Source organism: Pseudomonas sp. (genome assembly GCF_030150285.1).
Lineage (GTDB): Bacteria > Pseudomonadota > Gammaproteobacteria > Pseudomonadales > Pseudomonadaceae > Aquipseudomonas.
This window is the reverse complement of the sequence record NZ_JASLGE010000066.1, coordinates 1-47050: the sequence shown is the minus strand read 5'-3', so window position 1 is coordinate 47050 and position 47050 is coordinate 1. Positions and strand designations below refer to the sequence as shown.

Genomic DNA, 47050 nt, shown 5'->3' with positions numbered 1-47050 from the left:
CCGTCGATGCCGCCGTCCAGACCAATGAAGATACCGAAATCGGTGATCGACTTGATGGTGCCGGAGATTTTATCGCCCTTGTTGAACTGGCCAGAGAAATCTTCCCATGGGTTAGATTTGCACTGCTTGATGCCCAAGGAGATACGACGACGCTCTTCGTCGATGTCCAGAACCATAACTTCCACTTCGTCGCCGACTTGTACGACTTTCGAAGGGTGGATGTTTTTGTTGGTCCAGTCCATTTCCGAAACGTGCACCAGGCCTTCAACGCCCTCTTCCAGCTCAGCGAAGCAGCCGTAGTCGGTCAGGTTGGTTACACGAGCGGTAACGCGAGTGCTTTCTGGGTAACGGGCTTTGATAGCAACCCATGGATCTTCGCCCAGTTGCTTCAGGCCCAAGGAAACACGATTGCGCTCGCGATCGTACTTCAGAACCTTGACATCGATCTCGTCGCCAACATTGACGATTTCGGAAGGATGCTTGATACGCTTCCAAGCCATGTCGGTGATGTGCAGCAGGCCATCAACGCCGCCCAGATCAACGAATGCGCCGTAGTCAGTGAGGTTCTTGACGATACCTTTAACTTGCTGACCTTCTTGCAGGGATTCCAGCAGCGCTTCACGCTCAGCCGAGTTCTCTGCTTCAAGTACGCTGCGACGCGAAACAACAACGTTGTTGCGCTTCTGGTCAAGCTTGATGACCTTGAATTCCAGCTCTTTGCCTTCCAGGTGCGTAGTATCGCGCACTGGACGAACGTCAACCAGAGAACCTGGCAGGAACGCACGGATGCCGTTAACGTCGACAGTGAAGCCGCCTTTAACCTTACCGTTGATAACGCCCTTGACCACTTCTTCTGCTGCGAAGGCTGCTTCCAGAACGATCCAGCATTCAGCGCGCTTGGCTTTTTCACGGGACAGTTTGGTTTCGCCAAAGCCGTCTTCGACCGCGTCCAGCGCAACGTGAACTTCATCACCGATGTTGATGTTCAGTTCGCCAGCGTCGTTGTGGAACTGCTCCAGCGGGATGAGGCCTTCAGACTTCAAACCAGCGTGAACGGTCACCCAACCAGCTTGGTAATCGATATCAACGATGATAGCGGTGATGATCGAGCCAGCCTGAAGATTCAGGGTTTTTAGGCTTTCTTCAAAGAGTTCTGCAAAGCTTTCGCTCATTTTAATTCCTGTTGAATAAGGGCGAAGGAATACGCCCATCTGCCACATTCCAGACAATGTGGGTTACGTTCATATAAAAGAAGGCATACAGGACTATTTCTGGTCTCCTGCATGCGATCTTGGTCATCCCGTGATATCGCGAAGTGCGATTTCACTCATGATGCGTTCAAGCACCTGCTCGATCGACAACTCCGTAGAGTCAAGCTGTATGGCATCAGCCGCCGGTTTTAGCGGGGCTATTGCACGCTGCGTGTCACGCTCGTCGCGTGCACGTATCTCTTCCAGCAGACGCGGGAGACTAACATTATCGTCCTTGGCCTTCAACTGAAAGTAACGGCGGCGGGCCCGCTCCTCGGCGCTTGCGGTCAGGAAAACCTTCAGCGGCGCATCCGGAAAAACCACCGTTCCCATATCCCGGCCATCTGCAACAAGGCCGGGCGACTCCCGAAAAGCACGTTGACGCAGCAGCAAAGCCTCACGGACTGCGGGTAGCGCTGCGACTGCAGATGCGCCCGCTGCTACGGTCTCATTACGAATATCATGAGTGACATCACTGCCCTCAAGGATAATTTGCGCCGGCTTACCGTCCGTCGCTCCGACGAACTGAACATCCAGGTGTTCAGCCAATTGGCTCAGCAACGGTTCGTTATCCAGCGCTACACCATGATCCCTGGCGGCAAGGGCGAGCAAACGGTATAAGGCACCGGAGTCCAGCAAGTGCCAGCCCAATGCTTTAGCCAGAAGACCTGCAACTGTACCCTTACCAGAGCCACTGGGGCCGTCAATGGTAATAACGGGCGCGGGCAGGATCACGACTGCGCCTCTTCAGCCACACGCATGCCGACTTGTTTGCACAACGCCAGGAAATTGGGGAAGGACGTAGCCACGTTGGCGCAATCATGAATGCGAATGGGCGCGGTTGCACGCAACGCTGCCACGCTGAAGGCCATCGAAATACGGTGATCTCCGTGACCATGAACCTCACCGCCACCGATCTCGCCACCGTCAATGATGATGCCATCTGCCGTGGGCTCACATTTCACGCCCAGCGCCAGCAAGCCATCTGCCATGACCTGAATCCGGTCCGATTCCTTGACCCGCAACTCTTCAGCGCCACGCAGGACAGTGCGTCCCTGCGCAACTGCGGCGGCAACAAATAGTACCGGGAACTCGTCAATGGCCAATGGCACCAAAGCCTCCGGTATTTCGATGCCCTTGAGCTTGGCTGCGCGCACACGCAGATCCGCTACCGGCTCGCCACCGACCTCTCGCTCATTTTCAAGGGTAATATCGGCCCCCATCAAACGCAGGATGTCGATCACGCCTGTACGTGTCGGGTTGATCCCGACATGCTCCAGTACCAGATCTGAACCTTCTGCAATCGAAGCCGCCACCAGGAAGAAGGCTGACGAGGAAATGTCACCCGGCACTTCAATATGCGTCGCTGTCAACTTGTGGCCGGACTCAACAGAAGCTGTCGCCCCTTCAACTGTCACCGGGTATCCGAAACCACGCAACATGCGCTCTGTATGATCGCGGGTTGGAGCAGGCTCGGTGACCGACGTTTTGCCTTCAGCGTACAAACCGGCCAGCAGCAGGCACGATTTAACCTGCGCACTTGCCATCGGCAACTGGTAATTCATGCCTTTGAGCTTATGACCACCCCGAATGGTCATCGGTGGGCGACCCTCGGCAGCGGTTTCAATCACCGCCCCCATCTCACGCAGCGGATTCGCCACGCGGTTCATCGGCCGTTTGGTCAGCGAGGCGTCGCCAGTCAAGGTGGTATCAAACTTCTGCGCAGCCAGCAGGCCGGACAACAAGCGCATCGACGTACCGGAGTTACCCAGATAAATAGGCCCAGGCGGCGCTTTCAAGCCCTGCAGGCCCACACCATGAATCGTGACGCGGCCATGATGCGGCCCTTCAATCACTACCCCCATGTCTCGAAAGGCTTGCAGTGTTGCCAGTGCGTCTTCGCCTTCAAGGAAGCCCTCCACTTCGGTCGTACCTTCAGCCAACGAGCCGAGCATGATCGAACGGTGAGAAATGGACTTGTCACCCGGTACACGAATACGGCCAGTCGCTTGACCACCAGGATTTGCCAGGAAAATCAGATCTTTAGAAGTCATAGGGTCCACATATGCCCGGCGGGCCAGGATTTTACCGAAGTGCTCGCGAGCAACCCGGGCGCGCGTAAACACGCCCAACAATTGGTGCCCGTCCCCTGCATCGACCGCGTCGCGCAAGGCGTCGAGATCAGTGCGAAATGTATCCAGCGTGCGCAGCACCGCCTCGCGATTGGCAAGGAAGATGTCATGCCACATCACTGGGTCGCTGCCGGCGATTCTTGTGAAATCGCGAAAGCCACCCGCAGCGTAACGAAAGATATCCAGATTCTCATTGCGCTTGGCCAGAGAATCTACCAGGCCGAATGCCAACAGGTGAGGCAAGTGACTGGTTGCCGCCAACACCTCATCATGACGCTCGACCTGCATGTGTTCGACGTCCGCACCGAGGGCGCGCCACAGCGTGTCCACCAGCGCCAGCGCATCGGGATCCGTCTCGGCCAGCGGAGTCAAAATGACTTTATGCCTCTCAAAAAGGCTCGCATTGGAGGCTTCGACACCGCTTTGCTCCGAACCTGCAATGGGATGCCCAGGAACAAACCGTGCCGGCATACCACCAAAAGCCTGAGTGGCTGCACGCACGACGTTGCCTTTGGCACTGCCGACATCGGTTAAGACGGCACGCCCCAAGTCCATGCCGGCCAACAGACCAAGCATTTTCTCCATGGCCAGGATCGGTACCGCCAACTGAATCACATCGGCATCACGGCATGCCGACGCCAGGTCCGTCTCACAGCGATCAACTACGCCCAATTCAACAGCCAGGGCGCGCGATGCAGGATTCAGGTCAACACCTACCACCTCTGAACACAAACCGCTTTCGCGCATCCCCTTGGCAAATGAACCGCCAATAAGGCCCAATCCGACGACCACCAACCGACCTATGACAGGCCCGGCGGATTGCAACGACAGAACATCAGCCACGAGCAAGAACCTTGGCCAGCGCCTCAAGCAAACGGGTGTTTTCCGTTGGCAGACCAATCGTGATACGCAAATGGTTCGGCATGCCGTAGTTGGCCACCGGGCGTACAATCACGCCTTCACGCAGCAAGCCTTGATACACGGGCGCAGCGACCTGGCCAAGATCCAACGCAATAAAGTTGCCTTTGGAAGGAATCCAGCTCAGGCCTAATGCTTTAAAGCCATCCTGCAACTGCTGCATGCCCGCTTCATTCAAGCGGCGGCTTTGCTCTAGAAACGCCAGATCTTTAAGCGCAGCGCAGGCCGCAGCCAATGCCAAGCTATTGACATTGAATGGTTGGCGTACACGATTGAGCACGTCTGCAACCACCGCCGTCGACAACCCATAGCCCACACGCAAAGCCGCCAGGCCATAAGCCTTGGAGAATGTGCGCGAAACCAGCAAGTTAGGGTACGACGACAGGAACTCAAGGCCATCCGGCAGTTCGCCACCTTCTGCGTACTCTATATAGGCCTCATCCAGCACCACCAGCACACGCTCAGGCACATCCTGCAAGAACTCATTCAGTGCTTCGGCACCGAACCAGGTCCCCGTCGGATTGTTCGGGTTGGCAATAAAGACCACGCGGGTGTTGCTGTCGATGGCCTCCAGCATGGCGGTCAGATCGTGACCCCATTCCTTGGCCGGCACCACGCGCGCTTCAGCACCCACCGCCTGAGTCACAATCGGGTAGACCGCGAACGCATGCTCGCTGAAAACAGCATTCAAGCCCGGTGCCAGGTAAGCCCGCGCTACCAGCTCAAGAATATCGTTGGAGCCGTTACCCAGCGTGACTTGCTGAATTTGCACGTCGCACTGCTCGGCCAGCAGGGTTTTGAGTGCAAAACCGTTACCGTCAGGGTAACGCGTGAGTTCAGCCAGCGCCTCGTTGATCGCCTCCAGCACTTTTGGACTCGCGCCCAGTGGGTTTTCGTTACTGGCCAGCTTGACGATGGTCTCAGGGGCGAGACCCAGCTCGCGCGCCAGCTCATCCACCGGCTTGCCTGGAACGTATGGCGAAAGTTGTTGTACGCCCGGCTGCGCCAGGGCGAGAAAATCACCGCTCATGTATCACCGCCTTAAAGGACTGCTTTTGGGTAGGAGCCCAGCACTTTGAGCGCTACAGCTTCCTGACTGATCTGCTCCAGTACACTTTTGACCAATGGGTCGCGGTGATGGCCAGCAAAATCAATAAAGAATACATAGGTCCACTTACCGCTACGCGAAGGACGCGTCTCGATACGCGTGAGATCGATCCCGTTTTCATGAAACGGCACCAGCAGCTCATGCAGTGCACCCGGGCGGTTGCTCATCGACACGATAATCGAGGTCTTATCGTCGCCAGTTGGCGGCACTTCCTGGTTGCCAATCATCAAGAAGCGCGTGGAGTTATCCGGGCGATCCTCGATTTTTTCAGCCAGCCGGGTCAACCCGTAAAGGCCAGCAGCCATGTCTCCCGCAATAGCAGCCGAATTCCACTCACCTTTTACGCGCTTGGCCGCCTCCGCATTGCTGGACACCGCAATACGCTCCACATTCGGGTAGTGCGCATCCAGCCATTTGCGGCACTGGGCCAGCGACTGGGCGTGCGAGTAGATACGGCTGATGCTGTCGGTCTTGGTGTTCTCGCCAACCAGCAAATGGTGATGGATACGCAGTTCAACTTCACCGCAGATCACCATATCGTGCTCAAGGAAGCTGTCGAGCGTGTGATTAACCGCGCCCTCGGTGGAGTTTTCTACCGGCACCACGCCAAAATTGACCGCGCCAGCGGCCACTTCGCGAAACACTTCGTCAATGGCCGCCATGGGCTTGCTGATCACGGCATGACCAAAATGCTTCATGGCAGCGGCCTGGGTGAAAGTGCCTTCGGGGCCTAGATAAGCCACTTTGAGCGGTTGCTCCAAGGCCAGGCAAGAAGACATGATTTCACGAAACAGACGCGCCATTTCTTCGTTGCCCAGTGGCCCCTTGTTGCGCTCCATCACACGCTTGAGCACCTGAGCCTCGCGCTCGGGCCGGTAAAAAACTGGCACCTCGCCCTCAGCCAGCGACGCCATTTTGACCCGCGCCACTTCCTGGGCACAGCGAGCACGCTCACTGATCAGCTCGAGAACTTTTTCATCCAGGCTGTCGATGCGCAGGCGCAACGCCTTGAGTTCTTGCTCGGACATTAACCGTGTTCCTTCTCGAACTCTGCCATGTAGGCAACCAATGCGTTAACGGCGTGGATATCCACAGCGTTATAAATCGACGCGCGCATACCGCCCACCGAGCGATGCCCTTTGAGGTTCAGCAGGCCCCGAGCTTCGGCTCCCGCCAGGAAAGGCTTGTCGAGACGGTCGTCCGCCAGACGGAACGGCACGTTCATCCACGAGCGGTCGGTCTTGTTGATCGGGTTGCTGTAAAGGTCGCTGGCATCGATAAAGTCGTACAAGGTACGCTTCTTGACTTCATTGAGCTTACCGATCGCTTCAACGCCGCCCTGCTCTTTCAGCCATTCAAACACCAGACCGGACAAGTACCACGCCAAAGTTGGCGGCGTGTTGTACATGGAGCCATTGTCGGCCGCCACTTTGTAATCCAGCATTGTCGGGCAGATCGAGCGCGCTCGACCCAGCAGATCTTCACGAATGATATTGACCACGATACCGCTCGGGCCGATGTTTTTCTGCGCACCGGCATAGATCATACCGAAGCGGGAAACATCGACCGGACGCGACAGAATGTCTGAGGACATGTCGGCAACCAGCGGCACGTCGCCCGTTTCCGGGATCCAGTCAAATTCCAGGCCGCCAATGGTTTCGTTCGGCGCATAGTGAACATAGGCAGCGTTTTTCGTCAGGTTCCACTCGTTCTGGCCTGGAATCGCGAAGTAATCGTAGGGCTTGGCGCTCGCTGCCACATTGACCGAACCAAAGCGCGAAGCCTCTTCAATGGCTTTCTGCGACCAGATACCGGTATCGATGTAATCGGCCTTGCCATTTTCAGGCAGCAGATTCAGAGGGATTTGAGCAAATTGCTGGCTCGCGCCGCCTTGCAAAAACAAGACTTTGTAGTTGGAGGGAATAGACAGCAAGTCACGCAGATCCTGCTCAGCCTTGGTCGCAATAGACACGAACTCATCGCTGCGATGGCTCATCTCCATAACCGACAGGCCCTTGCCATGCCAGTCGAGCAACTCGGACTGGGCACGCAACAGGACAGCTTCAGGGAGCGCAGCAGGACCTGCGCAGAAGTTATAGGCTCGTTTGCTCACATCCACTCTCACTCTGATTTGGTGGGTCACGCAATAAATCACATTATCAGCCGACACACGCCTGATGCAGGGCAGCGAATCTCATTGCAAGCGAGAGCGATAAAACAGTCAGCACTATTACCGACTGTCAGTCATCGCGAGCAGGCTCGCTTCCCCGGGGCGTGATATGTCGGTATTTCATACAGAAGATACAACAAGGGGGCGAATTCTCATCCGCCCCCTTGTGTGCCCGCTTATTCCTGCGGTTCTTCGTCAGCGTCAGCTTCCAGGGGTTGCTCTGCGTCGATGTCATCGCCGATGACGTCGTCGCTCAGCTCTTCCCGACCTTCGGCCTCGCCATCAAGCTCATCGCCCTCGACTTCAGACGGCTCCTGAACACGTTCCAGCCCAACCAGCGTTTCATCACTGGCCAGCTTGATCAAGGTAACCCCCTGCGTGTTGCGCCCCAGGCTCGACACTTCGTCGACTCGAGTACGCACCAGGGTACCCTGATCGGAAATCAGCATGATTTCCTCGCCATCCTGGACCTGAACAGCACCGACCAGACGGCCGTTACGCTCGTTGCTGACCATGGCAATAACGCCCTGACCACCACGCTTGTATTCAGGGAACTCGCCAATCGCCGTGCGCTTGCCATAACCCCGCGCCGAAGCGGTAAGGATCTGACTGCCTTCTTCAGGGATCAGCATCGAAATCAGCTTCTGACCTTCTGGCAGGCGCATACCACGCACACCACGGGCAGTACGCCCCATGGCACGTACGTCTGACTCTTTGAAGCGAGTGACCTTGCCGCCATCGGAGAACAGCATGACTTCACGCTCGCCATCGGTGATCGCGGCGCTGATCAGAACGTCGCCTTCATCCAGTTCCAGTGCAATCAAACCGACGCTGCGCTGACGGCTGAAGGACTCCAGCGGCGTCTTCTTCACCGTGCCGTTGGCAGTGGCCATAAAGATGAAGTGACCTTCGGTGTACTCTTCTACCGGCAACATGGTGGTGATGTATTCACCCTCATCCAGCGGCAACAGGTTCACCAGCGGGCGTCCGCGAGCGGCGCGGGATGCTTCCGGAATTTCGTAGGTCTTGAGCCAGTACACCTTGCCTTTGCTGGAGAACAGCAACAACGTGGTATGGCTATTGGCAACCAGCAGGTGAGCAATGTAGTCCTCATCCTTCACACCCGTCGCCGACTTGCCTTTACCGCCACGACGCTGCGCCTGATACGCAGCCAATGGCTGAGTCTTGGCATAGCCACCGTGGGAAATGGTCACGACGCGCTCTTCTTCCGGGATCATGTCACCCAGTGTCAGGTCGAGGCGATGATCCAGAATTTCGGTGCGGCGCACGTCGCCATATTCCGCGCGAATGACTTCCAGCTCTTCACGGATCACTTCCATCAAGCGCACTGCGCTGTTGAGGATACGGATCAGCTCGCCAATCTGGTTGAGGATCTCTTGATACTCCGCCAGCAGCTTCTCGTGCTCCAAACCGGTCAGGCGGTGCAGGCGCAATTCGAGAATGGCCTGAGCCTGCTCTGGCGACAGGAAGTACTTGCCGTCACGCAGACCGTATTGCGGGTCCAGGTTCTCAGGGCGGCACGAGTCTGCACCGGCGCGCTCAACCATGGCCACGACCGCGGTGGACTCCCAAGGCGTGCTGATCAGCGCTTCCTTGGCTTCCGACGGCGTAGGCGAGGCCTTGATCAACGCGATAACCGGGTCAATGTTGGACAGGGCAACCGCCTGGCCTTCAAGGATGTGGCCGCGTTCGCGGGCTTTGCGCAACTCGAACACCGTGCGGCGCGTCACCACTTCGCGGCGGTGACGAACAAATGCTTCCAGCAGATCCTTGAGGTTCAGGATGCGGGGACGACCGTCGATCAGGGCAACGATGTTAATACCGAACACCGCTTGCAGCTGAGTTTGAGCGTACAGGTTGTTGAGAATCACCTCTGGCACTTCGCCACGACGCAATTCAATTACAACCCGCATGCCGTCCTTGTCGGACTCGTCACGCAGCTCGGTGATGCCTTCGAGCTTCTTCTCTTTTACCAGCTCAGCGATCTTTTCGATCAAGCGCGCCTTGTTCAGCTGGTAAGGGAGTTCGGTGATGACAATCTGTTGACGGCCACCAACCTTGTCGATGTCTTCGATCATCGAGCGGGCGCGCATGTAAATACGGCCACGACCGGTACGGTAAGCCTCAATGATGCCAGCACGACCGTTGATAATCGCTGCCGTCGGGAAGTCCGGCCCTGGAATGAACTGCATCAATTCATCGATGCTCAGCTCAGGGTTGTCGATCAGCGCCAGGCAGCCATCAATGACTTCGCCCAGGTTGTGCGGCGGAATGTTGGTGGCCATGCCCACAGCGATACCGCTTGAGCCGTTGACCAGCAAGTTCGGAATGCGCGTCGGCATGACCGCAGGGATCATTTCTGTGCCGTCGTAGTTCGGCACCCAATCCACGGTTTCTTTGTGCAAGTCGGCCAGAAGCTCATGGGCCAACTTGGTCATGCGCACTTCGGTGTATCGCATGGCGGCGGCGTTGTCGCCGTCAACCGAACCGAAGTTGCCCTGACCGTCTACCAGCAGGTAGCGCAGGGAGAATGGCTGTGCCATTCGAACGATAGTGTCGTACACCGCAGTATCACCATGGGGGTGATACTTACCGATAACGTCACCGACCACACGGGCAGATTTCTTGTACGGCTTGTTCCAGTCGTTGTTCAGTTCGCTCATTGCAAACAGCACACGCCGGTGCACGGGCTTCAAGCCATCGCGCGCATCAGGCAGTGCCCGCCCGACAATGACGCTCATTGCGTAGTCGAGGTAGGACTGTTTCAGCTCGTCTTCGATATTGACCGGGAGGATTTCTTTGGCCAGTTCGCCCATGAGAAGCCTGATTCCTTTTTCGGGTGAAACTCCGTCACGCCACTCGGGGCGAACGAAGCTCGTCGCTGCTGACCACGTGCCATGCAGTGACTTACGACAAATCAACGAGTTATGCCACGGATTTGCGCAGTAAGGGCACCCCCTAGGGGACACCCTGGAAACCGCCGGATGTTACCACAATTGGCGTGCTTCGCAGCTACAAGCTTCAAGTGACAGGCTGCAAGTTTGCAGCGCAGAACACGTTTAAGGAGCCCCGGTGCCCCGGCGTCATGGTTGGTGCCTATAACTGGCCGCTTACCGTGGCCCTAGTGCAATCGTTTGCGACACATTAGCTGGGCCATTTTGGCCGCATCCGGGCGTTCAACAATCCCTTTCTCCGTCACGATCACGTCAATGAGATCCGCCGGCGTCACGTCAAACACTGGATTGAACGCCTTCACATCGGCCCCGACACGCTTACCGCCCACGTCCAGCAGCTCGCTGCCTTCACGCTCTTCGATAGGAATGTCGTCTCCGCTGGCCAGCTCCATATCAATGGTTGAGCTGGGTGCAACCACCATAAAACGCACACCGTGGTGCATCGCGTTGACGGCCAGTTGATAGGTACCGATTTTATTCGCCACGTCGCCATTGGCGGTAATCCGGTCAGCGCCCACGATCACCCAGGTCACGCCCTTGGTTTTCATGATGTGAGCGGCCGCAGAATCCGCATTCAGTACAATCGGAATGCCTTCGTTGGCCAATTCCCACGCGGTCAGCCGCGAGCCCTGCAGCCAGGGGCGCGTCTCATCGGCATAGACCTGCTCAATCATGCCTTCCAAAAAAGCCCCGCGAATCACCCCCAAGGCCGTACCGAAGCCGCCCGTAGCCAGGGCCCCGGTATTGCAATGGGTCAATACCGCTTGTGCATTGCCTTGATAACGACGAATCAGGTCAACGCCCAATTGCGCCATGGTCAGATTGGCTTCGCGGTCACTTTCATGAATCGCCACCGCCTCGGCCTCGAGAAGCTGCAACGCGTCAGCACTGTGTTGAACGCGGTCAAGGCGATCACGCATACGGTTGAGTGCCCAGAACAGGTTCACGGCGGTCGGCCGCGAGTTGGCGAGCACGGTAAAATCTGCCTCCAGCGCGCCCCGCCAATCACTGCCCGCCGCCATTCGCAAGCGCGCCGCCAGCACCACACCATAAGCCGCAGCAATGCCAATCGCCGGTGCGCCACGCACAACCATGTCACGAATGGCTTGCGCCACGCCGTCGGCACTGGTGTAGGGCAGCCAATGTTCATCAAAGGGCAAACTGCGCTGATCCAGCAGATACAGGGCATCGCCCCGCCAATCGATGGCCTTAACCTTTTCTGCCGCCAACAATCGATCGCGCATGCTTTTCCCCATCATCCAGAAACAAAGCCGCCGATTATAGCGAGCCCACCTGTAAGACGCTCGGGTATACTTCGCCTCCTTTTTAACATGCACTGGAAGCCGTTTTCGATGCCGACCCACGCCCTGCCCCTCGACTTGCTGTTGCTGCCCACTTGGCTGGTACCTGTGGAGCCCGCCGGCGTTGTCCTCAAGGAACATGGTGTCGGGGTCCGCGACGGGCGTATCGTGTTTATCGGGCCGCGCCACGAAGCCTTGAAACTCACCGCCCGCGAAACGCGTGAGCTACCTGACATGCTGCTCAGCCCGGGCCTGATCAACGCCCACGGCCATGCGGCCATGACGCTGTTCCGCGGCATGGCCGATGACCTGCCCTTGATGACCTGGCTGGAAGAGCACATCTGGCCTGCCGAGGGTAAATGGGTTGACGAAGCGTTCGTGCGCGACGGCACTGACCTGGCGATCGCAGAACAGCTCAAGGGCGGTATCACCTGCTTCAGCGACATGTACTTCTTCCCCAAGGTCGCCTGCGACCGGGTGCATGAAAGCGGCATCCGCGCGCAAATCGCCATTCCGATTCTCGACTTCCCCATTCCCGGGGCCAACTCGGCCGATGAAGCTTTGCGCCAGGCCGTCGAACTGTTCAGCGACCTTAAACACCACCCGCGGATCAACATCGCATTCGGCCCTCACGCGCCTTACACCGTGGGTGACGAAAACCTCGAGAAAGTCCGACTGTTGGCCGACGAACTCGACGCCGCGGTACAGATGCACGTGCATGAAACCGCGTTCGAAGTTCACCAGGCCGTCGAGCAACGGGGCGAGCGCCCGGTCGCCCGCCTCGCCCGCCTCGGTTTGCTCGGCCCGCGCTTCCAGGCCGTTCACATGACCCAGATCAGCGATGATGACCTTGCAATGCTGGTAGAAAGCAACACCAGCGTCATTCACTGCCCCGAATCCAACTTGAAACTGGCCAGTGGCTTTTGCCCGGTAGAGCGGTTATGGCAGGCTGGCGTCAATGTCGCGGTTGGCACTGATGGTGCTGCCAGCAATAATGACCTTGATTTGCTGGGTGAAACACGGACTGCCGCCTTGCTGGCCAAGGCAGTTGCCGGTTCGGCCACGGCACTGGACGCCCACCGCGCGCTGCGCATGGCCACCCTGAACGGCGCTCGCGCCCTGGGCCTGGAAAGCGAAATCGGCTCAATCGAAGTCGGCAAGGCCGCCGACATGGTGGCTTTTGACTTAAGTGGCCTGGCTCAGCAACCGGTGTACGATCCCGTGTCACAGTTAATCTACGCCACGGGCCGCGATTGCGTGCAGCACCTGTGGGTCGGTGGCAAGCACCTGGTCGACGACCGGCGCTTGACCCGGCTGGACGAACAACAGCTAGGTGCCACCGCCAAGGCCTGGGGCCAGCGTATCAGCGGCCACACGCATTGATTCAGAGACTGCGGGCAATAGCCTGCAGTATGAGCGAGATTTTTCAGTTTTAGAGGATTTACCCATGAGCAACGTTGACCACGCCGAGATTGCCAAATTCGAAGCGCTCGCCCATCGCTGGTGGGATCGCGAAAGCGAGTTCAAGCCGCTGCACGATATCAACCCGCTGCGCGTCAACTGGATTGACGAACGGGTACAACTGGCAGGCAAAAAAGTGCTCGATGTGGGCTGCGGCGGCGGCATTCTTAGCGAATCGATGGCACAACGCGGCGCAACCGTAATGGGCATAGACATGGGCGAGGCTCCGCTGGCCGTGGCCCAGTTGCATCAACTGGAGTCCGGCGTGAATGTTGAGTATCGCCAAATCACAGCCGAAGACCTCGCCATTGAAATGCCCGAGCAATTCGACGTAGTGACCTGCCTTGAAATGCTCGAGCACGTACCCGACCCGGCTTCTGTAATCCGCGCTTGCTTTCGCATGGTCAAACCCGGTGGCCAGGTGTTCTTCTCGACCATCAACCGCAACCCCAAGTCCTACCTGTTTGCGATCATCGGGGCCGAATACATCATGAAGCTGATCCCGCGCGGGACCCACGACTTCAAGAAGTTCATTCGCCCGTCCGAACTGGGTGCCTGGAGCCGCCAGGCGGGCCTGAGCGTCAAGGACATCATTGGCCTGACGTACAACCCGCTGACCAAGCATTACAAGCTGGCGGCCGATGTTGACGTCAACTACATGATCCAGACCCTTCGCGAGGAGTAACACATGCGTTTAAGAGCAGTTCTTTTTGACATGGACGGCACCCTGCTCGACACCGCTCCAGACTTTATCGCCATCTGCCAGGCCATGCGTACCGAGCGCGGCCTGCCACCGGTTGCCGACAAACTGATCCGCGATGAAATTTCCGGTGGTGCCCGCGCCATGGTTGCCGCGACCTTCAGCATGGACCCAGAAGCACCAGGCTTTGAGGAGCTGCGCCTGGAATTTCTGGAGCGTTACCAACACGATTGCGCTGTGCACACCAAGCTATTCGACGGCATGGCCGAGCTGTTGAATGACATCGAAAAGGCACACTTGGTGTGGGGGGTGGTGACCAACAAACCCTTGCGCTTTGCCCAGCCGATCATGGAACGACTGGGGCTGGCCGAACGCTCAGCACTGCTGATCTGCCCGGACCACGTGACCCGAAGCAAGCCCGACCCCGAGCCAATGATTCTGGCGTGCAAGATGCTCGGCCTCGATCCGGCCAGCGTCTTGTTTGTGGGCGACGATTTGCGCGATATCGAGTCCGGGCGTGACGCAGGAACGAAAACCGCGGCAGTGCGTTTCGGCTATATCCACCCGAACGATAACCCCGATCACTGGGGAGCTGATGTGGTGGTCGACCACCCATCAGAACTGCGCAAGGTCCTGGATAACGCGATGTGCAGTTGCTGACCGGCACCTAGCGCGAATGCTTTCTGATTTCTGCTGAGGCTTTTTATGTTCGATTACTCCGCCCGTCCCGACCTGCTCAAGGGCCGGGTGATTCTTGTCACCGGTGCAGGTCGCGGCATCGGCGCTGCCGCTGCTAAAACGTATGCAGCACACGGTGCCACCGTCCTGCTGCTGGGTAAAACTGAAGCCAACCTGAGCCAGGTCTATGACGAGATAGAAGCCTGCGGGCACCCACAGCCGGCGGTGATCCCTTTCAACCTCGAAACCGCCCAGCCGCATCAATATGATGAGCTGGCGGCGATGATTGAAAACGAATTCGGCCACCTTGACGGCCTGCTGCATAACGCCTCGATCATTGGCCCGCGCACCCCTCTGGAGCAACTCAGTGGCGAGAACTTCATGCGGGTGATGCAGGTGAACGTCAACGCGATGTTTATGCTTACCAGCACCCTGCTCCCACTGCTAAAGCTGTCTGCGGATGCCTCGGTGATCTTCACCTCCAGCAGTGTCGGCCGCAAAGGCCGGGCCTACTGGGGGGCTTATGGCGTGTCCAAATTCGCTACCGAAGGCTTGATGCAAACCCTGGCCGACGAGGTTGACGGTATCGCTTCGGTGCGGGCCAACAGTGTCAACCCGGGCGCAACCCGCACCAGCATGCGCGCCTTGGCTTATCCGGGCGAAAACCCGGAGAACAACCCGCAGCCTCACGCCATCATGCCGGTTTACCTGTACCTGATGGGCCCGGACAGCGCCGGAATCAACGGCCAGGCGTTCAACGCACAATAACCGCGCCTGTCAACCCAAAGCCCCCGGCAACTTCCCTCCCGAAGGCCGGGGGCGCTTGCGCCGGGCCCACAGGCTGTCACCGTTAAAAACGTGCGGCCGCTCAACGGTGTACCCTTGCGCATAATCCACGCCGATTTCAATCAAGGCCTGCTCAATGCCGGGGGTTTCAACAAACTCAGCGATGGTGCGCTTACCCATCACGTGGCCGATATGGTTAATCACCTCGACCATCGCCCGGTTGATCGGGTCATCCAACATGTCCCTGACGAAGCTGCCGTCAATTTTTAAAAAATCGACAGGCAAATGCTTCAGGTAAGCAAACGAAGACATTCCTGCACAAAAATCATCCAGCGAGAAGTGACAGCCCAGCCCTTTTAGCTCATTGATAAAACGAATGGCGCTGCCCAGGTTGGAAATGGCGCTGGTTTCGGTAATTTCAAAACAGATACGCTCAGGGGCCACCCCATAGCACTCGAACTGCTCGTAAAGAAACGACAGGAATTCTTCGTCACCAATGGTCTTGCCTGACAAGTTGATGGCGCACATGGCCATAACCTGCCCCGGAACGGGCGGTGGACATTGCGAAATAAGCTTGAATACGTTCTCGACCACCCAGCGGTCAATCGATGTCATCAGGCCATAACGCTCCGCCGCCGGGATAAAACTGTCCGGGTAGATCAAACGACCGTTTTCGTCTTGCAGCCTTAGCAAAATCTCGATGTGCCTGTCGTCTGACTCCCCCACCAGCGGGGCGATCTCCTGGGAGTACAAGCAGAAGCGGTTTTCTTCGAGCGCCACATGCAAGCGCTGCACCCATGCCATTTCACCGAAACGCAAGGACAGTTCCGAATCATCCGCATGATAGACCTGCACCCGGTTGCGCCCTTTTTCCTTGGCCATGTAACACGCCAGGTCCGCCCCGCGCAAACAGGCTTCCACCGTGACAGGAGCCTGATGGATGTGCACCAAGCCGATACTGATCGTATTCAGGAACGGGCGCCCCTTCCAGGCAAAATGCAGGCTTTGGACGGTTTGACGTAGGCCGTCGGCAATTTTTTCTGCCATGTCGGGTGGGCAATTCTCCAGCAAGACGCCGAACTCATCCCCCCCGAGCCGCGCCAAGGTATCCCCCTCACGCAAACCGGACTGCAGCAACGCACAGATATGGCGCAGCAATTCATCTCCGGCTGCATGACCACACGTGTCATTCACCACTTTGAACTGATCCAGATCGAGCAACATCACCGCATGACGGCCCTGTTGGCGCATGAGGTTTTGCAACACAAGCTCCAAGCGGTATTCAAACTCGCGACGGTTGGCCAACCCGGTCAGCGCATCATGCGTCGCTTGCCAAGACAGATTGGCGATGAACTGGCGCTCCTGCGTCATGTCATGCAGCACCAATACAGCACCGCTGACTACGCCGGCACTCATAATCGGTGCCCCCACCAGCGTGACCGAGACTGTGCTGCCATCCATGCGCCGGATCATTCTGGGCAGTTCTTGGCTATTGCCAAACTCGCCACTGAGCACGTGGTCAATCAGCCTGAAACTATCATTTTGAGCGTGTTCATCCAGCAATCGGAACAAGGCGGCCAACGGAACACCTTGAGCCTCTTCGAACGTCCATTGCGTCATCTGCTCGGCGGCGGGATTCAAATACTCAATCAAACCATTCACGTCGGTGCTGATGACGGCATCACCAATGGAAGCCAACGTAATTTGTGCACGCTCCTTCTCAAACTCCAGCGCTTCGGCAAACACACGGCGCTGGGCCAGTACTTTCTGAGTGCGTATCAGCGCCAGACCAATAAGCCCCAGTGCAGTGGCAATGTTAATGACCGCCAGGAGCCTCCAAATAAAACGTGAGCCCTCCCCCAAGGCATCACTGAACGCTTTGGCCGCTGGCGTAACACCTTCGTTGATGGCGAAAATTTGCGCCTTCCATCCGTTGATATCCGCCTCACTGGCACTGTTGGCCGCAATAACTTCATGCATTTGCTCAGCCAGGTGGTCAAGTTGTGCCAGGTAGGTGTCGCCCACTGCCCATTTCTCAATGGCCGTGCTCAAGTAACTGAAGTCATTAAAATGACGGTAGAACCAGATAAGGCTCGACACGTCTTGCGGGCTGTTGCCGCCTTGCAGAATGCCTTCACGCGCCTCGATCAAATCGGGTGGCGTCTGGTCCAGAGCGATGCGAAGCCGGCTGGCACCTTCAGGCACACGAATGGCCTGCCGGTATTTCTCGAAAATCACCGGATCGCGGCTGTCGGCGTAGAGGCTGAGGAAATAAATGGCATCTTTCTGCCCTTTGCTCCACAAGCTCTCACCCGCGACATAAGCCCTCACCGCGGAGAGCGTATACAGGCTCACGCCTGCCAATATCGCCTGAAACAACACAACGGCAATAAACGGCCAGACAATGCCTAATAAACGGAGCGTTTCCAGGGATCGTTTGTGCTTCATGGATGCCCTTTGCTTGAGCCGCGAAAATGAAGCCAGAGATGTCGCCTCACCTCAGCACAGCCTAGGCTAATTTCCGACAACCAGAAGCACCACGAGCGCCTGCCTACGGCATAAAACCTACCGCCAGGGATCGCCAATCCGCTCAGGTTTGCTGTAAATGCCCGTACAGCCTGGCATAGAGCCCGCCTTCTGCGATCAACTGCTGGTGATCGCCCTGTTCAGCAATGCGCCCACCATCAAACACCAACACGCGGTCTGCCTGTTTTACCGCAGACAAGCGATGGGCAATGATTAAAGTCGTGCGACCACTCAAGAATTTTCCCAAAGCGTGATGCAGGTTGTATTCGGTGGCGGCATCCAGGGCACTGGTCGCCTCGTCCAGAATAACCACCCTGGGATCAGCCAACACCATTCTGGCAATCGCCAGCCGTTGGCGCTGCCCGCCCGACAAGCGCACACCGGAACGCCCAACGATGCTGTCCAGCCCTTGAGGCAGCATCTTGATCGTGCCCTCCAGTTGCGCAATTTCCAGGGCCTGCCAACAGGCCTCGTCTGTACGCTCACGGCCCAGCGTCAGGTTAGCCCTTACCGTGTCGTTGAACAGTGCCGGGTGTTGCAGCACCACCGAGACATGCTCGCGAATGGTCGGCAAGCCAATCTGCGGCTGGCTGACGCCCGCAAAGTAAATACTGCCTGACTGCGGCGTATAGAGCCCCAGCAACAGTTGCACCAGCGTACTTTTGCCGCCGCCACTGGTACCCACGATGGCAACTTTCTCACCCGCCGCAATGCTCAGGTTAAGGCGATCCAACACTTTTTCGTCGCCATAACTGAAGCTCAACTCCCGCACCTCGATATCAACCGTGCGGCGCCCCGCAAAGGGATTCACCTGCGCGGGATAATCCGGCTCGTCGTTGCGCGCCAACAATTGATTGATCCGGGTGATGGCTCCGCCTGCGGCGTAAAAGGCGTACTGCAAGTTCAGCAACTGCTCGACAGGCCCAATCATGAACCACAGGTAGCTGAACACGGCGAGCATCTGCCCGATCGACAGGTCAGAGAACAACACCGTCAACATCGCTGCTGCACGGAAAATATCAATACCGAACTGAAACAACAGGCCGCTGGCACGGCTGGAAGCGTCACTCTTCCATTGCGATGCCACCGCAAAATCGCGGACTTCCCGCGCGCGCTGCTCCAGGCGGCCCAGGAAAAACCCCTGGCGATTGCCGGCACGCACTTCCTGGATGGCATCCAGGGTTTCGGTCAGCGCCTGAGTAAAGCGCCCCGTGCTGTCGTTTTCGAGTTTCTTGAGGTGTTTGACCCGTTTGCCCAACAGAACCGTGGCGTAAATCACCATGGGGTTGAACAACAGAATGAGCAACGCCAACTGCCAATGCATCCACAACAGAATCGCTGAAGTCCCCACCAACGTCAGCATGGCGATGAGGAATCGGCTGAGCGTTTCACCCACAAACTTGTCGAGCGTATCGAGGTCGGTCACCAGGTGCGTGGTCACTGTGCCGCTGCCCAGGCTCTCGTATTCCGCCAGAGAGATTCGTTTCAGTCGCTCAAGCAAGCGCAGGCGGATGCGAAAAACGATGTCTTTGGACAACCGCGAGAACAGGCGAGCCTGCAAGACGTTAAACAGCAGCGCGCCACCGCGCAGCAAAAACGTCACAAACAGCATCAGGCCGATGTAACCCGGCGCGCTCTGCCAGGCAACGGGCAGCCAGTGATTCATCACGTTGAGCGCGGCCCCGCCATGGCCCAACAACACCTCATCCACCAGCAGCGGCAACAATAAAGGGATGGGGACACTGCACAGCGTGGTCAACAACGCCACGCCGTTGGCAGCCCATAAAGCCTTTTTATGACGAAAAGCCAGGCCGCGTATGTAGGCCCAGCTCAGGCGGTCCGTGGTGGAAGGTGTCGACAAGCCTTCGCTCGAATCACGCACGCGTGGCGCGTTCAAGCCAGCGGCTCAGTAAATCCGACAACGCTGGGAGGGGCTGATAACCGTTGGTCAACAAGGCCAACTGGCCATCGCGCTCGGCCAACAAGGTGGGGAACCCGGCGACCCCCAAACCCTGGACCCAGGCAAAGTCAGCTGCTGTGGCACCCTGTTGTTCGGCACTGTCAAAAGCCGCCGCGAACTCGCTACGCCCTACCCCGGCCGCTTCGGCCAACGCCACCAGTACACCGGCCTGAGTGACATCACGCCCTTCTACATAAAAAGCGTGCTGAATCAGTTTAAGCAACGCCCAGGCACCCTCCGGGGTCAAGCTGCGCGCCGCTACCACGGCCCGGCACGCGGGCTCGCAGTCATACACAAAACCGTGAGGCAAGGCCCCTTCATGGGTAAATGGCTGGCCCGTTGCTTCGGCCACCGCTTGCCAATGGTCCAGGATGTAGCGTCGAGTGCCAGGATCAAGCGCCGCCACGCTACCCGTGCGCAAACCGCCGACCACCAAATGGGTCTCAACCCCTGCCGCGCGCGCCTGATCTACCAGCGCCTGGGCGACAGGAGCAAAGCCCCAACACCACGAGCACATAGGGTCCATGACATAAATCAGACGCGTAGACATGATCAAGCCTCGGCAGGTTTACGGTAATTGTGGCCAATCGGGTGCGGCTGATTGCGGGCCTTGGCCAGGTCAATCTGCTTTTGCCGGTCGATAGCGCTGCGGCGAGTTTTCTCGCTCAGCGTGTCCCAGCAGTGCGGGCAACTGACGCCCGGCTGATAATGCTCGGACTCGCGGTCGGCTGTGCTGATCGGTGTACGACAGGCGTGGCACTGATCGTACTCACCCTCGCTCAGGTCGTGCCGCACTGTGACGCGGTTATCGAACACGAAGCAATCGCCTTGCCACTTGGTCTCTTCCTGCGGCACCTCTTCGAGGTACTTCAGAATTCCGCCCTTGAGGTGGTAAACCTCTTCGTAGCCTTCGCTCAGCATGTAGCTCGAGGCTTTTTCACAGCGAATGCCGCCCGTGCAGAACATGGCGATTTTCTTGTGCTTGGCCGGGTCGAAATGGGCTTTGATGTAGTCGGGAAATTCGCGAAAACTGGTGGTCTTCGGGTCGATAGCCCCTTCAAAGGTACCGATCGAGACTTCATAGTCGTTGCGTGTGTCGATCAACAATACTTCTGGATCACTGATCAGCGCGTTCCAGTTCTCGGGGTCGACGTAGGTCCCGACTTTCTTGTTCGGGTCTACGCCTTCAACGCCGAGTGTCACGATTTCTTTCTTCAGCTTGACCTTGGTCCGATAGAACGGCTGGTCGTCACAGTAAGATTCCTTGTGGTCGATATCGACCATGCGCGGGTCGCTCTTGAGCCAGGCAATCAGCCCGTCAATGCCTTCACGGCTCCCCGAGACGGTACCGTTGATCCCTTCTTCGGCAATCAGCAGAGTGCCTTTGATGCCGTTATCGACCATGGCCTTGAGCAACGGCTCGCGCAATTCGACGTAATCTTGCAGGGTGACAAATTTATACAGTGCAGCAACAACAATAGGCGCGGTCATCGCGTATTTCTCCAGGTGGCTACCCTCGCAAAGGGTGAACCGGATGCTAAAAAAAACGCGCCGACAAAGCGGCGCGCTGCGGATTCTAGCAAAACACCCGGTCAGTGCCCACCGCCGGCACACACCGGTGAGGCCGGTGCGGTACCGATTTTCGCCCATTCTTCAGGCGTGTACGTGTGCAGCGCCAACGCATGGAACTCACCCATCAGTTCACCCAGCACGGCGTAAACCTTCTGATGGCGCTTGACGCTGTTAAGCCCGGCAAACTGCTCGCTGACGACCACGGCCTTGAAGTGGGTCTGCAACCCGCGACTGTGCATATGGCTTTCATCCAGCACGGTCAGGTGCTCGGGTTGCAACGCACTTAGCGTCGTTTCAATACGGTGTTGCATGCTCATTCAGGCTCCGCTTACTTCTTCTTGGCCGGGGCCGCAGGCTCCAGCTCGGCGGTCATGTCAGCCAGCAACTTGTTGACGACAGGTACTGCGCTCTCCAGCTTGGCCTGGGTCATTTGGGCAGATTGCTGAGTCAGTTGCGGCATTTTTTCCAGAACCTTTTTGCCCAGCGGCGACTGGTAGAAAGCAACCAGGTCCTTGAGTTCGGATTCAGTGAAGTTGGTGGTGTACAGCTTGACCATGTCCGGCTTCAGCTTGTTCCAGCCAATGGCCTGGTCCAGAGCGGTATTGGCCTTGGCCTGATAGGTTTCCAGCAAGGCCTTTTTGGAAGCCGGTGCCTTGGTCTGCTCAAAGCGCTGGGCAAACATTTGCTGTACCTGCATGTACACCGGGGTGCCCAGCTTGTCGGCATGTGCCAGCTTCAGGAACGTTTCAGCACTGGCGGCGTGGCTGGCTGCATCGGCAAACACCTGGCCGCTGGCACAGACCAGAACAGCTGCAGTACAGAGGGCGCGAAAACGAGTCATCGAGTTTCCTTTATCTAGCAAGCGAGGTCGAACCCCAAGGGCAACCATTCTGCGCCTAACAAAGTGTGTCACTCAACCCCGAGCGTGATAGCCGTTCTCATCAACCGGACAAAACACCTTTAAACCCAAAGATTGAACCCCCGGGGCGAATCAGCACCTAAGCTCTTGGATTAAACATTGAGGAGCAACCGCCTGATGAGCCGTATCGAAACCGACAGCCTGGGTGAAGTGAATGTGCCGGACGAGGCCTATTGGGGGGCTCAGACACAGCGCTCGCTGATCAACTTTGCCATCGGCAACGAAAAAATGCCGTTGGCGGTCTTGCACGCACTGGTGCTGATCAAAAAAGCCGCCGCCAGGGTCAATGACCGTAATGGCGATATCCCACCTGATATCGCCCGCCTGATTGAGCAGGCGGCCGACGAAGTGCTGGACGGCGAGCACGACGCTCAATTCCCGCTGGCCGTGTGGCAAACCGGTAGCGGCACCCAAAGTAATATGAATGCCAACGAAGTGATCGCCGGGCGCGCCAATGAGCTGGCGGGCAAGGGCCGGGGCGGTAAATCCCCGGTCCATCCCAATGATCACGTCAACCGCTCACAAAGCTCCAATGACTGCTTTCCCACCGCCATGCACATTGCGGTGGCCAAGGCGGTTCATACCCACCTGCTGCCAGCCCTGACCGAACTGTCCGGCGGCCTGGCCGAGCTAGCGGCACGGCACATGAAACAAATCAAAACCGGGCGCACCCACATGATGGACGCAACCCCGATTACCTTCGGCCAGGAAGTCTCGGCGTACATCGCGCAATTGGATTACGCCGAGAAAGCCATTCATGCGGCGCTGCCGGCGGTGTACGAGCTGGCTCAGGGCGGCACGGCCGTGGGCACCGGCCTGAATGCACCCCACGGGTTTGCCGAGGCGGTTGCCGCCGAACTGGCCGCGCTGTCAGGTTTGCCGTTTGTCACCGCCCCCAACAAGTTTGCCGCACTGTCCGGGCATGAGCCGCTGACCAACCTGTCAGGTGCCCTGAAAACCCTGGCCGTGACGTTAATGAAACTGGCCAACGATTTTCGTTTGCTGGGGTCAGGCCCACGGGCCGGGCTGGCTGAAATCAAATTACCCGCCAACGAGCCGGGCAGTTCGATCATGCCGGGCAAGGTCAACCCGACCCAGTGCGAAGCCCTTTCAATGCTGGCGTGCCAAGTGATGGGCAACGACGTGACCATCGGCTTCGCCGCCAGCCAGGGGCACCTGCAACTGAACGTGTACAAGCCGGTGATCGTGCATAACGTGTTGCAGTCCATCCAACTGCTGGGTGACGGCTGCAGTAACTTCCACAGGCACTGTGTCATCGGTCTTGAAGTCGATGCCACCCAAATGGCCACTCACCTCGAACGGGGCTTGATGCTCGTGACTGCGCTCAACCCGCATATTGGCTACGATAAATCGGCTCAAATCGCCAAGAAAGCCTACGCCGAAGACCTGACCTTGCGCGAGGCGGCACTGGCACTGGGCTATGTCACCGATGAGGAGTTTGACCGCTGGGTTCGCCCGGAAAACATGCTGGGCAATGGTAAACACGGCTGACCCCAGGCCGCTTGCAGGTGCCAGGGCCGGCCTCACCTGCAAGCGTATGGCTAGCGTTTATTTTTTCTGATGTTTGCCCGTTTTTTCGAAGGCGGCTTCAAGCGCCTCGTTGATCGTGCGCAGCACTTTGACCCGCGCCCAGCGCTTGTCATTGGCTTCAATCAGGGTCCAGGGTGAAATTTCGGTGCTGGTACGGTCAACCATATCGCACACCGCCGCCCGGTACTGATCCCACTTCTCCCGGTTACGCCAGTCTTCTTCGGTGATTTTAAAGCGTTTGAACGGAATCGTTTCGCGCTCCTGGAACCGTTCCAATTGAGTGTCTTTGTCAATCGCCAGCCAAAACTTGACGACCACAACGCCCGCGTGACTCAGTTGCTCCTCAAATTCATTGATCTCACCGTACGCCCGCATCCAGTCCGCTTGGGTGCAGAAGCCTTCGACCCGCTCCACCAACACGCGGCCATACCACGAACGGTCAAAAATGGTAAACGCCCCCCGTGCCGGAATCTGTCGCCAAAAGCGCCACAGGTAGGGTTGGGCCCGCTCGTCTTCTGAAGGCGCTGCAATCGGCACTATCCGGTATTGGCGCGGGTCGAGGGCACCGGCAACACGTCTAATCGCCCCTCCCTTACCGGCGGCATCATTGCCTTCAAAAACGGCCACCAACGCATGACGGCTCATGCGCTTATCCCGCATCAACCCTGACAAACGAGCCTGCTCGGTAATCAGTTGCTCCTGGTAGTCATCTTTTTCGAGGCGACGGGTCAGGTCCAGACAGTCCAGCAGGGTCAACCCATCCAAAGACTCCAGCAACGGAGGCACATGGCTCGGGCGGTTTTTGGTCTTGGGGATATCGAGGGCCGCTTGCAGGCTTTCCAGCAAAATTTTCCCCACGGTCAGGCTGCGGTAATTCGGGTCGACACCTTCCACAATGTTCCACGGCGCGTAGTCTCGACTGGTACGCCGAATTACCCGCTCGCCGAAACGCACAAAACGGTCGTAGATTTCCGACTGCTGCCAATCGAGCGGGCTGATGCGCCAACTGTGCAAAGGGTCGTCCTTAAGCGCCTTCAAGCGGGCTTTCATTTGCTTTTTGGACAGGTGAAACCAGAACTTGACGATCACCGCGCCTTCGTCACACAGCATTTTTTCCAGACGTTCAGCGGCCGTGATCGCCTGATCCAGCACCGCGTCCTTGAACAGACCGTGCACCCGGCCCTGTAACATCTGGCTGTACCAATTGCCGAAGAGCACGCCCATCCGGCCTTTTGCCGGTAACTGACGCCAATATCGCCAAGCGGGAGGGTGCGCCATCTCTTCGTCGGTCTGGCGTTCGAAGGTGCGAACCTCAATCAGCCGGGGGTCCATCCACTCACTCAGCAACTTGACCGTTTCGCCCTTGCCGGCTCCTTCAATGCCGTTGATGAGCACAATGACGGCGGCCCGCTTCTGCTGCTGCAATTCGTATTGAGCCTCCAGCAAGGCTTCACGCAGGATAGGAGCCTCTGCGTCGTAGGTTTCTTTATCGATGAAATGACCAATTTCGGCGGATTCAAACATGGATGGCTTCCTCGCAAGATGCCACTAGCCTAGCGGATTGCTACGTTTTTCGTAGGAACAAACCTCATCAATGCGCGCTGCTTCATTCTCTGCGCCATCGATCGGCTAGAATGCCCGCCTTGCCGTTGCCGAGCTGCACATGACTACTGAACTGCCCAATGCCCAGATTGACTGGGATGACCAAGGACGCCCCCATTCGCGGGTGTTTGACGACGTGTATTTTTCAGACAAATCCGGCCTGGAAGAAACCCGCTATGTGTTTATCGAGCAGAACGCGCTCAAAGAGCGCTTCGCTGCCCTGCCCGCCCACCAGCCACTGGTGATCGGTGAAACCGGTTTCGGTACCGGCCTGAATTTTCTCTGCGCCTGGCAACTGTTCGAGCAAACGGCTCGGCCGGACGCCCGCCTGCATTTCATCAGCGTTGAAAAATACCCGTTGACTCGCGACGACCTGCAGCGCGCCCTGGCGCTCTGGCCGGAACTGGCGACTTACAGCGAACAACTGCTGGCCGCTTACGTTGCCATTCACCCGGGGTTTCAGACGCTGACGCTGGCGCAAGGCCGAGTGACCCTGACGCTGTTGATCGGCGACGCATTGGAACAGTTGCCGCTGCTGGATGCCCACGTGGACGCCTGGTTTCTGGACGGTTTTGCCCCGGCCAAAAACCCGGACATGTGGACTCCTGAGCTGTTCGCGCAACTGGCCCGCCTGGCCGCGCCCGCGTCCACCCTCAGCACCTTCACCAGCACCGGCTGGGTACGCCGGGCGCTGAATGAGGCCGGATTCAAGATGCGTCGCACCCCGGGCATCGGCCACAAGTGGGAAATTTTGCGCGGCACCTTTTTGGGTGCACCTGAAGCCGCGCCGGTATCAACAGCCATCAAGCCTTGGTATGCACGCCCACCGCAGGTGGCCGGCGAGCGCAAAGCGCTGGTGATCGGTGGTGGCCTGGCCGGTTGCGCCAGCGCCAACAGCCTCGCTCGCCGGGGTTGGCACGTCAGCCTTCTGGAGCGCCACGAGCGCTTGGCCAAGGAAGCCTCGGGCAACCCTCAAGGCGTGCTGTACCTCAAGTTGTCAGCCCACGGCACAGCCCTATCGCAAATGATTGTCAGCGGATTCGGCTATACCCGTCGGCTGCTTGAACACTTGCAGCGCGGCCGTGACTGGGATGATTGCGGCGTACTGCAACTGGGCTTCAATGCCAAGGAAGCCGAGCGCCAGGCGCAACTGGCCGCCGCCTTCCCTCCCGAATTGGTGCGCCTGATCGATCAACCTGAAGCGCAGGCACTGGCCGGTATCGAACTGGCCCATGGCGGTTTGTTCTACGCCGAGGGCGGCTGGGTCCACCCTCCCGCGTTGTGCCAGTATCAAGCCCTGCACCCGGGTGTTCAGGTGCTGACCCATCACGATGTGGTGCAACTGCGCAACATCGATGGCCAATGGCAGGCCTGCCAGGACGATGAGGTGCTGGCCAGTGCACCCGTGGTGATTCTCGCCGGGGCCGCGGAGGTCAAGCGCTTCCCGGCCAGCAGCGGTCTGCCGCTCAAGCGCATACGCGGGCAGATCACTCAATTGGCTGAAACTGACCGCAGTGGTGCGCTAAACACGGTGGTCTGCGCCGAAGGCTATGTGGCTCCCGCCCGGTTAGGCGAGCACACGTTGGGGGCAAGCTTTGACTTCCATAATGAAGACCTGACCACGACCCCCGCCGGGCATCAGGGCAACCTGGATTTGCTGGCAGAGATCTCGCCGGACATGACGCAGCGTTTAGGCCACGCGCAACTGAACCCGCACACCTTGCAAGGCTGGGCGGCCTTTCGCTGCACCAGCCCCGACTATTTGCCGATCGTCGGGCCTCTGGCCGATCCGCAACCGTTTGCCGACGCCTATGCCGTGCTGGCCAAGGATGCGCGCCAAGTGCCCGACACACCATGCCCATGGCTAGACGGCTTGTACGTCAACAGCGGCCACGGCTCACGCGGCCTGATTACTGCACCGCTGTCGGGCGAGTTGTTAGCGGCCTGGATCAATAACGAGCCCTTGCCGCTGCCCCGTAGCATTGCCGAAGCGTGCCACCCTAACCGTTTTGCAGTACGGTCACTGATCCGGCGCAGCTAAAGGCGCAGGTTGGACGGGCGGCGTCGGGTGCAGCGCTTCCCGTGTTTTTTCAAGGCACCACTGCTCGATTCGATCGTCCATCTGGTTGCGAATCTCTGTCACGCGACGCAAATAGCGCTCGCTGGTCATGTCGGGTGACTGACGTAACAAGTCGCTGAGTTCTGTGAAAAACGTAGTCGTCTTGCGTGAAAACTCGCTTTGATACTTCTGAATCAGGTAGTTACGCCAAAACGTGGTTTTACTGATGAACTCATTCAGCGCCACCGTCAACTCGGCCTGCTCCACGCGTAATCGGGCACTGTCCAGATCCGCTTGGGTGACTCCCGCCAACTGAACAAACGTCATACTTTTCGGTTGCCCCGGCAATTCGAGCGGCTGGGCAAGCCCGATTCGATAGGCCAGCATCACTTCAACATCATCCGGTAGAGGTCCACCTGATACTGGCTGTTCTGCGGCCTTGAGCGCATACGCTTCCAGCGCAAGGTCGTTGACTTTATTGAGCCGAAACAGCCGTCGAGCCAAGTGCAAGAGCTCAGATTCCTGGGTGGCAGCCGTTATGCTCAGGTTGCCCAAGAGAACCTGTACTTCCATTTCGCTGAAGATCAACAACACACTGTCGATGCACGTGCGGGGGGCGGCCGCAAGGTCAAAAAGATCAAGACGCAGATTTTGTCGTTGGTAAGCCACCTCGATCATTTCCCACACGCGGCGGCTAAGATCCTGGCGGATGCTCTGCGCTTCAGAGGTCGTGGTCAAACGGCTTATCACCGTAAAAAAATCGCTGGATAACGCTTCTGCCCTCAGCCCGCTCCACAGCCCTTCACAGCGGCTCAATTCGTGGTTGGTGATCCCCAGGGTCCAATATTCAAAGGCGGCTGCTTCACTGACCAGCGCTTCGCTGTTGATGCCCAGGCTGCTCCCACCGCGCAGGGTGAACCTGGCCAGTTGAAAGCGACTGGCGGCAGAGAGCGGGTTGCCCGACAACGAGATGTTGCGCAACACCAAGGCGGGCGCTTCATAGACCAGCGCCGGGATTTCGGGAATCTGGTTTTCACGCAGGTCCGCAACCTCCAGCAAAGGTCGGGAGATAAGGCCCTGCGGCCAGGCGTCGATGCCGGTACGGCGCAAATACACGCGCCGGATAAAAGACAGATTGCCCAAGTCAAGCAAAGGGCCCAGCGGGTTGTCATTCAAATTCAAGACTTCCAGCCTGGGCAACGCCCCCAGCAACCCGGCATCTTGGGGTGTCAGCGCAAGAGCGTTATGCCGCAACGACAGGCTGCGTAAATAAGTCAGCTCTCTTAGCGCGCTCGGGAGGCGAGTTAATTGATTGTTATCCAGGTACAGCCGCGTCAAACCCTTGAAGTGCAGCAGAAACGAATCGAACGCGTCCTTGCACTCCATATTGCTCATATTCAATTCGCTGACATGGTCGAACACAACCGTCTCAGGGAGTTCTGGCAGGCGTCCTACGCGCAACCCTTCAAGGCTCAACTGGTCGACATGGGCATCACTCAACCACGGCATGTGGGTTGAATCCTTGCGCCAGCAGCTTTGAATCAGGCGTGTGGCCTGGTAGCGACTCTCCGAATAATCGTAGGGTAAAGCCGAGTCGGGTGCCGCATATACCCATGCCTGCAAGGCCTCACGCAACGCTTTTTTGGCGCGTTTGCGGGTGCGCAGATACGCCAAGGGGTCCAGGCCACTTTCAGTGATGGAGTCCAGGTAGGCATGGACATGATCGTCTGTAAATTCAGGGTTCAGGCTGCGCACGCGGCGCTGCACAGACCTTGAATAGCGACCTGCATCCAGGCCGCACAATGGATAACCCACCTTGCCGGATGTCAGCCGCATCGGTGCCTTAAAACCCGGTTTGATCGGCTGCATGCCCAAGGTTTTAGCTGCTTCAACGCGATTCATTGCCGCCAAGGTGGCCAGGGCGGCATCAAACGCTTGCGCCTGTTCAATACCCAACGCTTTGCGTTGCACACCGTCCAGTGAATGAAACAGCGCTCGGGACAATAAAAGGTCATCCTGCCCCTCACGCTTATACCCTGTGCCCTGTCGGCTGTATCGCTCAAAATGCTGCTGCGCCTGAACCACGATCACGGGTGGGCTCACGGCCGGGCTGCCCCAACGCTCAATCAGTTCGCCTTGAGGAGAGCCCGCCCGCAGCTCCAGAGCCGCAGATACAGGCCAATTGGGCAACTGGGTCAAAAAGTGGCGCGTCAGTAATTGCGTATCCGCCCCCGCCTGATACTCCAGATAAAACCCCTCGAGCGCACGATTCAAACGTGATGCGTGCAAGTCAAGACGCGCCTGCTCGGCCAGCACCAACGGCACCTTGCCCGTACCCAGCATCTCCCGTTCCACATCGTTGGCAGACGTGGCCAATGCTTGGGCCACTGGGCGAGGTAAACCGGGAAATGCCACCTCAACAGGCTTGGCTTGTGCCGCACTGGAAACATTCACACGCTGGTACAGACGCTCAAAAACGGCCCGACGGTGATCACTGACGTAGGCCCCAAGGCGCTGCGCCAGTGCCGATACCGGGGGGGGTGAGAGCGAAATACGGCTGCCGAGCAGTGCTGTTACCTGCTCAGGTGCCAAGGCTTCCAGCACGGTGTGAAGCACCTTGCCTTGGTCAAGCTGTGCGGGCGTGACAACGATGCGAGACGTGGTCGGCCATAGCACATTGCCATATTCCACCGTATTGAACCCGGCCCCATCAACCAGGGTCAGCCCTTTGCCCTCAGGCCAACCCGGCAGTTCGGGTAGCAGTGTCAGTTGCAGGTCAACCAACTCAGCACTGAGGAAACGGTTACTGCCCATTTGATCGATAAAACGCGTGATTTTCCGGTCAATTGCAAAACGTTCCAGCGTGATCTGCAGAAGCGCCGGCGGCGGCAGGTTTTCGAAGTGAACCTGTCGCATAAGCCCATTATCGGTATCGGTCAGTTGTCGTACCTGCTCCAGGGTCTGCTCATCGAGTGCTGCAAATCCGGGGCCCAATCGACCGATCAAGGTCGTACTGCCCTGCCACTCCAGAGGGCGCTCGTGGGCATGCTGCCAGGCACCTGCCTGATTGTTCAGCAGTGCCGGCTGGTAAGCGTCGGGGCGCCGAGGATGGGGGATGCGCCACTGCTTTCGCGTGGCGTCCCAGCGCACGGCATAATGCTTGTCGCCGACCGTGACATGGGGCTTGCCGCCGACATGAAAAAACCCCTGCGCGTCACGCAAATGACGTCGATGCTGCTGTGAACCCGTGTAGGTGTAGTGGTCCAGTTGCTTGTTCCAGAGCCGTGCGGTGCCGTCGTCACGCTTAATGGCTTCAAACCCCTCAGCGTACTCTTGCGTCGCACGGCCCAGGCTGGAGGCTACTTTCTTGACCGCCGCCACACCGGTCACTACTGCGGCCGTCGTGGCGAGATCCCTGGCTACGTTCAACAAATGCCCGCGAGCATGGTCAATGTCCCCATGCGCCCAGTCCTCAACCCCTTCGTACACCTCGGCGAGCATGTCTGCGACAGCTACCGCCAGCATCATGTCGCCCAGTATTGGCACGAACAACGACGCCATATTGACCAAAAACAGGCCTGCTGCTTTATAGCGCTGCCATCTTTGTTCACGCTCACGTTCATCCAGCACCCCGGTAGGCACCGCCAGCAACTGGGCGTCGGCAAACATGTTGTGCAGTTGCACCGAGCATAAATAGCGTGCTGCCGTGACGCGCTGGTGTGTAGCGGTCAGCCCCAAATGCTCTGGCCGGGCGTTGAGCTTTTGCACAAACACTGCCCGCGTACTCAACGGCACAAACCGGGAGAAAAAGGTCGCGTATTCAGGCTTCGACAGACTGGTCTTGAGGGCGTCAGTCAGGGCCTGCAAAGCGCTGAACTCGCGCAAGGGCGCTACAGGGTCATTGGGTATATAAACAATCAACCGATTGTGTGGGTGTGCGAGTACATCGTCAGAAGAAAACACCAGCACGCCGTCAATGGCCGTTTCCAACAAGGAAAGACTGCTCAGTAATATCGGCTTTCCATCCAGTTCGACAGGGGCCAGCGGCCGGGGCGTCTCGTGCTGCGCCACAAGCGCCAGCAGCGCTTTATAGGCAGACGCTGAGATTTGCTTTTTGGCAAACGCAATATGAGCATCGACTTCCATGTCATAGCGTTTGAGAAGCCTCAAGTTGGATTCGGTCTCTTCCTCATGGGCACTCGGGCGTGAACTGCCGGAGGGTGCAACCCCCAAAAAACGCTGCAGGTACTGTTGATACTTGAGCCCCAGATTCAACTGTCGGCACAACGCTGCAAATTGATGGGGCCGTAAGGTACTGGCGTATCCCGGGTGGCCCATAAGGCGAATATAGCTTTGCGGATCAAAACCCCCTGCCTGCGCTTCATCCGCCGAGAAATTCTGCAAGGCGGCCCACAGCAGCGTTTTGGGTTCCTCATGAACGGAGTGACGTTTGAGCGAAGCCAGAAACGTCGAATCGCCTGACAGATAGACCCGCACCACCTCCAGGCGGTCACGAAAGACATTCAGCGTGCCGCCTGCCGGGCCTTTAAGGGCCGCAATCAACAGCGGCGCGCAGAACGCTTCAATCCCTTCCAGCTCCGAAAATTTCTGCCCCACCAGCCGGTGGTAAGCCCGGCTCTGCGCCATGGATTCATTCAGGGCCGTGATGAGCTCGGGCGACGTTTCCAGCAGCCATTTGGGCATGTGGCTGTGAACCAGCTCAAGCGGCTCCAGATCACTCAGGGTCGAATCGCGGGCATCAAGGGGCGGATAGCGGTGGGGGTCGGTCATAACGGTGGGTCCATTTCAGTGTGCACAGTTCAGGTGCAACCTATCCCCGTCAGGCACCCGCCATGCCGTACATAACTACTCCGACCTCAAAAAATCTGCCAAATCCCACGGTATAAAAACGACCGCCTGTAAGTTTTATTGAACGATTGGTGACACCTGTTACTCGATAAACCACGTCTACCCGGTGCCCCGCATAGGCACCGACTTACACCGGTAGCAACACACATGCAGAAATATCAAGGACTTACACACCATGTGCGGATTAGCTGGCGAGTTACGTTTTGATCTTCAACCTGCCGACCTGGCAGCCATCGAACGCATCACCCACCACCTTGCACCACGTGGCCCCGATGCCTGGGGGTTTCACAGTCAGGGGCCTGTTGCCCTTGGCCATCGTCGACTGAAAATCATGGATTTGTCAGATGGCTCGGCGCAGCCGATGGTCGACTGCCAATTAGGCCTGTCATTGGCCTTCAATGGCGCGATTTACAACTTTCCTGAACTGCGCACCGAACTGAAGGCCTTGGGCTACTGTTTTTTCTCGGGAGGTGACACTGAGGTTATTCTCAAGGGTTATCACGCCTGGGGGGAGGCTTTGCTGCCCAAACTCAATGGCATGTTCGCGTTTGCCATTTGGGAGCGCGATACCCAGCGCCTGTTTCTGGCCCGTGACCGTTTGGGCGTCAAGCCGCTGTACCTGTCGCGCACGGGCGAGCGCCTGCGTTTCGCCTCGACGTTGCCGGCGCTGCTCAAGGGCGGCGACATCAGCCCGATGCTGGACCCCGTCGCGCTCAATCACTACTTGAACTTTCATGCGGTAGTCCCCGCACCCCGCACCCTGTTGGCGGGCATCGAAAAACTGCCGCCAGCGACCTGGATGCGCATTGATGCCAGTGGTCACACCGAGCAAACAACCTGGTGGACCCTGCCCTACGGCCCGCGTGCCGATGAGGTCAACCTGACCTTTGAGGACTGGCGCGATCAGGTCTTAGAAAGTACCCGCGAAGCAGTAGCCATTCGCCAGCGAGCAGCCGTGGATGTGGGGGTGCTGCTGTCCGGCGGCGTCGACTCCAGCCTGCTGGTCGGTTTGCTGCGGGAAGTGGGCGTACAGGATCTGTCGACGTTTTCCATCGGTTTTGAAGATGCAGGCGGCGAACGCGGGGATGAGTTCCAGTATTCGGACTTGATCGCCCGGCACTATGGCACCCGACATCATCAGTTGCGCATTGGCGAGCACGAGATCATCGAGCAACTGCCCGCGGCGTTTCGCAGCATGAGTGAACCGATGGTCAGCCACGACTGCATCGCGTTTTACCTGCTGTCACGGGAAGTGGCCAAGCACTGCAAAGTGGTGCAAAGCGGCCAAGGCGCTGATGAACTGTTTGCCGGCTACCACTGGTATCCACAGGTGGACGGTGCCAGCGACCCTTATGCCGCCTACCGCGCCGCCTTTTTTGACCGCTCTTACGATGAATACCAAGCCACGGTGCAACCACAGTGGCTGACGGCCAATGACGCGGCCGGTGACTTTGTTCGTGAGCACTTTGCCCAACCGGGTGCCGAAGCCGGCGTCGACAAGGCACTGCGGCTGGACAGCACGGTGATGCTGGTGGATGACCCGGTCAAGCGGGTCGATAACATGACCATGGCCTGGGGCCTTGAAGCGCGCACGCCTTTTCTGGACTACCGCCTGGCTGAACTGTCGGCGCGCGTGCCCGCGCGCTTCAAATTGCCCGAAGGGGGCAAGCACGTACTCAAGGAGGCCGCGCGCCGGGTCATCCCCAGTGAAGTAATCGACCGCAAGAAGGGTTACTTTCCAGTCCCCGGGCTCAAGCATTTGCAGGGCAACACGCTGAACTGGGTTCGTGACCTGCTGCTGGACCCGAGTCAGGACCGTGGGCTGTTCAATCCGGCAATGATCGATCAATTGCTGACCAATCCCCAAGGTCAACTGACGCCCCTCAATGGCTCGAAACTCTGGCAGTTGGCGGCCTTGAACCTGTGGCTGAGCGAGCAAGGAATCTGACCGATGAAACCTCTCGCGACCGCCTACAACCAACGACTGGTAAGGGGCCAGGCCCCTTCATACGAACGCTTGCAAGCACGCTTTGCCGAAGACGGCAGCGCATTGAATACCCAGCCGGCAGCCGTGCATTGCGGTTGGGGCCGGCTGCTGATCGGGCACACCTTCCCCGACGCGGCGTGCATGGCGAATGAACTGCTTAACGAACGGCCGGGCGAGCGTGACATTGCGCTCTATGTGGCGGCCCCCCAGCAAGTGCTGGCTCAATCACCGCAGCAACTGTTTCTGGACCCTTCCGATACCCTGCGCCTGTGGTTCACTGATTACCGGCCAGCCACTCGCGTGTTCCGGGGCTTTCGAATCCGACGGGTGCAAAGCGACGCGGACTGGGAGGCCACCAATGCGCTGTATCAATCGCGCGCCATGTTACCTATCGACGCCTCGCGCCTGACGGCTCGCCATCTGGGCGGCCCGGTGTACTGGATGGCGGAAGATGAGGACAGCGGCGCAGTGATTGGGGCCGTGATGGGCCTCAATCACCACGCCGCGTTTCACGACCCGGAAAACGGCAGCAGCCTGTGGTGCCTGGCCATTGACCCGCGCTGCACGCGGCCGGGTGTCGGTGAAGTGCTGGTGCGTCATTTGATCGAACATTTCATGAGCCGGGGCTTGAGCTACCTCGACCTGTCGGTGCTGCACGATAATGAGCCGGCCAAAAACCTGTACGCCAAGCTGGGCTTTCGCACCCTCACCACCTTTGCCATCAAGCGCAAAAACGGCATCAACCAGCCGCTGTTTCTCGGCCCTGGCCCAGAGGTCGGGCTTAACCCCTATGCGCGCATCATTGTTGAAGAAGCTCATCGACGCGGCATTGACGTACACATTGACGATGCCAGTGCCGGGCTATTCACCCTTAACCACGGCGGACGGCGTATTCGCTGCCGTGAGTCCCTCAGCGACCTGACCAGCGCCATCAGCATGAGCCTGTGCCAGGACAAACGTCTGACCCACTCAGTACTCACCCAGGCCGGGCTGCGCCTGCCCACCCAGCAACTGGCCGGCAACACCGAAGATACGCTGGCGTTTCTGGCGTTGCACAAACGGGTGGTGGTCAAACCGGTGGACGGCGAACAAGGCAACGGTGTGGCAGTCGATCTGTGCACCCTCAAACACGTGCAACAAGCCATCGAAGCTGCCCGGGCATTTGACAGCCGGGTGCTGCTTGAGAGCTTTCATGAAGGGGACGACTTGCGGATCGTCGTCATCGGTTTTGAGGTCGTCGCTGCCGCTATACGTCGCCCGGCGCAAGTGGTGGGTGATGGCCAGCACAGCGTCCTGCAATTGATTGAGGCTCAAAGCCGCCGCCGTCAAGCTGCGACCGAAGGCGAGAGCCGCATCCCGCTGGACACCGAAACACTGCGTACCGTGCAGGCCGCAGGCTTTGAATACGACAGCATTCTGCCCACCGGCCAGGTGTTATCCGTGCGCCGTACCGCCAACCTGCACACCGGCGGTTGCCTGGAAGATGTGACCGAGGTCTTGCACCCGGTACTCGCGGACGCCGCCATTCGCGCGGCACGGGCGCTGGACATCCCGGTGGTGGGGCTGGACTTGATCGTGCCAGCTGCCGACCAGCCCGAGTATGTGTTTATTGAAGCCAACGAGCGGGCCGGGCTCGCCAACCACGGGCCTCAGCCCACGGCTGAACGTTTTGTCGACCTGTTGTTCCCCCACAGTCAGCCTGCGCCCTGAGCGCAGCCGCTGCACGTTATCGGGCCTGCCCCCTTGCAAAAGGGGGCAAGCCTTTCACTCAGGAGTCTTTATGAATCGCACCCTCCCCGAACCTGACCTTGACTACCTGCAACGGGTACTGCTGGAAATGCTGGCCATCCCCAGCCCTACCGGTTTCACCGACACTATCGTGCGCTACGTGGCTGAACGCCTCGAAGAGCTGGGTATTCCATTCGAACTGACCCGGCGCGGGACCTTGCGCGCCACCCTCAAAGGCCAGAAAAACAGCCCGGACCGTGCGGTGTCTGCCCATCTGGACACCATTGGTGCCAGCGTACGTGCCATCAAGGACAACGGCCGTCTGGTGCTGGCACCCGTAGGCTGTTGGTCCAGCCGTTTTGCTGAAGGCAGCCGTGTCAGCCTGTTTACCGACAATGGTGTTATTCGCGGCAGTGTGCTGCCATTAATGGCATCAGGCCATGCTTTCAACACGGCGGTGGACGAACTGCCGGTCAGTTGGGACCACATCGAGTTGCGTCTGGACGCCTACAGCACCACCCGCGCCGACTGCGATTCACTGGGGGTGAACATAGGTGATTTTGTAGCCTTTGACCCGCTGCCGGAGTTTACAGACAGCGGCCATATCAGCGCGCGGCACCTGGACGACAAGGCTGGCGTGGCCGCCTTGCTGGCAGCGCTCAAAGCCATTGTCGACAGTGGCGAACAACCGCAGATCGATTGCCACCCTCTGTTCACCATCACCGAAGAAACCGGCAGCGGTGCCGCCGCAGCGTTACCTTGGGATGTCAGTGAATTTGTGGGGATTGATATTGCGCCGGTTGCACCGGGCCAGCATTCAAACGAACACGCCGTCAGTGTGGCCATGCAGGACTCGGGCGGGCCGTATGACTATCACTTGTCACGGCACTTGCTGCGCCTGGCGACGGAACATGAATTGCCCGTACGCCGGGATATGTTCCGCTATTACTTCAGTGACGCGCACTCGGCGGTGACCGCCGGGCATGACATTCGCTGCGCCTTGCTGGCCTTCGGTTGTGATGCAACCCACGGCTATGAGCGTACCCATATCGATAGCCTCGCGGCGCTGAGCCGATTGTTGGGAGCCTATATGATGAGCCCGCCGGTATTTGCCAGCGATGCCCAACCCGCGCAAGGGTCACTGGACCGCTTTAGCCATCAGTTGGAACACGATGCCCAGATGGAAAGCGATACGCGCGTGCCGTCGGTAGAAAGTTTGGTGGGGGACAACAGGGGCTGAGAATCATCGGTAGCGAGCACGCTCGCTACCGACTCAATCAGACTTGGGATTGAGCGCCTTCAAACCACGCCAGTTTCTCACGCAGCAACACCACCTCACCGACGATCACCAGCGTCGGAGCATGGACTTCATGCTCCGCTACCAGTTGCGGCAAGTTACCCAAGGTGCCGGTGAACACGCGCTGGTTGGAAGTGGTGCCTTGCTGAATCAGCGCGGCCGGCGTATCAGCCGAGCGACCGTGTTTAATCAGTTGCTCGCAGATGGTCGGCAGCCCTACCAGGCCCATGTAGAACACCAGCGTTTGCGCCGGAGCGACCAGGTCGTTCCAAGGCAGGTTGCTGGTGCCATCCTTCAAGTGCCCCGTGACAAAACGCACGGACTGCGCGTAATCACGATGGGTCAGCGGAATACCGGCGTACGCCGAGCAACCACTGGCAGCGGTAATACCCGGCACCACTTGAAACGGAATGCCATGCGCCGCCAGCTCTTCGATTTCTTCGCCACCCCGGCCAAAGATAAACGGATCGCCCCCTTTGAGCCGCACCACACGCTTGCCTTGCCTGGCCAGATCGACCAGTTGCTGATTGATCTGGTCTTGGGGCACCGCATGATCGGCGCGACGTTTACCGACATACACACGCTCGGCATCACGGCGGCAAAGCTCAAGAATCGCAGGAGCCACCAGACGGTCGTACAGCACCACATCGGCTTGCTGCATCAAGCGCAAGGCGCGAAAGGTCAACAAGTCAGGATCACCGGGGCCGGCCCCGACCAGGTAAACCTCACCCGTGGTCAGCGCTGCTTCGCCGTTGATCTTGGCCTCCAGCAAGCGTTCAGCTTCAGTGCCCTGCCCGGCCAGTTGACGGTCGGCAATCGGGCCCTGGAACACATCTTCCCAGAACCCGCGGCGTTGCTGCACATCCGGAAACAGGCCTTTGACCCGGGTTCGGAAACGCGCGGCAAGGCCGGCCAGTTGACCGTAAGTCGAAGGGATCCAGGTTTCGATCTTGGCCCGAATCAAACGCGCCAGCACAGGCGCGTCACCACCACTGGAAATAGCGATGACCAGCGGTGAACGGTCGACAATAGCAGGGAAAATCACGCTACACAGGGCTGGCGCATCCACCACATTAACCGGCACACAACGTCGGTGTGCATCAGCGGAAACCTGGGCATTAAGCGGTTCGTCGTCCGTGGCGGCAATGATCAGCACACACCCGTCAAGGTCTGCCTCAACATAGCCGCGCAAGACTTGCTCACCGCCGCTGCTGTTTACCAACTCGCACAGCTGAGGCTCTATAGCAGGTGCAACCACCCGCAACACGGCACCGGCGTCGGCCAGCAAGCGGGATTTGCGCAAGGCGATTTCCCCGCCGCCGACCACCAGCACGCGACTGCCCCGCAGGTTATGAAACAGCGGCAGAAACTCCATTTAGCCGATGACCTCGATACCGCCCATGTAAGGCTTGAGCACTTCAGGCACACGAATCGAGCCATCTGCTTGCTGGTAGTTCTCCAGTACGGCAACCAGCGTACGACCTACTGCCAAACCGGAACCGTTAAGGGTGTGTACCAACTCAGGCTTGCCGGTTTCCGGATTACGGAAACGGGCTTGCATACGACGCGCCTGGAAATCGCCGCAATTGGAGCACGACGAAATTTCGCGGTATTTGTCCTGGCTCGGAACCCAGACCTCAAGATCGTAGGTTTTAACAGCGCTGAAGCCCATGTCGCCGGTGCACAACGCCAGTGTGCGGTAAGGCAACTCAAGCAGTTGCAGGACTTTCTCAGCGTTGCCTACCAGACCTTCCAGCGCATCCATCGAGGTGGAAGGCTCAACAATCTGAACCATCTCGACCTTGTCGAACTGGTGCTGACGAATCATGCCGCGGGTGTCACGCCCCGAAGCGCCGGCTTCACTGCGAAAGCACGGTGTGTGAGCCACAAACTTGATCGGCAGGGTTTTGTGGTCGACGATGTCGCCCGCCACGATGTTGGTCAGCGACACTTCAGCGGTCGGAATCAAGTACAGATCAGCCTCACCTTCACGGCTGATTTTGAACAGGTCCTCTTCAAATTTAGGCAACTGACCCGTGCCCTGCAACGCAGGTGCCTGAACCAGATAAGGCGTGTAGGCCTCTTCATAGCCGTGTTCGTTGATGTGCAGGTTGAGCATGAACTGCGCCAGCGCGCGATGCAGCCGGGCGATCGGGCCACGCAGCAAGGCAAAGCGGGCACCTGACAATTTTGCTGCAGTTTCAAAGTCCAGCCAGCCATGTTGCTCGCCAAGCGCAACATGGTCCTTGATTTCGAAATCAAATGCCTTCGGGGTACCCCAACGACGAATTTCGACGTTGTCGTCTTCGTCAGCCCCGACTGGCACGGATTCGTGCGGCAGGTTGGGCAGGCTCAACAGGATCGAGTCCAGTTCAGTCTGGATCGCTTCCAGCTCAACTTTGCCGTGGGTCAGATCGCTGCCCATGGTTTCAACGCTGGCCATCAGGGGCGCGATATCTTCGCCCCGCGCCTTGGCTTGACCGATACTTTTGGAAATCGCATTACGCTCAGCCTGAAGCTTCTCGGTCAGCGTCTGGACTTCCTTGCGGCGGGCTTCGAGCGCGTCGATGCGCGCCACGTCCAGCGTGAAGCCTCGGGATGCCAGGCGATCCGCTACGTCCAGAAGGTTGCTACGTAACAGTTTGGAATCGAGCATGTCGGTTTCTCGTTTATCAAAGTTTGGTCAGGGACAGGCCAGCCCAGGTCGCGAGCAGCCCACCGAATACGCTGAGGGCGGCATAGCCCAGTGCCAGTGGCACTTGCCCATTTTCCAGCAGGCGCACCGTATCCAGAGAAAAGGATGAAAAAGTCGTCAAACCGCCCAGGAAACCCACCATCAGTCCAGCGCGGACTTCAATAGGGACTTCCGGGCGGATTAAAAAAAGCCCGTAAAGGAAGCCAATCAGCAGGCAGCCCACGATATTAACGGCCAATGTCGCGGTATAGAAGTGCTTTGGCCAATTGGCGTTCACCCAATTACCGGTCGCGAAACGCAATAAAGTGCCTGCGATACCGCCCACCGTCACAGCAGCGATCAAGGGAATCACTCTTTTCTCCGCTGTAGAGGGCTGGCCTGATCCAGAGCAGCCAGGTGTTTGAGCTTTTCGCCAATTTTCAACTCAAGCCCCCTCGGTACTGGCTGATAGAGCGCCAAGGGCTCCAGCTCATCGGGGAAATAGTCTTCACCGGCAGCATACGCATCCGGTTCGTCATGGGCGTAGCGGTATTCGCCGCCATAGCCCAATTGCTTCATGAGCTTGGTCGGCGCATTGCGCAAATGCAGTGGAACTTCGAGCGAGCCGTGCTCAGCCGCACTGCGCAATGCCGCTTTAAAGCCCATGTACACCGCGTTGCTTTTCGGCGCACAGGCCAGGTAGGTAATGGCTTGCGCCACGGCCAACTCGCCTTCAGGGCTGCCGAGGCGCTCTTGTACGTCCCAGGCTGACAAACACAGGCTCAAGGCCCGCGGGTCAGCGTTACCGATGTCTTCACTGGCCATGCGCACCACCCGGCGTGCGATGTACAACGGGTCGCACCCACCGTCGATCATACGGGCAAACCAATACAGCGCCCCGTCCGGGTTGGAGCCGCGTACTGACTTGTGCAGCGCCGATATCTGGTCGTAGAAGGCTTCGCCGCCTTTGTCGAACCGGCGCTGGGTATCACCCAACAGGCTTTGCAGCAAGTCGGTGCCGATTTCGCTGTTGTCTTCGGCCAGGTCTGAGGCGTTTTCAAGCAGGTTAAGCAACCGCCGGCCATCGCCATCAGCGGCCCTGAGCAACGTTTGGAACCCCTCATCACCCAGAGTCAGGCCGCGCTTGCCCAAACCTTTGTCTTCGGTCAACGCACGGTGTACCAACTTGCGCAAAGCCGCCTCGTCGAGGCTTTTGAGCACGTACACGCGCGCGCGCGACAACAGGGCGTTGTTCAACTCAAACGACGGGTTCTCGGTGGTCGCCCCAATAAAAATCAAGGTGCCATCTTCGACGTAGGGCAGAAATGCATCCTGCTGCGACTTGTTGAAGCGGTGCACTTCATCGACAAACAGAAGAGTACGCCGCCCGTATTGACCGGCCTGCTGCTTGGCCATTTCAACCGCCTGGCGGATCTCTTTGACGCCAGCGAGCACCGCCGAGACGGTTTCGAAATGGGCATCCGAGACCTCTGCCAGCAAGCGCGCCAAGGTGGTCTTGCCCACCCCGGGCGGGCCCCAGAAAATCATGGAATGCAGCGCACCTTGCTCCAGCGCTTCGCGCAGGGGTTTGCCGCGAGCGAGCAGGTGCTCCTGGCCGACATACTCGTCCAGGTTGGCGGCCCGCAAACGGGCCGCCAGGGGTTGGGCAATCGGGGCACTTCGAAACAGATCCATGGGCAGCGCTTGAAACCTCTTGGTCCAGGTTATTCCTGGATGACATCAGCCCCTTTCGGGATATCGAACTTGAATTTGGAAGCAGGCACAGGCTCGTTGACCTTCACCCCGTTGAACAGGATGTTGGTGCGTTGACCAACGCTGTCAATCAACTGCATATCGTTGATCTTGCCACCCCGGAACGACAACCGCAGGGAGTCGAACAGCGTGTCCTTTGTTTTTGGCTTCAGCGTAAAGTCCATCACGTCACCCGCCTGTTTGGAGGTGATATCGAAACTCTCACTGATTTTTGACACATCGCCGGACAGTAACAAGGCCGGTGTCTGGGTCAGGCGCTGATCCAGCTTCTTGATGGTGGCCTGCTCAAGGTCCGGGTCCCAGAGCGTGACTTTCTGACCATCGGAAATCATCGTTTGCTCGTTCGGTGCATCCGTGTGCCAGTAGAACAAGCCTGGACGCTTGACGGCCATTTCACCGGCTGTTTCCTGAAGTTGCGTACCACTGCCGTCCAGCGTCAACTGGGAAAAACGTGCCGTGATGGTATCAGAGCCCAACAATTGGCCGAGGCGCTTCACACTTTCAGCATCGGCATGGGCCGAAAGCGAAGAGAACGCCAGAACAGGCAACAACAGCATGCTGATAAGACGCATGAAAATCCTCATTGATTAGTTAATCGCTGCCCGCGACAACGTCGCGGGCAGATCAGTCACGCATAGGCGCTGGAGCCAACACTTCGCGTGAGCCATTGGTGTTCATAGCAGTCACAACGCCAGCCATTTCCATGGACTCGATCATACGAGCAGCCCGGTTGTAACCGATCTTGAGTTTGCGCTGCACCGCAGAGATCGAAGCGCGGCGGCTTTCGAGTACAAATTGAACGGCTTCGTCATACAGCGCATCTGTCTCGCTGTCTTCACTGCCCTCACCACTGCCGCCCTCAAACCCGCTGCCCGCCTCTTCAACGCCACTGAGAATATCGTCGTTGTAATCCGGGCTGCCGCGCAGCTTCCAGGCTTCAACCACACGGTGCACTTCCTCATCGGACACAAACGCACCGTGCACACGAATCGGCAGGCTGGTGCCCGGCGGCATGTAGAGCATGTCACCGTGGCCCAACAGTTGCTCGGCACCGCCTTGGTCGATGATCGTGCGTGAGTCGATCTTGCTGGAAACCTGGAAGGCCATACGCGTCGGAATGTTGGCCTTGATCAGGCCGGTAATCACGTCCACCGAAGGGCGCTGTGTAGCAAGAATCAAATGAATACCGGCCGCCCGGGCTTTCTGGGCAATACGGGCAATCAGTTCTTCGACCTTTTTACCGACGATCATCATCATGTCGGCGAACTCGTCGACCACCACTACAATGGTCGGCAGCTTGGTCAAGAGCGGTGCTTCATCGTGAATGCTTTCGCGCTTGTACAGAGGGTCGGTCAGCGGTTCGCCAGCGGCTTGAGCTTCCTTGATCTTCTGGTTGAAGCCGGCGAGGTTACGCACGCCCATCTTGGCCATCAACTTGTAACGTCGCTCCATTTCAGCGACGCTCCAGCGCAAGGCGTTGGCCGCATCTTTCATGTCCGTGACCACCGGGCAGAGCAAATGCGGGATGCCTTCGTAAATCGACAACTCCAACATTTTCGGGTCGATCATGATCAGTTTGGCGTCTTCAGGCCCCGACTTGAACAATATCGACAGAATCATCGCGTTCACGCCCACAGACTTACCAGAACCCGTCGTACCCGCTACCAGCAAATGCGGCATTTTGGCCAGGTCTGTAATAACCGGCTTACCGCCAATGTCATGGCCCAAAGCCAGAGTCACCGGCGACTTGGCATCATCAAACTCAGGGGTCGATAACACTTCAGAGAACCGCACGATCAGGCGGTCTTCGTTGGGGATTTCGATGCCCACCGTGGTTTTGCCTGGAATGACTTCAACCACCCGTACGCTGGTTACCGCCAGCGAACGGGCAAGGTCTTTGGCCAGGTTGGCAATACGGCTGACCTTGACCCCAGCCGCCGGCTGGATTTCATAACGGGTAATCACCGGGCCCGGGTGAATGGAGTCAACCGTCACTTCCACCCCGAACTCCTTGAGTTTTATCTCAAGCAAATGGCCAACGGCTGCCAGAGACTCCGGGGAATAATTGAGCTGTTTCTTCTCGGCCGAGTCCAGAATCGAGATAGGGGGCAATGTGCCTTCCACCGCACTGTCGACAAACAATGGAACCTGCTTCTCTTTTTGCACCCGTTTGCTGGGCTCAGGGGCCTTGGCCGGTGCGGGCGCAATGACGGCCGGCACGTGCTTTTCACGCTCGGACATGTGCTTGGTCAGCGCCTGTTCGCGCTCAATCAAGCGCTCTTTGGCCTTGGCCTGCTCACGCTTGTCGGGAACGCTGGGTGCCACCACCTCATTGACCCGGTTATCCACCTCACGCAGTTGCGCCACCAGTTGCTTGCGCTCGTTGCGGTCCGCCCACCAGCGATTCCCCGCGCCCTGGATCAGCTCGAACAGGTCAAGGGTGATCTTGCCGGTAATGTCCATGACCTTGAACCACGACAGGTCGGTGAACACCGTCAGGCCAAACAGGAACACTGCAATCAGCAGCAGAGTGCTGCCTTGGATATTCAAGGCATTTTTAGCCAGATCACCCAGGCTTTCCCCCAGCGCACCGCCCGCCCCTGCGGGCAGCCCCTGAGCAGAGTGAAAGTGGATGTGGGCCAGCGCCGCACCCGCAATGACCAGAAAGATCAACCCGACCAGGCGCCACGAAAACAACCAGCCACTCCACTGCCACGGCTGGTGCCGTTCGCGGAAGATCTGATAGGCCTTGATCGCCAGCAGCAAAGGGAAAATATACGCAAAGTAGCCGAGCACCATAAACAGGATGTCAGCACTGTAAGAGCCCGCAGGGCCACCGAAATTCTGCACATCCACGACACGGCTGTCATGGCTCCAGCCCGGGTCGTCCTTGCTGTAGGTCAACAACGCCATAATTATGAAGAGGCAAAGGGCACCGATAGCGATTAATGCACCTTCCTTGAGTCGGTAGTGCAATTGCTGACGCCAGAGAGGAACTGCTTGAGGTGCTGCTGTGGATTTCTTCAAAACGCGTCTTTTCCTGCGCACATGGCGCGCACAACTATTGATTGACTACAAAATACTGCTCATAACGAACAGGAGACAAGTTCACACATGACACTGGACTAGCCTTGCACGGAGCCTTGTAATATACCCTCTGAACAAAACTCGGCCACCCCGGAAGACGGATTAGTCTGTGCAGTCTAGAACAGCTCATACGGGTGGGCCATTGTACGGGTTTAAGCCGTTGATGCCACGCGCCAGCAAGGGACGGGCACATTCGCCCGGCATTGCCTTGAGCAGCCCCAATTTGAGCATGCATTACCTTTTGTGACAAAGACTTATAGCAGGGTCGAAACGGCGCTCGGCTTTAACGGGCAGACCCTTTAAGACCGCACGAGTACAGCAGAGTTGCAGGCCTCCCCCTCTCTTCATGCAAGACTGATTACCATGCTGACCTGGTTAAAACGCGACACACTGACATTCCCGCCCCTGACAAAGGCCATGCGCGAGCCAAACGGGCTTTTAGCCGCGGGTGGCGACCTCTCGCCAGACCGGCTGATCAAGGCCTACCGTCACGGCTGCTTTCCATGGTTTTCCGAAGGCCAGCCCATTTTATGGTGGTCGCCAGATCCACGCACCGTGCTGTTCCCGGACGAACTGCATGTGTCGCGCAGCCTGGCTAAACTTCTACGCCAGCAACGCTACCAGGTGACTTTCGACCGTGACTTCGTCAGTGTCATCCACGCGTGCGCAGGGCCCCGCCGTGATGCGGACGGCACCTGGATTACCGACAACATGCAAAACGCTTACATTGAATTGCATGCTCGTGGCCACGCTCACTCCGTCGAGGTCTGGGATAACGGCGAGCTGGTGGGTGGCCTGTACGGGCTGGCAATGGGCCAACTCTTTTTTGGCGAGTCCATGTTCAGCCGCGCCGACAATGCGTCGAAAGTGGGTTTCGCCACCCTGGTCAAACAGCTCCAAGCCTGGGGGTTTGTACTGATTGATTGCCAGATGCCCACCCACCACCTGCACAGCTTGGGTGCCCGTGCTATCCCGCGCCAGCAATTTGCCGACTATTTGCGCGGCCACCTGGACCAACCTACAACGGCAACATGGGTTTTATAGGCACCTTTCACACACTGACTTACACTTAATTCAAAGATTTCCCGAGGGCCGATCATGACCGAGCTGGCGCGCTTGAAGTTCTATGCCACTCAACCTCACACATGCAGCTACCTGCCCGACGAACAAGCCACCACGCTGTTCCTCGACCCCAGTCAGCCAATGGATGTGCAGGTTTACGCCGACCTGTCCGAGATGGGCTTTCGTCGCAGTGGTGACCACCTCTATCGCCCGCATTGCCTGAAGTGCGACGCCTGTACTGCCGCGCGTATTCCTACCGCCCTGTTTGTACCCAACCGTCAACAAAAACGTATTTTCAAGCGCAACTCCGACCTGACTGTACAGGCCGTAAAGCCCAGTTTTAGTGAAGAGCACTTTGATCTCTACCAGCGCTATATCGAACAGCGTCATGCTGATGGCGATATGTTTCCGCCCAGCCGAGATCAGTTTTCAACGTTTCTGGTGCGCGATCTGCCGTTTTCGACCTTCTACGAGTTTCGCCTCGACAAACGGCTCATGGCAGTCGCTGTCACTGACGTCCTGCCTAACGGTTTATCGGCGGTGTATACCTTCTACGAACCCGCCGAGGAGCGTCGCAGCCTAGGGCGTTACGGTATTTTGTGGCAAATTGCCGAAGCCCGCCGCCTGGGGCTCGACGCCTTGTACCTGGGATACTGGATCAAAAACTGTAAAAAAATGAACTACAAGACTGAATATCGCCCAATTGAGCTACTAATTAGTCAGAGATGGAGCACTCTTAACTGAACCCCTTGGCTTAAACCCCATTTTTCGGGCACAATGCACGCCGCTTTTGCCTGGCGCAGTTGCACCGGGCCATTCATTGGACACCGAGGGCTTTACTGCATGTCGAAAGAAGACAGCTTCGAAATGGAAGGCACTGTCGTCGACACCCTGCCCAACACCAT

General features: G+C 58.1%; 33 protein-coding genes and 1 pseudogene. 12 read left to right on the top strand and 22 right to left on the bottom strand.

Going from position 1 to position 47050, the window contains the following annotated elements:
* The 8 genes from rpsA to mtnA form a co-directional block, all read right to left on the bottom strand.
* Positions 1-1172: 30S ribosomal protein S1 (gene rpsA / locus Q1W15_RS14940; RefSeq protein ID WP_300729843.1), on the bottom strand; the 1172-nt coding region annotated here is incomplete at its 3' end.
* A 123-nt stretch (positions 1173-1295) separates the two neighbouring features.
* Positions 1296-1985, bottom strand: a complete 690-nt coding sequence (cmk, locus tag Q1W15_RS14935; protein WP_300729841.1) for a (d)CMP kinase — start codon at positions 1983-1985, stop codon at positions 1296-1298.
* Positions 1982-4225 carry a bifunctional prephenate dehydrogenase/3-phosphoshikimate 1-carboxyvinyltransferase gene (locus Q1W15_RS14930; protein ID WP_300729839.1) on the bottom strand — a complete coding sequence of 748 codons (2244 nt, stop codon included), beginning with the start codon at positions 4223-4225 and terminating at the stop codon, positions 1982-1984. Before Q1W15_RS14930 ends, cmk begins: the two co-directional genes overlap by 4 nt.
* The gene (gene hisC, locus Q1W15_RS14925; RefSeq protein ID WP_300729837.1) at positions 4218-5330 is read right to left on the bottom strand and encodes a histidinol-phosphate transaminase; all 1113 of its coding nucleotides are present in this window, start codon (positions 5328-5330) and stop codon (positions 4218-4220) included. The genes Q1W15_RS14930 and hisC overlap by 8 nt, the downstream gene beginning before the upstream one ends.
* Positions 5331-5341: 11 nt before the next feature.
* Positions 5342-6436 carry a prephenate dehydratase gene (pheA, locus tag Q1W15_RS14920; protein WP_048368510.1) on the bottom strand — a complete coding sequence of 365 codons (1095 nt, stop codon included), beginning with the start codon at positions 6434-6436 and terminating at the stop codon, positions 5342-5344.
* Positions 6436-7521 carry a 3-phosphoserine/phosphohydroxythreonine transaminase gene (serC, locus tag Q1W15_RS14915; RefSeq protein ID WP_300729835.1) on the bottom strand — a complete coding sequence of 362 codons (1086 nt, stop codon included), beginning with the start codon at positions 7519-7521 and terminating at the stop codon, positions 6436-6438. Before serC ends, pheA begins: the two co-directional genes overlap by 1 nt.
* A 233-nt stretch (positions 7522-7754) precedes the next feature.
* Positions 7755-10415: a DNA gyrase subunit A gene (gene gyrA / locus Q1W15_RS14910; protein WP_300729833.1), complete on the bottom strand. Its 2661-nt coding sequence runs from the start codon at positions 10413-10415 to the stop codon at positions 7755-7757.
* Between the two features lie 305 nt (positions 10416-10720).
* Positions 10721-11797, bottom strand: coding sequence for an S-methyl-5-thioribose-1-phosphate isomerase (mtnA, locus tag Q1W15_RS14905; RefSeq protein ID WP_300729830.1), 1077 nt, complete (start codon positions 11795-11797; stop codon positions 10721-10723).
* Positions 11798-11905: 108 nt separating this feature from the next.
* On the opposite strand from mtnA, the gene Q1W15_RS14900 reads away from it, so the two are divergent.
* From Q1W15_RS14900 to Q1W15_RS14885, 4 genes are all read left to right on the top strand, one after another.
* Complete coding sequence (locus Q1W15_RS14900) at positions 11906-13237, top strand: TRZ/ATZ family hydrolase (RefSeq protein ID WP_300729828.1); 1332 nt, start codon at positions 11906-11908, stop codon at positions 13235-13237.
* A 64-nt stretch (positions 13238-13301) separates the two neighbouring features.
* A complete protein-coding gene (gene ubiG / locus Q1W15_RS14895) occupies positions 13302-14000 on the top strand; it encodes a bifunctional 2-polyprenyl-6-hydroxyphenol methylase/3-demethylubiquinol 3-O-methyltransferase UbiG (protein WP_300729827.1) in 699 nt (232 codons plus the stop codon).
* A gap of 3 nt (positions 14001-14003) precedes the next feature.
* A complete protein-coding gene (gene mupP, locus Q1W15_RS14890) occupies positions 14004-14675 on the top strand; it encodes an N-acetylmuramic acid 6-phosphate phosphatase MupP (RefSeq protein WP_300729825.1) in 672 nt (223 codons plus the stop codon).
* A gap of 45 nt (positions 14676-14720) precedes the next feature.
* A complete protein-coding gene (locus tag Q1W15_RS14885) occupies positions 14721-15461 on the top strand; it encodes a YciK family oxidoreductase (protein WP_300729823.1) in 741 nt (246 codons plus the stop codon).
* 9 nt (positions 15462-15470) lie between these two features.
* Here the strand turns inward: Q1W15_RS14885 and Q1W15_RS14880 are convergent, their stop codons facing one another.
* The 6 genes from Q1W15_RS14880 to Q1W15_RS14855 form a co-directional block, all read right to left on the bottom strand.
* Positions 15471-17927 carry an EAL domain-containing protein gene (locus Q1W15_RS14880; RefSeq protein ID WP_300729821.1) on the bottom strand — a complete coding sequence of 819 codons (2457 nt, stop codon included), beginning with the start codon at positions 17925-17927 and terminating at the stop codon, positions 15471-15473.
* Between the two features lie 142 nt (positions 17928-18069).
* Positions 18070-19866: an ABC transporter ATP-binding protein gene (locus Q1W15_RS14875; RefSeq protein WP_300729845.1), complete on the bottom strand. Its 1797-nt coding sequence runs from the start codon at positions 19864-19866 to the stop codon at positions 18070-18072.
* A 13-nt stretch (positions 19867-19879) separates the two neighbouring features.
* Positions 19880-20515, bottom strand: coding sequence for a DsbA family protein (locus Q1W15_RS14870; RefSeq protein ID WP_300729820.1), 636 nt, complete (start codon positions 20513-20515; stop codon positions 19880-19882).
* A 2-nt stretch (positions 20516-20517) separates the two neighbouring features.
* The gene (locus Q1W15_RS14865) at positions 20518-21456 is read right to left on the bottom strand and encodes a rhodanese-related sulfurtransferase (protein ID WP_300729819.1); all 939 of its coding nucleotides are present in this window, start codon (positions 21454-21456) and stop codon (positions 20518-20520) included.
* A 101-nt stretch (positions 21457-21557) separates the two neighbouring features.
* Entirely contained in the window at positions 21558-21854 is a 297-nt protein-coding gene (locus Q1W15_RS14860) for a BolA family transcriptional regulator (protein WP_300729818.1), read from the bottom strand.
* An 11-nt stretch (positions 21855-21865) separates the two neighbouring features.
* The gene (locus Q1W15_RS14855; RefSeq protein ID WP_300729817.1) at positions 21866-22378 is read right to left on the bottom strand and encodes a DUF2059 domain-containing protein; all 513 of its coding nucleotides are present in this window, start codon (positions 22376-22378) and stop codon (positions 21866-21868) included.
* Between the two features lie 195 nt (positions 22379-22573).
* Between Q1W15_RS14855 and Q1W15_RS14850 the strand changes: the two genes are divergently transcribed.
* On the top strand, positions 22574-23968 hold the full coding sequence (locus tag Q1W15_RS14850) for a class II fumarate hydratase (protein ID WP_300729816.1): 1395 nt from the start codon (positions 22574-22576) through the stop codon (positions 23966-23968).
* Positions 23969-24025: 57 nt separating this feature from the next.
* On the opposite strand, the gene pap is transcribed toward Q1W15_RS14850, so the two are convergent.
* The gene (gene pap / locus Q1W15_RS14845) at positions 24026-25531 is read right to left on the bottom strand and encodes a polyphosphate:AMP phosphotransferase (RefSeq protein WP_300729814.1); all 1506 of its coding nucleotides are present in this window, start codon (positions 25529-25531) and stop codon (positions 24026-24028) included.
* A gap of 139 nt (positions 25532-25670) precedes the next feature.
* On the opposite strand from pap, the gene mnmC reads away from it, so the two are divergent.
* Positions 25671-27650 carry a bifunctional tRNA (5-methylaminomethyl-2-thiouridine)(34)-methyltransferase MnmD/FAD-dependent 5-carboxymethylaminomethyl-2-thiouridine(34) oxidoreductase MnmC gene (gene mnmC / locus Q1W15_RS14840; protein WP_300729812.1) on the top strand — a complete coding sequence of 660 codons (1980 nt, stop codon included), beginning with the start codon at positions 25671-25673 and terminating at the stop codon, positions 27648-27650.
* Here mnmC and Q1W15_RS14835 read toward each other — a convergent pair.
* Positions 27630-32459, bottom strand: coding sequence for an NEL-type E3 ubiquitin ligase domain-containing protein (locus Q1W15_RS14835; RefSeq protein ID WP_300729811.1), 4830 nt, complete (start codon positions 32457-32459; stop codon positions 27630-27632). The genes mnmC and Q1W15_RS14835 overlap by 21 nt on opposite strands.
* A 253-nt stretch (positions 32460-32712) precedes the next feature.
* Between Q1W15_RS14835 and Q1W15_RS14830 the strand changes: the two genes are divergently transcribed.
* The 3 genes from Q1W15_RS14830 to Q1W15_RS14820 all read left to right on the top strand — a co-directional run bounded on the left by Q1W15_RS14830 (position 32713) and on the right by Q1W15_RS14820 (position 37492).
* Positions 32713-34485, top strand: a complete 1773-nt coding sequence (locus Q1W15_RS14830; protein WP_300729810.1) for an N-acetylglutaminylglutamine amidotransferase — start codon at positions 32713-32715, stop codon at positions 34483-34485.
* A 3-nt stretch (positions 34486-34488) separates the two neighbouring features.
* Positions 34489-36234 carry an N-acetylglutaminylglutamine synthetase gene (gene ngg, locus Q1W15_RS14825; protein WP_300729809.1) on the top strand — a complete coding sequence of 582 codons (1746 nt, stop codon included), beginning with the start codon at positions 34489-34491 and terminating at the stop codon, positions 36232-36234.
* A 70-nt stretch (positions 36235-36304) separates the two neighbouring features.
* Positions 36305-37492, top strand: coding sequence for an osmoprotectant NAGGN system M42 family peptidase (locus tag Q1W15_RS14820; protein ID WP_300729808.1), 1188 nt, complete (start codon positions 36305-36307; stop codon positions 37490-37492).
* 37 nt (positions 37493-37529) lie between these two features.
* Here Q1W15_RS14820 and cysG read toward each other — a convergent pair whose 3' ends face one another.
* The 6 genes from cysG to Q1W15_RS14790 are packed head-to-tail and all read right to left on the bottom strand — an operon-like array spanning position 37530 to position 45044.
* Entirely contained in the window at positions 37530-38924 is a 1395-nt protein-coding gene (cysG, locus tag Q1W15_RS14815) for a siroheme synthase CysG (protein WP_300729807.1), read from the bottom strand.
* Entirely contained in the window at positions 38925-40205 is a 1281-nt protein-coding gene (gene serS / locus Q1W15_RS14810; protein WP_300729806.1) for a serine--tRNA ligase, read from the bottom strand.
* 16 nt (positions 40206-40221) lie between these two features.
* On the bottom strand, positions 40222-40596 hold the full coding sequence (gene crcB / locus Q1W15_RS14805) for a fluoride efflux transporter CrcB (protein ID WP_300729804.1): 375 nt from the start codon (positions 40594-40596) through the stop codon (positions 40222-40224).
* A complete protein-coding gene (locus Q1W15_RS14800; protein WP_300729802.1) occupies positions 40593-41918 on the bottom strand; it encodes a replication-associated recombination protein A in 1326 nt (441 codons plus the stop codon). Before Q1W15_RS14800 ends, crcB begins: the two co-directional genes overlap by 4 nt.
* A gap of 29 nt (positions 41919-41947) precedes the next feature.
* Entirely contained in the window at positions 41948-42568 is a 621-nt protein-coding gene (lolA, locus tag Q1W15_RS14795) for an outer membrane lipoprotein chaperone LolA (protein ID WP_300729800.1), read from the bottom strand.
* 52 nt (positions 42569-42620) lie between these two features.
* Positions 42621-45044 (bottom strand): DNA translocase FtsK, encoded by a 2424-nt coding sequence (locus Q1W15_RS14790; RefSeq protein ID WP_300729798.1) that lies wholly within the window; start codon positions 45042-45044, stop codon positions 42621-42623.
* A gap of 402 nt (positions 45045-45446) precedes the next feature.
* On the opposite strand from Q1W15_RS14790, the gene aat reads away from it, so the two are divergent.
* From aat to Q1W15_RS14775, 3 genes and pseudogenes are all read left to right on the top strand, one after another.
* Positions 45447-46127, top strand: a complete 681-nt coding sequence (aat, locus tag Q1W15_RS14785) for a leucyl/phenylalanyl-tRNA--protein transferase (RefSeq protein WP_300729796.1) — start codon at positions 45447-45449, stop codon at positions 46125-46127.
* Between the two features lie 54 nt (positions 46128-46181).
* A complete protein-coding gene (locus Q1W15_RS14780; RefSeq protein WP_300729794.1) occupies positions 46182-46889 on the top strand; it encodes an arginyltransferase in 708 nt (235 codons plus the stop codon).
* Positions 46890-46988: 99 nt separating this feature from the next.
* Positions 46989-47050, top strand: a pseudogene (locus Q1W15_RS14775) (translation initiation factor IF-1); the annotation flags it as partial.

Excerpts from the sequence above, each read along its gene's own strand:
- serS (WP_300729806.1), bottom strand. The coding sequence starts at position 40,205 with ATGCTCGATTCCAAACTGTTACGTAGCAACCTTCTGGACGTAGCGGAT.
- ubiG (WP_300729827.1), top strand. The coding sequence starts at position 13,302 with ATGAGCAACGTTGACCACGCCGAGATTGCCAAATTCGAAGCGCTCGCC.
- Q1W15_RS14780 (WP_300729794.1), top strand. The coding sequence starts at position 46,182 with ATGACCGAGCTGGCGCGCTTGAAGTTCTATGCCACTCAACCTCACACA.
- pap (WP_300729814.1), bottom strand. The coding sequence starts at position 25,531 with ATGTTTGAATCCGCCGAAATTGGTCATTTCATCGATAAAGAAACCTAC.
- lolA (WP_300729800.1), bottom strand. The coding sequence starts at position 42,568 with ATGCGTCTTATCAGCATGCTGTTGTTGCCTGTTCTGGCGTTCTCTTCG.
- hisC (WP_300729837.1), bottom strand. The coding sequence starts at position 5,330 with ATGAGCGGTGATTTTCTCGCCCTGGCGCAGCCGGGCGTACAACAACTT.
- Q1W15_RS14865 (WP_300729819.1), bottom strand. The coding sequence starts at position 21,456 with ATGACCGCGCCTATTGTTGTTGCTGCACTGTATAAATTTGTCACCCTG.
- Q1W15_RS14900 (WP_300729828.1), top strand. The coding sequence starts at position 11,906 with ATGCCGACCCACGCCCTGCCCCTCGACTTGCTGTTGCTGCCCACTTGG.
- pheA (WP_048368510.1), bottom strand. The coding sequence starts at position 6,436 with ATGTCCGAGCAAGAACTCAAGGCGTTGCGCCTGCGCATCGACAGCCTG.
- gyrA (WP_300729833.1), bottom strand. The coding sequence starts at position 10,415 with ATGGGCGAACTGGCCAAAGAAATCCTCCCGGTCAATATCGAAGACGAG.
- ngg (WP_300729809.1), top strand. The coding sequence starts at position 34,489 with ATGAAACCTCTCGCGACCGCCTACAACCAACGACTGGTAAGGGGCCAG.
- Q1W15_RS14855 (WP_300729817.1), bottom strand. The coding sequence starts at position 22,378 with ATGACTCGTTTTCGCGCCCTCTGTACTGCAGCTGTTCTGGTCTGTGCC.
- mtnA (WP_300729830.1), bottom strand. The coding sequence starts at position 11,797 with ATGCGCGATCGATTGTTGGCGGCAGAAAAGGTTAAGGCCATCGATTGG.
- aat (WP_300729796.1), top strand. The coding sequence starts at position 45,447 with ATGCTGACCTGGTTAAAACGCGACACACTGACATTCCCGCCCCTGACA.
- Q1W15_RS14835 (WP_300729811.1), bottom strand. The coding sequence starts at position 32,459 with ATGACCGACCCCCACCGCTATCCGCCCCTTGATGCCCGCGATTCGACC.
- Q1W15_RS14870 (WP_300729820.1), bottom strand. The coding sequence starts at position 20,515 with ATGTCTACGCGTCTGATTTATGTCATGGACCCTATGTGCTCGTGGTGT.
- Q1W15_RS14800 (WP_300729802.1), bottom strand. The coding sequence starts at position 41,918 with ATGGATCTGTTTCGAAGTGCCCCGATTGCCCAACCCCTGGCGGCCCGT.
- cysG (WP_300729807.1), bottom strand. The coding sequence starts at position 38,924 with ATGGAGTTTCTGCCGCTGTTTCATAACCTGCGGGGCAGTCGCGTGCTG.
- Q1W15_RS14880 (WP_300729821.1), bottom strand. The coding sequence starts at position 17,927 with ATGAAGCACAAACGATCCCTGGAAACGCTCCGTTTATTAGGCATTGTC.
- Q1W15_RS14860 (WP_300729818.1), bottom strand. The coding sequence starts at position 21,854 with ATGAGCATGCAACACCGTATTGAAACGACGCTAAGTGCGTTGCAACCC.
- mupP (WP_300729825.1), top strand. The coding sequence starts at position 14,004 with ATGCGTTTAAGAGCAGTTCTTTTTGACATGGACGGCACCCTGCTCGAC.
- Q1W15_RS14830 (WP_300729810.1), top strand. The coding sequence starts at position 32,713 with ATGTGCGGATTAGCTGGCGAGTTACGTTTTGATCTTCAACCTGCCGAC.
- Q1W15_RS14850 (WP_300729816.1), top strand. The coding sequence starts at position 22,574 with ATGAGCCGTATCGAAACCGACAGCCTGGGTGAAGTGAATGTGCCGGAC.
- Q1W15_RS14820 (WP_300729808.1), top strand. The coding sequence starts at position 36,305 with ATGAATCGCACCCTCCCCGAACCTGACCTTGACTACCTGCAACGGGTA.
- Q1W15_RS14885 (WP_300729823.1), top strand. The coding sequence starts at position 14,721 with ATGTTCGATTACTCCGCCCGTCCCGACCTGCTCAAGGGCCGGGTGATT.
- mnmC (WP_300729812.1), top strand. The coding sequence starts at position 25,671 with ATGACTACTGAACTGCCCAATGCCCAGATTGACTGGGATGACCAAGGA.